Raw genomic sequence first — 56,915 nt, 5'->3', positions numbered from 1 at the left:
AAGCCGCGAAGGATTCGCGCAAGTTCCGCTTCGTAGCGCTCAAGCTCTGCAATTACTACGTCTGGTGTCAAGGTGTGTTTCTCCGAGGCATAACGAAAATCTAAGCCGTTCGCCTAAGGCGAATCGGCTTGAGCGACCGGTTAGTGTCACTCGGCGAATGGCTGCCAGCCAGTAACTTCATACTCAGAACCATTCTTGTTCTTCCGCTTTCCTGTTACCAGAACCCAAGTCTTGCCCGAATCGGTATCTATGAGGAAGGTGTGTCGAGCCGCAAGGCCGGAGGTGAAGAGCTGAAAGCGTGGACGAGTCGGAGCCTGCACTTTCAGCGAGTCGTATACAGGCATTTCTTCCCACGAGCTTTCGTCGTCTTTGGTGCGAACGAGCTGCCAGACACGCCCAGCGTACTTGTCGAGTCGAAAGGTCCACTTCGCCGCGAGAGGCGACTGCATCACTTCAAACCGAGAGCTCGGGACGGGACTCGTGTACTGCGGCGAAGGCGCAGGATAGTCTTGGGCCTGCGCAGAGAGGCCAAGAACAAGGAACATGATCGCAATGAGGTTCTTAAAGGTTGGCATGACTAGTTGATTGTTATGAAGGCTAACGTCAAGGTGACCGGACCACAACCTTTTGCGGCGGAGCCGCCGCCGGCTGTTGTGGGTCCGTGTCCATTGACATGTTATCCCTGGACTATCCGGGAACGCCAGTAACCTGGCTTCCTGTCGTCCGGCGCGATTGCCAGCACCAGAATTTCATCACTGCGGTGTAGGTACACGATCGAAAATGGAAAGCGCTTCGGAAAAACTCGGCGAGTGCCGTACCTGTGAGGTGAACCCATATCTGGAAACTCAGTGGCAATTGCGAGTGCCCGTTCGACAACCGTTGCAAATCGCTCACCGAGTTTTGGGTCAATCTTTGCGTAGTACTGCACCTCCCATTCCAACTCGGCCAGCGCGGCCTCGTGAAACCGGACGCGCATCACTTCAGCAGATGTCGAATTTTCGCAAATACTTCATCAGCGGGAATGAGCTTCGCCGTACCAGCGTCAATATCTGCGATTCGGAGCCGAATCTCCTCGGCCCACGCCGCCTCGACTTCGTCGTCTGGCTCGTGCACAGTGGCAAGAAGCTCCTCAGCCAATCGCACCCGATCCGCCGGTGACAGCGTTCGGGCTTGGGAACTGAGTTGTTCGACAAGATTGGCCATACTGATCCCCTTAGTGAGGCCTCAAGTCTACCGCTGAAGGGCCCGAACAGCTACGGGCGCCGGCTTCAAGGGATAGCTAAATGGAGCCGAGCGCCTATCTTGCCATTCCCAAGCCAGACTACGCAATAAACTGGAAATCCAACCGTCGATGTCGAAATGTTAGCGCGGTTTGATCGGCACCAGCGGTCCGCCTTTGAACCCCGCGCCCCGCACCTCCAGCCGCACTTCATCCAGCACCTGGCCCTTGGCATTGGTGATTTGCAGCACATGCCGACCCGGCCATGGCAGCCACTGGGCGGAAGTGCCTTTGGCAAATGCCTTGCCGTCCAGCAGCCAGTGCAGATTGCTGCCCTGGGCCTGAAAACTCACGCGCTGGTTCCTGGGAGGAATATCCGGGTCCAGCGCGGTGATGGTGCCAGTGGTCGGCGCGGTAATGCGCGCCATGTTCTTTCCAAAAATCTTAGAGTCTTTTTGGCCTCTAGCCCTCGCCGAATCTACGTAAGCAGCTCCTGAATGCATAGCGAATGACGACTGATACTCGCCCAGAACACCTATCCTAGACGCCGGAAAGCGAGAAGCAGGCGTTTCCCCAACAGCCATTACCGAACGGTCGGGTCGTACAGATTGAGAAGGACAAGTGCTGCCAGCCCAAACAAGTTGGCGAGCATATGACCCGCAACACACCAGCGCAAACTGCCAGTGCGCTGGTAGGTTCTGCCCCAGATAAGACCAACGAAAAGTAACGCGCCCGCAGCCTCCATTTTGCGCAATGGGAGCGAATGAATGCCCCAAATGAGTGGGTGACTTGCTGCGAACCAGATCGAGGAATAGAGCAAGCTTGGCAGCTTGCCCCACGAGGCTGTGGCATCCAGCAGCACGCCACGCCAGTAGGACTCCTCGAACCATGGATTGAACAGTGCAAAGACTAGCCAGGCAACCACAAGGTTCAGGTTGCTAAGCAGTGTCCAGTGGCCAATGAAGCCGTGAAGCGACAACAAACCGGCAAGAAGTGCCACAGCGGGCCAGATCAAGTTGCCTGAGCCAGAATTGAATCGAGCGAATGCACCGGCAGATCCAGAGAATTTGTACGTCAGGAAAGCGATCGCTATCCAGAAGAAGAGCATGGTTGGAACCCAAGCCCAAACGCCGATGAATTGACCCGCAAGGACTTGAACAAGAGCGCATGCGGCCACCAGAAAAACTGGTGATAGCAGTGCGTAGAGCAGCTTTGTTTTGCGTACCGATTGAGGCGATTCTTGCATCTACGGCCTAGCAATCAGCTGCGCATAAAGCGATGGCCTAGTTCGCGGCAGAGAAACCATGTCGGACTGATCCGCCTGCGAGACGGTGGTGTGTGGTTTTGGCGATAGGGGATTTGAAGCAATCCCCCGCTATTTCTCAATAGATTATGACCCAGCCCAGTGTCGTTGCGCCGTTCCAGCGTGGGGTGTTGCACCAGCAGCTCAGCCAGTGAGAGGCCGATGGAGGCGGACTGTATGCTTTGGACCAGCGTCGCATCAGGGAGCGTGGTGGGCACTGGCGCAGTTGAAGTGATTTTGGCTGGATTGGAGCGTGGAATGGCGCTTATCGTGGCGCGGTTTGCGAAACTGCGCCACTTTTTGCCGGCGCCCCTGCACCACGCACTTGCAGGCGTATCTCGTCCTGCACTGTGCCTTTCACCAAGACCTTAGAGCCATTTTGGCTTCTAGCCCTCGTCGGATATACGTATTTCGCTCCTGAATGCATAGCGAATGACGACTGATGTGTGCGGAAATATCCATCACGCGTTGCTTGAGAGTTGATCGACCATCATGGCAAATTGGGTTCATCCTACACCGATAGTCGCCGATAACTCTTCCGGCTCATTTGCAGTGGTTTGTAACGATTTTTGGAGATGAATGCTAAATTCTTGAGACCTGATCCGTGAATCGTGTGCAGCCGAAATGGCGCTCGTAGAAATCGGATCTTTTTACAGCTTGAACGCCTGAATTAGGGGGAAGGCTCGTCATAGTTGACCGTTACCATGTAGGTCTTAACACCCTCTTGTGCGATGCTGTTGAAGGAACTGAACACGAACTCGCCGTTAGGTTGTGACACTGGAGCCATCTGGGCCTTGCCCCCACCGGCGACGACAGACTTGGCTGAATCAGCGAGCGCTTGCAAGGTCTCGCCCGCGAGGTTTGGGGTCACAATTCGCCCGTATAGAGAAACGAGGGCTTTATAAGTGTATGCCCAAGATTGAGAGGCTTGGGTGAGGTCTACTCCCTCATAAACCCGGATTGCGATGCGCCATAGATGACCATCTTTGAAATAGAACTGGGCATTTTGGGCCTTGCCGCCAAATTCCGCGTTGTATGTCTCCAGACCTCCATTGGAGAAAGCGCGATACGGACCTTGCGCTTTGACCGATCGAATCTGATCTGCCGACATCCCGAAAGTCCACGGGCCAAAGCCGCCAGCGAACGCAGGCGAAGCTGCGAACAAAAAAAACACAAACGCGACAATGCTCATGCCTGTCCCCTAACTCAATGCAGCCCAGCGCCTATCTTGCCATTTCCAAGTTAGACGACGCAATAAACTGGAAAACCAACCGTCGATGTCGAAATGTTAGCGCGGTTTGGTCGGTGCCAGCGGCCCGCCTTTGACCCCCGCGCCCCGCACCTCCAGCCGCACTTCATCCAGCACGTTGCCTTTGGCATCGGTGATCTGCAGCACATGCCTACCAGGCCATGGCAGCCACTGCGCGGAAGTGCCTTTGGCGAACGCCTTGCCGTTCAGCAACCAGTGCAGGTTGCTGCCTTGGGCCTGAAAACTCACGCGTTGGTTCCTGGGGGGGATATCCGGGTCTAGCGCGATGATGGTGCCGCTGGTGGGAGAGGTGATGCGGGCCATGCCTTTCACCAGAACATTAGAGCCTTTTGGACCTCTAGCCCTCGTCGAATCTACGTAATCAGCTCCTGAAGTCATAGCAAACGATGGCTGCTGTGTGCCCTGCAAAAACCACTCCTGGCGCGCTGCCTCTTGCGCCCCAAACTGCACGGGTGTTTGCACCACGCCCGCTGGGGCCTTGGGTGCGCGGCTGGGCAGAGTCTTGTGCAAATAGCCCATCACTGCCGCCCAGATGGGCGTGGCCCCTGTGGTGCCGCTCACGTCCCACATGGGCGCGCCACTGGCGTTGCCCACCCACACGCCCACGGTGTAGCGCTGGGACCAGCCCACGGCCCAGTTGTCGCGCATGTCCTTGCTGGTGCCGGTCTTCACCGCCGTCCAAAAGCGCGTGGCCAGCACGCTGTCGGTGCCAAAGGTGCGGGCACGGGCCAGTGGGTCGCTCAGAATATCGCCGACGATGAAGGCTGCGCGTGGGTCCAGCGCGGTGTGCCATACGGGCTTGGCGTTGCGTGTGAGTGTGGTTGCACTCAAGCGGCCACCGTTGGCCAAGGCGCGGTAGGCGTTGGTCAGGTTCAACAAGGACACCTCGGCGCTGCCCAGTGCCAGGCTATAGCCATAAAAGTCACCACTCTCCTTGAGCGGCAGCCCCATTTTTCGCAGCTGTTTGTGGAATGCGTCTGGTGACACCATGACCAGGGTGCGCACAGCCGGCACGTTGAGCGACGCCGCCAGCGCGGTGCGGGCCGACACCCAGCCTTTGAACTGGTGGTCGTAGTTTTGCGGGATGTAGAGGCCACCCGCCGTCTCGATTTGGGCGGCCGAGTCCTCGATCAAGGACGCAGCGGTGATGCGCCGCTCGGCAATCGCCTGCCCGTAGAGAAACGGCTTGAGCGTGGAGCCGGGCTGGCGCAGGGCGGTAACACCATCCACCTCTGCCGCGCTGCTCAGGTCGCCGGACGAGCCGACCCAGGCCAGCACCTCGCCGCTGGCGTTGTCCAACACCACCAGCGCGGCGTCTTCCACGTGGCGACCGGCCAATTCACGCAGGTGCTGCTGCAGGGTTTGCAGGGCAAAGCGTTGCAGCGGGGCGCTGAGCGTGGTGGTGATGGCGTTGGACTTCGCCTGCAGTGGTGTAGCAGTGCGGGTGAGCTGGCGGGCAACGTGGGGCGCTATGCCTTCGCTGGCGCCATAGTCGCGCCGCTGCAGCGCGCCAGTGGTGAACAGGTCCAGCGCCTCGCAGTCGGTGTCCGTTGCGGGCAGGCTTTTGAGCACGGCGCATGCGCGCTGGGCCACCACAGCGGGCGAGGCATTGGGTGCGCGCACCAGTGCCACCGCCACCGCTGCCTCGCGGGCGTCCAGGCCGTGGGCGGCCTTGCCAAACAGGGTGCGGCTCAGGGCGTCAATGCCCACCAGCTCGCCCTTGAATGGCACCAGGTTCAGGTAGGCCTCCAAAATTTGGTCTTTACGCCAGTTCCGCTCCAGCAGTTGCGCCGATACGGTTTGCTCCAGCTTTTGCACCACACTGCGCCCGCCAGAGCCGCGTTTCAGGTCATCGTCCAGCAAGCCGGCCAGCTGCATGGTGATGGTGGAGGCGCCACGTGTTTTGCGGTTCCACAGGTTGGCCCAGGCCGCAGCAGAGGCTGCCTGCCAGTCCACGCCGCTGTGTTCATAAAAGCGCTTGTCTTCACTCAGCACCAGGGCGGTGCGCAGGGCGGGTGAAACATCGGCGAGCGCCACCCACTGGCCGCGGCGCACGCTGGTATCGGTGCGCAGGCGTTGCAGTACCTCGCCTTCACGGCTCAGGATCAGCGTGTCAGATGGTTTGAAAGAGGATTTTACAGAATTAAAAGTGGCTGTAGCCCACGTATTACCTACACAAGTAGCTATCAAAAACGTAGTAAGCCAACAACGCAGTTGACGCAACATTCTGCTGCGAACAGCATTCTCTGATAAGCCTCCGTGCACTTCGAAACCGACCCTCTTACTGCTTGGCAGCGGGGCGCTTGGCCGATTCCATGCGTGACAAGTCCAACTCAGCCAAGGCTTGTTTCACTTTGGCAACCGGTACTTGGTCGCCTTTGAGTTCCACAATCAAGCCGTTTCCCAGCATGGCGGTGACTTCTGACTGGCTGCCGTCTTTTTGGTATTCCTCGCGCATGCTGCGATTGCCCGCTTTGTAGACCTTTTCGACCGAGGTGGCGGTTTCTTTGTCCACGGTCATATTGGCCCATGCGGCCAAGCCCGCCAGTGCGGCCATGCCGCCAGCATCAGTCACCGTCAGGTGCATTTGGCTGTCGCCTGTGCCGTAGCTGGCGTTGGCCGTTGAGCCAGCAATGCCCATCGCAGCGCCGCCTTGTACTTCAAAGCTGGTGCGCGCCTGGCCTGCCAACGTGGCGGGCAACCAGGCCTTCATGTCGTCCGTAGGGAAGGCGGCACCACCGGCCATGGCACCCATCATGTCAGCCATGGCCTTGCCGGCAGCAGCTGGGTCACCCGATGCCTGGGCAGCTTCCATGCGTTTGCCGGCCTCTTCCATTTTCTTGGCGGCAACTGCCAGCTTTGAGGTGTCCACGCTGATCGAGCCATCGGGTGTGTTGATGGCAATATTTCCACCACCATCGCCCATGCTCCCCAGGCCGCCCATACCATGGCGGCCCATGCCAAACATGGCGGATACCGCGCCCACAATGAGAGCCGCCACGATGCCGCAGATGATCAAAACGGCCGTGTAACCGGCGGCCTTTTCAGGTGGACTTTTCATCATCACAGGCACGCCGATGTAAATCAGGTAGATGGAGTAGGCCGCAGCCAGTACCCCCAAAATGGACAGCGATGGCAGCAAGGAAAAAACACCACCCAAAAATCCAGCCGTGCTGCCGTAGGCCACCAATTTCAGCGCGTTGAGTGGGTTCTTGGTGCCACCAAAGCTGGGCGCCAGTGCATCGGCAATCAGGCCCACGACAAACACCATGACCAACGACATTACGTAGCCAACCACCATATTGGCCAGTCCGCTGATTAGAGGCACACGGTACGACACCCCAAAAACGCCAACGCCGATGAGCGATAGGCCAATAAAACCTGCAACGGCTGGAACCAATGCAAGGTAGATCAGGTAATTTTTGTAGATGGATGCGGTATCGCCGCCTTCAGCGTCGATGGCGGGCCATGTTTCCTTGGGTTTGAGCAAAATGTCCTGAACGCGTTGAACGATATTCATGGGTCGAACTCCTGAAAGGGCACGCCGCAGAGCGTGGATGGGTATTAATTGAACAAAGGCGCACTATACGAAGTAACTGCGGGGTTTCCTAACCTTTTTGTCAGGAATAACCCGTGGCCTTACAAATAGCGCAGCAGACCATTGGGCCTGCGGCTCTTGACGCCACCGTACCAGCGGCATGCGAAATACAGGCCCAGCAAATATAACAACCATACTCCATCGACCAGTGCCAGACTGGGCGTGTAGTCGGCGGGTGGTGTGTCGTTGCGAAAGGCCTGGGCGCCTTCCAGCCCATAGCGGCTGATCGTCCACAAAGCTGCGCCGATATGAATCAACGGCAGATGCACCAGATAGAAAAACATGGATACCTTGCCGTATACCAGCAACCAACGGTAGCGACTTTCGGGCCACCGTGCCAACACCGCCATCACCCATGCGCCCAAACCCAGCGTCATGCACAGGTACAGCAAAGACGGTGGGTATTTTTCAAAGTTGATGAAAGACATGGCGCTGAACAGTGCACCACGGCTTTGCTCCGACCAGGGGTGGGGATCGCCGTAGATATTGCTCCAACGCAAGGCTGCCATGAGCGCCAACAATGCGAACCCTGTCGCCCACAGCCGTCGGTTGCGCAGCTGGGCATCGCCTTGCAGATAGGGCGCTGCCAGGTAGCCAGCGGCCATCACACCGACCCACGGCAATACCGGGTAGAGAATGAAGAACTTGACGGGCCCCAACGCGAATCGCCCCTTGTCATGCAGCATGCTCCACAGCCAGCCCAGGTTGCCCCAGTCGGCCGCGAGCACGCCGTCAAACGCGTTGTGGCCAGCGATGCAGAACAATGCTGTGATGGCAACAGCCCAGCGTGGCAAATACACCAAGCCGGCCAAAGCCACCATGGCAACGCCCAGCGCCCAAATCACTTGCAACATGACGGTGCCGCCCAGCAGTACGCCCCAGCTCAGGCTGACCCAGGTGCATTCCAGAAACACCAGCCAAATGCCGCGCGTGACCAAAAATCGGGCCAAAATGCCCCGGCTCACCGTCTGCCCATAAAGCGCGGCACCCACTCCCGCCAGAAAGACAAACACGGGTGCACAAAAGTGGGTGATGTAACGGGTCAAAAACCACAAAGGCGTGGTCGCGTTCAAATCCACCGGGTTGAACGTTGTGGGGCCAAAGAAATCACGCACATGGTCCAGCGCCATCAGTACGATGGCCAGACCACGCAGCGCATCTATGAAAGCAATTCGGCCCTTTGTTGACAAAGTGCTTTGCATCACTTTGCCGCGTCCACCTTGATCTTTGCGTTGGGCGATTCCCCGAACATCTCAGGCGCGTACAAGGCCTCAACCCGTGTCGGTGGCAGCGAGAACTCGCCCACGTTGTTCAGCCGAATGGTGTATTCCATCTTGACCACGCCTTTGGGCAGGTACTCGTAGTAGCTGCGGAAGGATTCGAAGCTGCGTTCCTCAAACGCCGGCCAGCCATAGCCTTCTTTTTTCTCACCCTGCGTGGCGATCTCGCTGTCGCGTCCCAGGCCACTGCCCAGAATGGTAGCGCCGCCAGGCACCGGGTCGGTAATCACGGCCCAGGTCATGTCGGCACTGGCGTTCACCTCGATGCTGACGCGCAACACATCACCCCGTGTGTAGCTGCCTGCGGGCAGGCCCTTATTGGCTTGTTCCACCGGGGTAACGGTTTTCTTGATCTGGTAGCCGGCGTTGAACGGCTCCTTTAGCTGGATCGCCGCTATGGACTGCAGCGTGAGCCAGGGCTTTCCGGTGCCTTGGTGGGTGACGGTCAGGGTGTCCTTGAGTCCATCTTTGCCAGGCGTTTTGCTCCACGGCAGGAACATGCTGTTGTTGCGCAGATTGCCGGGTGCGGCAGGTGCGCCAAACCAGGTGGTTTGGTGCGCGGCACCACTGGCATCGGTGGTCTTGATGCGTTCGACCTTGCTCCAGTCCACACTCGCGCTACCCGTGCTCATGCTGGCCTTGGTCGTGCCCGCCACGGGGGTGGCTTCAAACTTGGCACTGAACTTCTCCAGCGCCAGCGCGCCCCACAGGTTGGCCGTGGTGGTGTGCCAGGCGCCGCCTTGCTGGCGGCTGATGAAGCCATTGGCCAGGCGGCCCATGTCGTCTTTCCAGTCCGGGTCGTCCAACACGGTCAGGATCAGTCGCGCGGTGTTGACGTCGCCGTTTTGCATCAGCCACCACCAGTAGTCGTCCTTCTCGCTGCTGAAGATCATCTTGGTGCCCTGGTAGCTGATGCGGCTGCGCAAGATTTGGGTGGCCTCTGCCATGCGCTTGTCGCGCTCGGGCACATCCTGCACGCGCTTCAAGATGTTGAGCCAGTCGATCACCGAGTGGGTGGGCCACTGGTTGGGCGCGATGGTGATGGAGCCGGTCATGCGGCCCTGCGCCTTGCCGTAGCGCGACAGGGCTTCCAGCGCGGCCAGTTTGCGGACATCAAGATCTTTGCGCGGGCTCCAAAAGCTGCGCTGGATCCGGCCTTCGACAAACGCAATCAGTCCGCGCTCCATGGGCGCGCGCACTTCGTCACTTAGGGCAAAAGCGGGGTTGATGCTGGCGGCCTCGTGCGTGGCGGCCAGCAGGTAGGCGGTGAGCGTGTCGCTGCCCCGGTTGGCCTCGCCATCGCGCGGCGGGAAGTAGTTGGCCAGGCCGTCGCTGTCCAGGTAGCTGGGGATTTGCCCGGCCACGGTTTGCCACATCTTGCCGTCACGCAGGCCCACGCTCTTGCTGGTTTTTTGCTCCAGGCAGGCAAAGGGGTAGTTGGCAAACCAGTCCTTCACACCCGGCAGACCTTCGGCCAGCTTGGGTTGCAAGGACATCTTCAAGCCGCCACGGCCCGGCAGTGCATCGGCTGGTGGGTTCACATCCAGACTGAAGGGGCCATCCAGCTGCACCAGCGTGGCCTGTTGCACCGTGAGCGGCACAGCGGGGATGATGCGCTGGCTGGCCTTGAGTGCATCGCGGGCGCCGCTTATGGTGTCTTTGGCATCAATCTCCCACAAAATGGACTCAAAGCGGCTTTGCGCCAGCTGAGCCGGGGCGGTGACCATCCACGCCACTTCGCGGGCATCGCCGGCGGGGATGTCCACGGTTTGGGGTTTGAGGTCCAGCAGCGTGGCACGCGGGCTCACTTCCACCTTCATGGCCTGTTTGGTGGTGTTGCGCAGGGTGAGCTGCGCGCGGTACTGGTCGTCCTCGCGCACCAAAGGCGGCAGGCCGCTGATGATTTGCAGGTCTTGCGTGGCGCGGATGCTGGTGTTGCCGGTGCCAAACAGGCCGGTGGATGCATCAGCCACGGCCACGATTTTGAAGGTGGTCAGTGCATCGTTGAGCGGCACAATCACCTGGGCCTGGCCGTTGGCATCGAGCTTGACGGCGGGCTGCCACAACAGCAGGGTGTCCAGCAACTCACGCGCACCGCTGTGTCCACCACCACCACCGGCAGGAACGGCCTTGCGGCCATAGTGGCGACGGCCAATGATTTCCATTTGCGCGGTAGACGTTTCCACACCCCAGGAGCGCCGGGCCAGCATCGCGTCCAGCAGGTTCCAGCTGGTGTTGGGCATCAGCTCCAGCAGGGCCTGGTCTACAGCGGCCATAGCCACCTCGGCATTGGCTGCCGGTTGGCCGTTGGGCAGCTTCACCTGGATAGTGACCTTGGCTTGGCTGCGCACGGCGTAGCTTTCCTTGTCGGCCCTCACGCTCACATCCAGTTGGTGCGCTTTGGTACCGACGCGAATTTCCGCTACGCCCAGGCGGAAGGCGGGCTTGCTCAGGTCCACCAGCGCGGTGGGTGCCACGTACTCTTTGCCTTCATACCAAAAGCTGGTCCACCATTCGCGCGGGGCCTTGTAGCCCCAGGTGAAGAAGCTGTACCACGGCACCTCGCGCAGGCGGCCACGCAGGGCCAGCACGCTCACATAGACGTTGGGCCCCCAACCATCCTTGATTTTCAGTTGCACCGTGGGGTCTTGCCCATTGAGTTGCACGACTTCCGTCTCCAAAATGCCTTCGCGCTCCACCGCCACCAGGGCGGTTGCAAAACGGAACGGCATGCGAACCTGAAACTTGGCGGTCTCGCCCGGTTGGTAACTTTTCTTCTCGGGCAATAGGTCAATGCGGTCGGTGTTTTCGCCGCCAAACCACATCTCACCCTGCTTGGTGACATACACGCTGCTGGCGGCCTGAATGCTGTTGCTATTGGCGTCTTTGGCAGTGACCACCAGCTCGACTTCACCGGCTTCATTGAGTGCGGTTTCGCACAGCAGCAAGCCGCGTGAATCGCTCTTGCCACTGCACACGCTGCCCAGCTCTTTCACGCTGGTCTTGTTGTCGTACGTGTAAAAACCGCCCACCATGCGCTTGCGCGTGGTGGTGGTGATGCGGGCGGTGGCTTTGACCTCTAGCGCTACGTCGGCCTGTGGCTTGCCAGAGAGGTCCAACGCCAGGGCCTGGAACTTGATCTTTTGGCTGCTGGACACCCAGCCCTCGGTCTTGATGCCGGCCACCACGGCGGCGGGCCACAGGGTTTGCGTGCTGCGGATGGTTTGCACCTCGCCATTGGGGTCAGAGTAGGTGGCTTCCAGCAGCAGGTCTTGCGGCGTGCGCTTGGTGGGCACCTTGTCTACTGTCACTTTGCCGCCGCCATTCTTGTCCAGGGTGATAGGCAGCTTGTCGGCAATGACGCGCGAATCGGCCGATGCGTCCACTTCTTCCTCGCCCTCTGGGCGGTTGTCGCGCGGGCCACGGGGCGGCTGGAAGTTGAATTCGCTGTAATCTGGGTAATTCAGGTACTTGCCACGCACCAAGGCTGAAACACGAACCGGCAGGTTGGCGGCGGCACCGCCGGCCACGTAGTTGACTTGTACGTCCACTGGTACGGACTTCACATTCACCAAGGCTGCTTTTTCGGAGGGGGTGACGCGGCCTTCCAGCACCGGCAGCCGGAATTCCTCAACTCGGAACTGTCCGGTGGAGTAAGTGCCGTTACCATTGTTCTTGCCGCCGCCGCGCAGTTCTACCTGGTAGACGCCCAGCTTGGCTGCGGGTGGAATCGCAAACGTGCTTTCGGCACTCAAACCACCCGTGGCTGTTTTGCGCCACGCAAGGGCTTGCGTGTACTGTTGGCCACTGCCAACATGGGTGATCGTCAGTGTGGCAGGAGTGGTGTCAGGCAGCCCAAAGCCGGACGAAGTTTCCGTGCGGATCAGATGTTTCATCGACACGGTTTCGCCGGCGCGCAGCAGGGTGCGGTCGAAAATAGTGTGGGCGCGTGCATCGGGCTGTACCTCGCGGCTGGTGGGTAAGTTGAAACGCCAGGGTTCGATGCCGCGGTTCCAGTCGCTCCAGGTAAAGGCCATGTCTTGCACTGTGCCCTTGCCGTCTGCACCCGGTTGTGCGGCGCGGGCACTGACAAAATAGGCTTGTGTATAAGCGCCGTCGCCTTGGCAGGAGGGCGCTTGGGGCGAAAGGCCGCTGAAGCGGGCAATGCCGTGGGCGTCGGTCGTAGCGTTGCCCACTTCGCGACCCCTGCAGTCGGACACCTTGACCACCGCCTGTGGCACCGGCGCGCCCTTGTCCAACGTGGTCACCCATGCCAGCGCGTTTTCGCGCCCCAGCTTGAAGTGCACACCCAGATTGGTCACCAACGCCGAGGTGCGCACGTACATGGTGCGGTCCTTGCCATGGCGTTCATCGAGCAGACTGCTGCCCAATTTTTGTGATGCAATCTCCACCACGTGAAAGCCCGCGCCCAGTGGAATGCCGACGACCTCAAAGGGGCGCGGATCACCGGCGGTTGGCTGGGGCAGGTCCAGCGTCTTGATGCCGGTTTGGCCCTGCAGCAACGACACCATGCGCGACTGCACTTCGTCGCGCTCATCAGCATTCAGGGGCTTGGGTAACGCGCCTTTCACCTCCCGCGCAGCGCTGCCACGCGACACGGTAAAACTGTCATAGCGCTGCACCTTCAAAAACCAGTTGATGATGTCGGCGTCTGTGGTCGGTTGCAGGGTGCTGACCTTGCCTTGGGCGGCTGGCGCGGTTTCTACGTTGCGCAGCGTCACCGGTAGCAGCGCTACGCCACCGGGTTCGGCAAAGCGCTCCACAATGCCAAAAGGTGCGGCGGCAAATTTGGCCAGTGGTGGCATCGCGCCGGTGGACACCTTGAGCGGAAAGCTGTCGGCGTTACGCAGGCTGCGCCCCGAAGCATCTTTGAACCCCTTGGGCAGCTCCAGCGTAAAGGCTGTTTGTTCGGGGAAGATGCCTTTGAAGTTCACCGAGTTGACGACATGGTCTTCATCGTCAGAGGCGTTGTCGTCGTTGTCCTTGGCGGGTTTGAAGCTGTCCTTGCCAGACTGCAGGCGGATGGCGTCCAGCAATTTGGCTGACACCGGTGCGTTGAAGCCCAGACGCATGGGGCGAATTGGCAAGCAGGCGCTTTGTGCGTTCTCCCGCTCACAGGAGAAGGTAGCCGTGAAGGGCTCACGCACCTGGTATGCGAAGCGCTTTTCCACAGAGTTGGCCACGCCAGTGGCGTTGCTGCCGCTGGGCGGTGTGCTGACTCCCTTGCCAAACACCAACTGCACTTTGGCCGATGCGCTCAAGGTGCGGTTGCAGGCCAGGGTGACAATGCTCAGAGGCTCTTTGACGGCTGCGTTATCCAGGCCCTGAGACTTTAGCAGCGCTGCACGCTCTTTGCCGTCGATCATTCGCACAGCAACCCGTTCGCCCAGCCCCTCTACCGCGCACCACACGTTGGCCTGCACGCTGGCAAGGGTGGCCGGCCCGTTCAATTGCAGGGTGAAGAACTGTTCCTCGTCAATGCGGGCATTGACGTCGGGCCGGATACTTTGCACAAAGGGGCCGCCCGTGTTGAAGCGAAAGCGGGTATTGCCCGTTAGCTCAATGCCCTTGGCGGACTTGAAGCCGGCACGGGTCTGCAGACTGCAGGACACGCCGGGCGGCAGATCGTTCTCAAACTCGAACGCCCAACTGCGGTCGGTCACCCAGCGCCCGCTGCCCTTGGTGACTTGAGCGTCGCTACAGATCAAAGTGAGCGGCGCCTCGGCTTTGGGGTCACCAAAGTTGACCGCACTGTCGTCAAACTTGGCCAGCACCTGGCGCACGCGCGCCACCTCGCCCTGCGGCGAGACGCTGACAATCTGGAATGCGTATGCCTGCAATGCGGCGCTGGCTAACAGCGCCGCGCAGGTCTTGAGAATGGAATGGCCCACAATCGCTCCTCCTTGAAGGGGCGAGGTTATCCGATTTGGAAGCAAATGTGTCGTCCTTGCGTGGGATGAAACGCACATTGCTGCTTGCGCACGGTACGAAATCTTACGACGTGGCGGGCGGGGCACCCACAGCGCTGCAAAACGTGTAGGTGTTGCCGCCCTTGGCCTTGCTTATGTACATCGCCGAGTCCGCCATCGAAATGAGTACATCGACTTCGGTGGCGTCGGAGGGGTAGATGCAGATGCCAATGCTGGCACCGACACGGCAGTGTGGCCCTTGTGGCAATGCGATATCGTGTTGTAGAGCATCAATCAGTTTGACCGCCATGCCTGCGATGGCGGCAGGCTCATGCAGGTCGCCCAGCACGACGGCGAACTCGTCCCCACCCGGCCGTGCCACGGTGTCGGACTCACGCACACAGGCCTGCCAGCGTCCAGCCACTTCTTGCAGAACCCAGTCGCCTGCATCGTGCCCATAGTTGTCATTGACGAGCTTGAAACCGTCCAGATCCGCAAACAGCACTGCGACCAAGGCGCCGCTGCGTTTGGCCAATCATTTCTTCGCCAGAGTAGCCCAGCAAACGGTAGGCGGCTTCGTTCCAGTTGATGACCTGTCCGCGCTGCTCCACGACAAACCGCATTGAACGTGATCAATATCGCGGGGATCAAAGCCCGCACGACCGTGCGTACAGTGGCAAAGACCGCAACAGTCATCAGAACCTGCATCTGGGCGATGTGGGCAATGCGGGATCGATGATCCAGTCCAGAAACGCGTAAGTCGCCAACAAAATGGCCGCCGCAATGACGACCAGCTTTGCGAGAGCCCGGTGCTGGGCAATCCAGATGATTTCGTTGTCGTTAAAGCTAAACATGGCGGCAACCCAATCCTGGTAGATCACGTACGCAACGAAAGCAGGGCGATGCGGGCTTATACCCAGTACAGTATCAGAATGCATCAAATTCCGTGAGGGGTTACCTCCCTAATTGGGCAGAAAGTCCGGACTGCTTGCGTGGAAAATACACCCATGGCCAAAAAAGATCATGTATCCGAAACCCCCGCTACCCAGCTGCTCAGGGCGAGCAAAGTGGCGTTCACTGAGCACCCTTACGAATACCTGGAGCACGGCGGCGCCCAGCACAGCGCACAAGTGCTGGATTTTGATCCCTTCTCGGTGGTCAAAACCCTGGTGATGCAGGACCAGGACGCAAAGCCCTTGCTGGTGTTGATGCACGGTAACCGCAGGGTGTCCACCAAAAATCTGGCTCGTCAAATTGGCGCCAAGTCGGTGGAGCCCTGTGCGCCCGAGGTGGCCAATCGGCATAGCGGTTACCTGGTGGGTGGTACCTCGCCGTTTGGCACGCGTCGCACCATGCCGGTGTACATCGAGGAAACCATCCTGGCCTTGCCGAAAATCCTGATCAACGGGGGCCGGCGTGGCTATCTGGTGGGTATTGATCCTGCTGTTTGCGTGCAGTTGCTGGCTGCAAAGCGGGTACAGTGCGCCTTGGCTGATTGAAGCCTTTCGATTTCAGGAGAACTGGTTTTGGATTCCCTCGCTGCTTTCTATCCCCTGCTGGCCACCATTGCTGCATATTTGGTGGGCTCGCTCTCGTTTGCCGTCATTGTGAGCCGTGTCATGGGCCTGAACGATCCGCGCACTTTTGGCAGCAAGAACCCCGGCGCCACCAATGTACTGCGCTCTGGTTCCAAGACGGCGGCCATCGTGACGCTGTTGCTCGACGCCCTCAAAGGCTGGCTGCCGGTCATGCTGGTGAAATGGTTCGGTCAGCCGTATGGTCTGGGTGACGGTACGGTCGCCATGGTGGGCCTGGCCGCGTTTTTGGGTCATTTGTTTCCGGTGTTCTTCCGCTTTGCGGGTGGCAAGGGCGTGGCAACAGCTTTGGGCGTGCTGCTGGCGACCAATTGGATACTGGGCGTGGCCACGCTGGTTACCTGGCTGATCATTGCGGTGTTTTTCCGCTATTCATCGCTGGCGTCGTTGGTTGCCGCCGTTTTTGCACCGGTCTATTACCTGATGGGTGATGGCGTAGTGTGGGCTGCGGACAGAAGCATCGTGCTGTGCACTGCCATCATGTCGTTGCTGCTGATATGGCGCCACGCCGAGAATATTGGCCGGTTGGCCAAAGGCAAAGAGTCCAAACTGGGCAAGAAGAAGCACCACCATCACTGAAGCGCCGCCACAGCGCAGTTGCCAGTGATTTATTGCGGTGTCTGCTGTGCTGCGTAGGCGCCGAGTCGCAGAATGTGAAAGTGGTTAAGGCGTGCCCGTACCGATGAAGCTGCCAGTGCCGCGCGGATCCGCGGACTGCGCTCGGCCGTGTTGTGCAGCCGTGGGTTGGGGTTGAGTTGCCCGTTGGCCGAGCCAAAAATGGCTACGTAGGGGTGGTTGTGCTGCTCGCTTCGCCGCAGCACAACGGCCAGCTCGTCATTGTCCAGGCGGACATAGGTGCCAGGCGGACACAGGCCCACCACGCGCACCAGGGTGTGCCCCACTTCGTCGGACTTGTCGGCCAGAATGGAGCGTGCTGACTCAGTGGCGCTTCGGCCTGTCCGCGAGTTACGCGGGCTGATCATGGCTGCGTAGCGGTCTACCACCTTGAGAATGCGCGTCAATCGGGTGGCTGGCGGTGCCAGGCGCAGGTCGGCCCGATCAATGGTGTCGTCATGGTGACGCGAGACGATGTCCAGCCACAAGGAGTCAATTACCCCCAGGTTGGATAGCATCAAACTGCCTTTGACCGTGTGGGCGCGGATCATGTCCTGCTGTTCGATGGTCGGTTTTTCGGTCTGGGTGGCCAGAGCGTCCTGCAAGGTGGTCATGGCAATGTTCATGGTCAGGGCCGCATGCACCAGGCTGTCGCGCTCGGGCTTGGAAATGCCCAGCTCGGAGGCCATTAGGTGGCACAGCACGGCGCACACCAGGGAGTGAGAGGCGCTGTAGCCAACCGGTGAGTTGCCTGCCAGCTGAAACAGCAGGTAAAGGGCCACATCCGGGTCGCGTTGCAGCAGGCCCTGCATCCAGCGGTCGTACTGCAGTACTCGGTGGGCGAATTCTTGCGTGCTGTCCGGGTTGGTCAAAATCACGCCCAGGCCGGACTCCAAATCCGACCACAGGGACAGCAAGTCTTCATATTCGAATTCACTCTGGATGGTCACAGCGATTCTCGTTTTAGTAGCGCTTTTCCAGCACCATTTGGTCGTTGGCCCGCGTCATCTGGAAATGGGTCAGGAAGGTGTTGCCCAACAGTACATAGGGCATGGAGCCGGCCGATACGACAGCATCAACACCATGCACTGACACATCACCGACCCGTACCGAGCTGAGCTTGATGACCCATGCCGGAACGACGCCGTTGGCGGTGCTCACGCGCATGGGCTGCCCGGATTGATAGGCAATGCCCAATCGCTGGGCGTCCTGCACGCTCAGTGAAACCGCCGTGGCCCCGGTGTCCACCACCATTTGGACTGATTTGCCATTGATCTGGCCCAGCGTAAAGAAATGTCCACCGCTGCCGGCTGTCAGCACGATGCGGTTACCACTGTCCCCAACACCGGAGCCGGCACCCACACTGGCCGGTGCATCGCCCACCCGCAAAGTGTGCTGCTTGCCACTGATCTCCACCACGGCCTGGTCACCCTGTGTGGAAACAATCTTCACGCCCTTGTAGGAGTCGCCTGCCGCCACGGTCTTGGGTGTTGCGCCATCGACAATGATCAACGCCTTGCCGCCCAGCATGCCCGAAAGACCCACGGTCTGTGCCTGGGCCACGGGGGCCAGACAACAGACTACGCACAGGGCGAGCAGGGCGCGTTGTTGCATGGTCAGTCGCGAAAGTTGTTAAAGCTCAGGGGTAAATCGGCCACGTCTTTGCGGATCAATGCCATGGCGGCTTGCAGTTCGTCGCGCTTGGTGCCAGTTACACGCACGGCATCGCCCTGAATGGCGGCTTGCACTTTGAGTTTGCTGTCCTTGATCAGGCGCTGGATTTTTTTGGAGACTTCAACCTCGATACCGTTGCGCACCTTGATGACAACCTTGACTTTGTCGCCACCCATCTTCTGCGTGTCGCCCACATCCAGAAAGCGCACGTCCACCTCTTGCTTGGTCAGTTTGTTGCGTAGCACATCCTGAATCTGGTCGAGCTGGAATTCGGCGTCGCCAATCAAGGTGATTTCTTTGTCCTTGAGGGCAATGCTGGCCGATGTGCCCTTGAAATCAAAGCGGGTGGCAATTTCTTTGGCAGAATTTTCGACCCCGTTCTTGACTTTGACGAGATCGGCTTCGCAAACGGTATCAAAAGAAGGCATGTTGTGTGTTTCCCCAGTGCGACAATCCTTCCATGTTAGTCGAGAAAAACGTCCCGCTCCAGCCCTTTAACACCTTCCACATCGTGGCCAGGGCCCATGCGCTGGCCCGTATCACCAGTGAGGCCGATGTGCGGGCCCTGCTGGCCGACCCCGAATGGACGAATGAACCCAAATTTGTGCTGGGTGGTGGCAGCAATGTGGTGCTGACGGGTGATGTGAAACCGCTGGTGCTCAAGGTCGATATTGCGGGGCGGCGCCTGGTGGATGAAACCGACAAGGCTTACATCGTGGAAGCGGGCGCCGGCGAGGTCTGGCACGACTTTGTGGCTTGGACCCTGCAGCAGGGCTGGCCGGGTCTGGAAAACTTGGCATTGATACCCGGCACGGTGGGAGCCTCGCCCGTGCAGAACATCGGGGCCTATGGCGTGGAGTTGCAGGACCGGTTTGAATCACTGGACGCGATAGACCTGCAGACCGGTCAGGTTTTTACGTTAAACGCCGCACAGTGCGCTTTTGGCTACCGTGACTCCGTGTTCAAGCATGGCGGTACCGTGACCAGTGGTGGTCAACAGACCCTGGGGTTGAAGGACCGTGTGCTGATTCTTCGTGTGCGCTTTGCGCTGCCCAAGCCCTGGAAGCCCGTGCTGGGCTATGCCGACATCGACAAGAAAATGGCCGAACACCAGTGCACCCAACCCACCCCGCAGCAGCTGTTTGACTGGGTCTGTGCCATCCGCCGCGCCAAGTTGCCTGACCCGGCCGTGGTGGGCAATGCGGGCAGCTTCTTCAAAAACCCCACCGTGACCCCGGAGCAGTGTGCCGACATCATTGCGCGCGACCCCAAGGTGGTGCATTACCACCTGGACGACGGTCGCATCAAACTGGCCGCGGGGTGGTTGATAGATTCTTGCGGCTGGAAAGGCAAAACCGTAGGCCAGGCCGGTGTCTATGAAAAACAAGCGCTGGTGCTGGTGAATCGCGGTGCGGGCACCAATGGGTTGGGCGCCACTGGCGGTGAGGTCATGACCCTGGCCAAGGCCATTCAGACCAGTGTGTACGAGCGATTTGGCATTCTGCTGGAGCCTGAGCCGGTGGTGCTGTAGTCCACAGCGCTGCACAACGCGCTACAGTGGACACCATGAAAAATATTCTGGTTCTGGGTGGTACCGGTTTTGTCGGTTCCCATGTCTGTGAAAAGCTGGTGCAACAAGGCTGGAGCGTGACGGTGCCAACCCGGCGTCTATCCAATGCGCAACGGGTTCAGCTGCTGCCGGGCTTGACCGTGTTGCAGATGGATGTGCATGACCCGCACGCCCTGACCCAGGCCGTTGCCGGGCACGACGCCGTGGTCAATTTGGTCGCCATCCTGCACGGCAATGCCGCCGCGTTTGACAAGGCCCATGTAGTGCTGCCGCAAAAACTGGTCAAGGCTTGTCATGCGGCCGGGGTTAACCGCGTGGTGCATGTCAGCGCGCTGGGCGCGAATGACCAGCGCCCAGGTACCGCGCCGTCCGAATACCTGCGCAGCAAAGGGCGCGGAGAGGCCGCTTTGCTGCACCCAGGCGACGCTGCTAGCGCGTTGCACGTGAGCGTGCTGCGCCCCAGTGTGATCTTTGGTGCCGAAGACCGCTTTCTCAACACCTTCGCCCGGTTGCAGGCGCTGTTTCCGGTCATGCCATTGGCCTGCGCCCATGCCCGCTTTCAACCGGTATGGGTGCAAGACGTGGCTACCGCCGTGGTGCGCCTGCTGGAGCGGGATGGTGATGTAATGCACCGCCAAAATGTGCCCCGTATTCTGGAAGCCTGTGGCCCACAGGTTTACACCCTGGCCGAGCTGGTGCGGCTTGCGGCAGAACTGAGTGGCGTCAATGAGGGAAGGGGCCGCCCCATCATTCCCCTGCCCAACTGGTTGGGGCGTATCCAGGCTGGCCTGATGGAACTGTCGTTGGGTGAACCGTTGATGAGCCGCGACAACCTCGACTCCATGCAGGTGGACAACGTGGCCAGCGGCCAGGTTCCGGGGTTGCAGGCGCTGGATATCACGCCGTCGGCCTTGGTGCCGATTGCCGATGACTACCTCAAACGGAACCAGGCCGATTACGGCCTGTCGGGGCTTCGCAAACGCGCCCACTGACGCGGGCGGTGGGCTGGCAGTGTGCGGGCCTACTTCCCTAACTTCAAAAAGTCATCCCCCTTGCCCAACTCCAGCAGCCCGGCGTTGGAATAAACCTGCAGCTTGGCCCCGCGTATCCATAATGTCCAGATTCCGCATAGTCAATTGCCCAATGCGGTCCGGCGGCCTGAACGGCGCGTCTTCCACCTTCTCCATGCTCAAAGGCGTTCAGGGTGGTAGGTCAGGTTAGGCGATTCGGTGTTCAGCAACGAGTAATCATTCCCCCGGCGCAGTTCCATCGTCACGGTGCCGGTCACGGCTTTGGCAACCCAGCGCTGTGCGGTTTCGCGCAGCATGATGGCCTGGCTGTCGAACCAGCGGCCTTGGTACAGCAGGCGGCCGAGCTTGCGGCCGTTGTCGCGGTATTGCTCGATGGTGTCTTCGTTGTGGATGCCGGTGACCAGGCGCTCGTAGGCGATGAACAGCAGCGCCAGGCCGGGGGCTTCGTAGATGCCGCGGCTCTTGGCTTCGATGATGCGGTTTTCGATCTGGTCGCTCATGCCCAGGCCGTGGCGGCCACCGATGCGGTTGGCTTCCAGAATCAGGCTCAGGTCATCGAAGCGCTTGCCGTTCAGCGCGACAGGGCGGCCTTCTTCAAAGGTCACGCTCACTTCTTCGGCCTTGACCACGCAGTCGTCTTTCCAGAACGGCACGCCCATGATGGGGTTCACGATCTTGATGCCGCTGTTCAAAAACTCCAGGTCTTTGGCTTCGTGCGTGGCGCCCAGCATGTTGCTGTCGGTGCTGTAGGCCTTCTCGGCGCTCATCTTGTAGCCAAAACCGTTGGCGGTCATGAAGGCTGACATTTCGGAGCGGCCACCCAGCTCGTCAATGAACTGCTGGTCCAGCCAGGGTTTGTAGATTTTCAGCGCAGGGTTGACCAACAGGCCGTAGCGGTAGAAGCGCTCGATGTCATTGCCCTTGAAGGTGGAGCCGTCACCCCAGATGTTCACATCGTCCTGCTGCATGGCCGACACCAGCATGGTGCCGGTGACAGCGCGGCCCAGCGGCGTGGTGTTGAAGTAGGTCTGGCCGGCGGTGGTGATGTGGAAGGCACCGCTTTGCAGCGCGGCAATGCCTTCAGCGGCCAGCTGCGGGCGGCAGTCCACCAGGCGGGCCTTGATGGCGCCGTATTCCATGGCCTTGCGCGGGATCTCGTCGTAGTCGGCCTCGTCGGGCTGGCCCAGGTTGGCGGTGTAGGCGTAGGGCAGGGCGCCCTTTTGCTTCATCCACAAGAGCGCGGCGCTGGTGTCCAGGCCGCCGGAGAAAGCGATGCCGACCTTTTGGCCGGCGGGGATGTTTTGCAGAATAGTATTAGACATGTTTTAGGCCTCTATCCCTCGTAAAATATACGTAGGCAGCTACAAAAGAAATAGCAATTAAATAATCGACTTAGCCGAAATGGCAGACGTAGTGGTAGGCGTCAAAGCCCTCGGTCACGCGGATCTCGAATTGGGTGTTGCCGGGCACGCTGAATGTTTGCCCCGCGCCGGATGTGATCCATGCATCGGTGCCGGCCAGCTTGTAGTCGCAGCTACCGGCCACGCATTCCATGATCTCGGGCGCGCCGGTGTTGAAGGTCAGGGTGGACGGCAAGATCACGCCCACGGATTTCTTGGTGCCATCGGCAAAGGTGATGCCGTGGCTCACGCATTTGCCGTCGAAGTACACATTGGCGGCGGTGGTGACGGAAACGTTGTCAATTTGGGTCGTGGTCATGTCGGGGTTTGGAGTGAGGGTAACCCCCTATTTTAGGGTAGGCGTTGCGCAAAGGCCTCGGGCGTGAAACCCACGCTAACCTTGCCATCTGCCCACTCCACGACCGGGCGCTTGACGACACTGGGCGTGCTCAGCGCCACGGTGCGCGCGCTGGCTGCGTCGACTACCGAAGCCTTGGTAGCTTCGTCCAGCCCGCGCCAGGCCGTGCCTTTGCGGTTGATGACGGTTTCCCAGCCCGCGGTTGCCAGCCAGTTGTCTAGCTGCGCCGCAGGCACGCCCTGTTTTTTGAAGTCGTGAAATTGGTAGTCCACGCCGTGCTCGGTGAGCCAGCTTCGGGCCTTTTTGACGGTGTCACAGTTTGGAATGCCATAGAGGGTGATCATGACCGGCATTGTAGGGAGCCAAACCGACTGGACAACCGTTCAATCCGTAGCAAGTGCAACCCTGGATCGGGCGTGGCGCGCCCTTGGGTCATGTATCTCGCCCACCAGGACCCAAGAAGTCGCCAATGGGTTTGAGTTCATCGACACGGTCGCACACCGCCTTGACCACAATCAGGATGGGAACACCCAGAATCAAGCCTGCCGGCCCCCAAAGCCACCCAAAAACCAGCACCGCGATAAAAACACTCAATGGGTTGGTTCGGCTGGCGCGCCCCGTCAGCCATGGTGCGACCAAATTTCCAATAACGGAATGGATGGCCAGTGTACTGAAGCCCACCATCAGCGCTTGGCTGACTGTATCGAATTGCACCAGCCCCATTGCGGTAGAACCCACCGCAATGATTGCAGCGCCAAAATAGGGGATCAGGTTGGTGATGCCTGCCACCACGCCCCACACTCCAGCGCTGTGCATGCCAAACCAGAGAAAGACCATCCAGGTCAAGAACCCAAGCACAGCGCTGGTTGCGATTTGAACCAGCAGGTAGCGCTGAATCTGTTCGGTCACTTCGTCCAGGGCTTTGATGGTGATCCGTTTTTTGCTTAGTTTTGGCCCTGCCAGCTTGACCATCTTGCGTCGAAAGTTGTTGCCGGATGCAAGCAGAAAAAACGCAACCAGCATGACTATGGCGGTCTGGCCGAGCAACGCAATCAGGCCCATGGTTCCGCTCCACAGATAACCCTGTATGTTCACGGCAGGGTGTTCCGCCGTCACTCGCTGTGTCGGCACCCCAGGTGCAACGCTTTCTTGTGCGGCCTTCGAAATTTCTGTCGCCGCCTGTTGGACCTTGGCAATGGTGTCAACGGGAGTGGAGCGAGGGAACTTCAACTTCTGGCGCAGATTGTGCGAGAGCGACGGAAGGGAGTCAACAAAGGAAACCGCTTCATCCCGTAGCGACCACCCACCCCAAGCGAACGCAAAAACGATGGCACCCATGACCAGAGCGGCGCCAACAACGCGCGGGACATGCCAGCGTGCCAGTCGATTGACAACCGGTGTCAACGCGTAGCTGACCATCAGACCCATCAGCAGTGGCACCACGATAGCCTTGGTCCAGGCCATTGCAAATACAGTGGCAATAACTGCCAAAACCGAAAGTGCCAGGCTGCGAATGTCCACGGGCATGGGGATCAGTGTGGGGACCGGACTGGTAGCCTCGTCTGATACGTTGGTGTTGTCCATCATGCAGCAATATTTATTCAAATTAGGGTTGACAACCGTTCGGTATCGAACAGATGAACGGACACATAATAAAGCCAGGCGCTCAAGCAGCGGGCCATCCTGGCGCTGGTGCTGGCTTCTTGCGCACACGCGACCCATGTTGATTGGCGTAGATCCAGGTGTACTCCGCACCGAACAAAAAAATCTGCGCTGAGTAATACACCCAGGCGATCAGCATCACCAGCGAGCCCGCCGCGCCAAACCCGGAGGCGAGGCTGCTGTGGCTGAGGTACTGGCTGATTACAACTTTGCCGATGGCAAAGAGAAAGGCGGTGACGCCCGCACCGGTCCAAACATCGCGCCACGGAATCCTGGCGCGTGGCATGATTTTGAAGATCATGGCAAACAGCAGCGTGAATATCCCAACCGACACCCAAAAATTCACGACCTGTAGCAACATTGCCCAGCCAGCGAACCACCCTGCGTACCACTGGCCGACTACTGCCAGTGCCGTACTCACCACCAGCGATACGATCAACAGGAAGCCTAGCCCAAAGACCAGCCCGAACGATAGCAAGCGGGTGCGCAGCAAGCGCCAAATGCTGGAGCCTTGGATGACCGGTGCTGGAATACGCCAGATACGGTCCAGTGCGCTTTGCAACTCGGCAAATACTGCCGTGGCACCGACCACCAGCAACGCGATGCCGACCAGCGTAGCCAGCACGCCACCCACAGGCTCACGCGCCGTCTTGAGCAGGCCTTCCACCGCCACCGCGCCTTCGTGTCCCAAAATGCCGCCCAGCTGAGCCACGATGGCCCCTTGCGCGGCATCCTGGCCGAATACCAGGCCGGCTATCGCGATCACGATGATGAGCAGGGGTGCGAGCGAAAACAGGGTGTAGTACGACAGCGCGGCACCCATGCTGGGTGCATAGTCGTCCGACCAGGCGTTGGCGGCGGCCTTGATCATTTGCCACTGTTGCTGCATCCAACTCAGGGGTGTGCGGGCCGCGACGATGGGCGGCACAACCATGATAGGCGGAGTACGCAAGGAACTGCGTTCCGTGTGGTTTGTCTTGCCTTTCGTTGCTTCGCTGAGCAATGCCAGCAAGGCTATTAGCGCCCGCAGATCTTCCACTGCATCGGAAAAATGGATGTGGTCGGTGGCTGGTACTGCCGGTTGTTTGTGGTGGCCAGAGCGTGCTACGGCCACGATGGTGGCCAGCGCGGTTCCTGCAAGCAAGGTGCCTAGCACCACCGGTGATCGCCGTGACCCCTCAGTCATGGTTGCCTCCGCCGGAGGCTTGTGCACATCCCTGGTCGCGCCCCGGCCCTTTCTCCACCAGGGGAATCAGTGCCAACACGGGATTGAGCAGGCCCAAGGCAACCGCACCCGCGCTGCGCGCCAGGATGCTGGCCGTATCCAGCGTGACCTTGGGTGCATCAAAAGTTCCCCGGATGTAGATGGGGCTGCGCAGCGCGACCAGACTGGTGGTGCGGGTGTGCGGCACCAACGTCAGGTCCAGGGTCTCTAAAGCCAGGTTAACGGAGCCACTGCCCACCACGGTGCTGACGTCGGTATCCAGTAATAGTTGTTGGGTTTGCATGATTCCTTGTTGAACGCGGAAGTCTGCCAAAGCGCAGCGCAACACAATATTCTTGTCGCCAGCGATGCGCAACTTCAGTATTTCCAGCAGGTGCAGCCCCGCCTGTTCCATCAGCAAGCGGCTGATTTTTCCCTGGCCCATTTCCAGATGCACGGCACCGTCGGAGCTGGCCAGCATGTGCTTGACCGAGTTGCCCTGGCCCTTCAACCGGACTTCGCCATTGAGTTCTCCGACGCTGGTCTTTGTCAAATCCAGGGTGGGAAATAATGCGCCGAGCAAGAGCTTCTTGACCTGAACCGTGGCGCTGGCCCTGATCAAGGGTTGCCGCGCATCCAGCACGATGACGCCCTGCAGGTGTCCACCGGCTGCGACAAAGTCCAGGGGGTCGAGCGTGAGCACCGCATCCTGCAACCGGATGCGCACCTTCAATTGGTCCAGTGGCAGCGCCTTGGCTCGCTCGATGCGAACCGCGTTGAAGGTCACGTCCGCGTTGAAGCTTTTCCAGCGATCGGCTTTTAACGCATTGTCAGGCAGTACCTGGCGCGGTCCCTCGTGGGGCGTGGATGGGCCAGCGCCAATAACGGGTGCCAGATCGCCCAGATCCATGACCTGAGAGGTTACATTGCCGCGCAACATGGGACGCTCGTTGACCCGTTGTGCCTCTAACGTACCGGCTACATCACTGTGCCCTACCGTTCCGGAGAACTGCTCGAACCGCCACGTGGTGGCGTCGTGCACCAGCCTGCCGATCATGGCATAGGCGTGAGTCTCTGGCAGCCCCAAGCCCAACAGTGGAAACAACTGCGCCAGGCTGCCGCCGCGCAGCGCAATTTGCATATCCAAACCGGTTAGCGCGAACAGTCCGGTGAGTGTGCCGTGTGCCTGCAATGCGGTTGGGCCTACCTTGGCATCAACCGTCAGCGGGAATGGCACCTGTTCGTCGCGCAGCGCCAAAACCGACGCACTGGTGCCGGTGGCCACCAATGGCAAGCCCTGGAACTTGCCGTCGGCCTTGAAAGCAACCGAGCCTGTGCTGGTGTCTTTGGTGTCCACGCTCAGGTGGATGTGCGTATCGTGCTGGCTGTCATCCAATTCCAATTGCCCGTGGTCCAGCGTGAGCCGCGCTATTGCAATCTGGGTTGTCTCATCACGCTGCAGTTTGTCCAGCAACCACGACTTGCGGCCATCGCTCGCGGTCTCCAGCATGACGATGGGGCGCTTCAGGCGCACATCCTGCAAGACAATGTCTTGGTTCCACAACGCCCGCAGGTCCACCGAAAATTCGACCGCATCCGCAACCAGCATCTTCGGCTGGGCCGCCCATGGCGGATTGGCAAAGGAAACCTGCTCGGATTCGACGCGCACAAACGGCCAGTCCAGGTGCAGCTTGAGGTCGCCGGCGATTACCAGCGCGCGCCCGGTCTGCGCCAGGGTGCCCTGTTGTATTGGCGCACGCGCCCAGTTCCATCCAAACAGGGCAATGCCCAACACGACCAGCAAGCCCACGATCCCCGGTGCCAAAAGCAACACAAGAAGGGGTTTGGTTAGTCGGCGCGTCATTAGTCCTTTGTACCGCTGAACGCAATGTGGTACTGCGCGTTAGCGAACAGACCGCGCATCCCGGCCTTTCCAAAATGGTTCGGATGTCTGACCCTGCACCCACCGAGAAGAAACCGATTGCGCCACCGGCAGACGCCGGCTTGCGCGGTACGCCCGACGGGGCCTGGGCCCTCACCGGGGCCTGGACTGCCAGCGGGCTGGGGCCGATGCAGAAGCAACTTCAGTCGCTGGAGTGTGCTGGCGGGGTCCAGGTCTTGGACGGTAGTGGTATGGACCGCTTCGACAGTGCCGGTGCCTGGATACTGCTGGCTTGGCTCAAACGCCACGAAGCGACGGCCGACCTGCAGCACTGGCAACCCCGTTGGCGAAACTTGATGACCGCAGCGGCCCAACACGACACCAGCAAGCTACCAGTTGTGCAGAAACAAGGTCGCCTGGCCACTCTGGGGCGTAGAGCCATGACGGGAGCTGCGCAGGCGTTGGAGCTACTGGTTTTCCTGGGGCAAACCGCCATGGTTGCTGGCCGCGTACTGGCCGATCCGCGCCGTCTGCGCTGGCGCACGGTGCTGCACCATGTGCAAATCGGGGGGTTTGACGCGCTGCCCATCGTAGGGCTCATGTCGTTCCTGCTCGGTGTGGTCGTGGCCTACCAGGGTGCCGATCAACTGCGCCATTACGGTGCCAATATTTTTGTGGTGGACCTGGTTGGCTACGCCATGTTGCGCGAATTTGCGCCGCTGATGACGGCCATCATCATTGCCGGCCGCTCAGGTTCGTCTTACGCGGCGCAGATCGGCACCATGGTCGTCACGGAAGAGATTGATGCTCTGCGCACCCTGGGTATTGACCCCGGCGAGCTGCTGGTGCTACCCCGCATACTGGCGTTGGCCATCGCCTTGCCTTTGTTGACCGTGTTTGCCGATATCACGGGTGTGTTGGGTGGCATGGTCATGGCCAGTACGCAGCTTGACATTGGGTCGCATGAGTTCCTTGACCGCTTCAGCCGCGAAATGCGTGGCAGTGCGTTGCTGGTGGGACTGGGTAAATCGCTGGTGTTTGCCGTGGTGATCGCTGTGATTGGATGCTTCCAGGGGTTTCGCACCCACGGCAGCGCCGACAGCGTCGGGCGCCAGACCACGCTGAGTGTGGTGCAGGCCATCTTCCTGGTGATCGTGGTTGACGCCGTGTTCTCCGTGGCCTTCAATGTGTTGGACCTCTGACATGGTTGACTCCGGTGACGCAACCGCGGTGGTCGAGATGCAGGGCATCACGACCCAGTTCGGCAGTCAAGTGGTTCACAAGGATCTGGACCTGTGCGTGCGAAAGGGCGAGATTCTGGCCATTGCCGGTGGCAGCGGTTCGGGTAAATCGGTGCTGCTGCGCGAGATGATCCTGCTGCAGCGGCCCACAGCGGGTACGGTGCGTCTGTTCGACCAGGACGCTGCGGCATTGACCGCCGAAGAAGGCCTTGCGCTGCGCAGGCGCTGGGGTGTGATGTTCCAGAAAGGCGGGCTATTCAGTGCGTTGACCGTGTCGGAAAATGTGGGATTGCCCCTGCGCGAACTCGACGTGCTGGACGCAGCTCGGATCGATGGCATTGCCGCCTGGAAGCTCGCGCTGACGGGACTACCCGCAGAAGCAGCGCACAAGTACCCCGACGCCTTGAGCGGCGGCATGCTCAAGCGCGCTGCGCTGGCACGTGCCCTGGCGCTGGACCCCGAGTTGCTGCTGCTGGACGAACCGACGTCGGGCCTGGACCCCGCCAGTGCGACCGGCATTTGCGAGCTGATCCTGCAGACGCGTGATCTGTTCGCCCCAACCATCGTTGTGGTGACCCATGACCTGGATGTGCTGTGGCATGTCAGTGACCGGGTTGCCGTGTTGGGTGAAGGTCGGGTGCTGGCCATTGGCTCCATGGACGAGTTGTCCAAAAACCCCCACGCCACCGTGCAAGCCTATTTTGTTGACGCCCGGCAACGCCGCAATCATCCAACGGAGTCCCCATGGAAGACAAGTTAAACCCCGCCATTGTTGGCGCCTTTGTGCTGGTGCTTGGCGCCGCGCTGATTGCTGGCGTGTTGTGGCTGGCAGCGGGCATGGGCGGCCAGAAGAGCTATTTTTCATACCGCTCGGTGCTGGCTGAGTCGGTGGCCGGGTTGAATGTCGATGCGCCCGTGAAGTACCTTGGCGTGGATGTTGGCAAAGTGCGCTCTATATCGATTGACCCACAAAATTCCCGCCAGGTCATGCTGGGCTTTCTCATCGAACGGGGCACACCGGTCAAGCAGGACAGCGAAGCGGTATTGAAGGCACAGGGACTTACCGGTATTGTTTATGTGGAGCTCAGCGGCGGTAGTCCGGGTTCGCCTGCGCTGCTGCCCACGCGCGAAGAGCCCGTCCCACTCATTCCATCCAAGCCCTCGCTGAGCACGCGGCTGGAAAACGTATTGGGCACCGTGTTGGCCGGGCTTGATCAAATGTCCGGCAATTTAAGCGCCGTGTTTGATGCCGACAACCGCCTGGCCTTGAAAACCATCTTGTCGGATACGGCCAGCCTGACCACGGTGCTGGCGCAACAGAAGGAGGCCATCCGAGCCGGTGTGGCAGATGCCGCACGCACCGCGCACCTGACCGCACAGGCCAGCGCTCAGCTCGATCCGCTGTTGAAACGCATCACGGCAGCCTCAGTGGCGTTGGAAAACACGGCACAAACCGTTGACCAGGTCGGTAAACAATGGGGCACTACAGCCGATGCCGCCACGGGTGGCCTCCAGCAAATCCGCAGCGAAACACTGCCCGAGTTGAGCCGCCTGGTCGCCGAGCTCAACCAACTCTCCAGTTCTTTGCGCCAGCTGACTGAACAGACCAAGCGCACCCCCAGCAGCCTCCTGCTTGGTGGCCCCACACGCCCGGCCGGACCCGGAGAAAGCCCACAACCATGACTACTGATTTAAAAACCCCATCAATTCCTCGCCGGGTCGCTCGCTGGCTCAGTGCCCTGGGCTGGGCGCTGGCCACGGTTGGCCTGGTCAGCGGTTGTGCATCGGGTTTGCTGCCCAAGCCAGCCACGCAGCCCGTCCTATTTGCCCTGGACGCCAGCACACCGGAGCTACCGCCGATGGCTACGGGCGCCACGCCCGCCAAGGCGCCAGGCCTCACATTGACCGTGGATGTACCGCGTGCTGCAGCAGGCTACGACACGCCCCAGATGGCCTACCTGCGCCGGCCGCATGAGATGGAATATTTCGCAAGCCACCAGTGGGTGGACACCCCAGCGCGCATGCTCACGCCACAGATTGTGCAAGCGCTGCAACGCAGCAACGCCTTTCGCGCCGTGGTAATGACCCCCACTACGGCCGCGGGTGAACTGCGGCTGGAAACCGAGTTGCTGCGTTTGCAGCAGGACTTTTCACAATCGCCCAGCCGCGTTCGCCTGACCCTGCGGGCGCTGCTCATCAACACGGCGTCGCGCCAGGTGCTGGCTGCGCGGGAGTTTGATCTGGATCAGGCCGCCGCCAGCGATGACCCCTACGGTGGCGCCTTGGCGGCCAACCTGTTGGTGCAGCAAATGTTGAGCCAGCTGGCGGCTTGGGCGTCAAGGTCCGTTGGCACCCAGTAGCAATCAAATTGGCATCCAGCCCTCGTGGAATATACGTAGTCCACTATCAAATTCATAGTGAATCACGGTGAGAAGCGCTGGACGATTTTGAACTCACCTTGAACCCGCAGAGGGGTGGGCACCGGCAGCAGTGTCCCTGCGGCCTCCTCCTACTCACTCTGGCCACCCTGCCCGTGGTTTTTTGGACGGCAAGGTCAAATTGGTAGCAGATCAGGCAGGCCATAGGCCGGGGGGAAGGGGACACGAGCGCAGTAGAGCACCCAAGCGGCCTGCCTGATCCCGTGAGGTCGGCGACAATCAGCACCCGTATGGAAACACCAATCACCTTGGCCGACTGGCTGGCGCATTGCGAGCGCCTGCACCCCACCGCTATCGACATGGGCCTGGAGCGCGTGCGCACTGTGGCCCAGCGCATGGCCATTCGTTTCGATTGCCCGGTCATCACCGTGGCGGGCACCAACGGCAAAGGTTCCACCTGCGCCATGCTGGAGAGCATCTTGGGCCAGGCGGGTTACCGCACGGGCCTTTTCACCTCACCCCATTTGGTTCATTTCGAGGAGCGCCTGCGCTTGTTGGGTGAGTCCGTAAACGCTACTGATTTGGTAGCGGGCTTTGCCGCAGTGGAGAGGGCTAGAACCCTGAATGACCAAGTGGTTTCACTCAGCTACTTCGAGTTCTCGATGCTGGCCATTTTTGACGTGATGATGCGCAGCGGGCTGGATGTGGTGATTCTGGAGGTGGGGCTGGGTGGCCGGCTGGATTCCACCAACATCATTGATACGGATTGCGCCATCATCACCAGTATTGACCTGGACCACATGGAACTATTGGGGTCTGACCGCGAAAGCATTGGCCGCGAGAAGGCTGGCATCATGCGCACGGGACGCCCGGCCATCGTCAGCGACCCCGTGCCGCCGCAAAGCGTGCTGGACTATGCCCTGGAAGTGGGCGCCGATTTGTGGAAGGTGGGGCGCGACTTCAATGTAGCGGGCGACCCGCAGCAGTGGGGCTGGGCCGGGCGCGGGCGTCGGTACAGTGGTCTGGCCTATCCGGCACTGCGTGGCGCCAATCAGTTGGTTAACGCTGGGGGCGTGCTGGCCGCACTCACCGCCTTGCGCGAGCGGCTGCCCATCACGGCACAGGCGGTGCGCAACGGCTTCGCGTTTGTGGAGCTGCCGGGCCGCTTTCAGATCATTCCGGGCCAACCCACCTTGGTTTTGGACGTGGCGCACAACCCGCATTCGGTCGCCGCACTGGCTGCCAATCTGGACGCGATGGGCTTCTTCCCCACCACCCACGCCGTGTTTGGTGCCATGGCCGACAAGGATTTGGCCCCCATGCTGGCCAAAGTCAGCCCGATGCTGGACCGCTGGTATTTCACCGATTTGCCCACCCCGCGCGCGGCCCGGGGCGTTGACCTGCTGGAACAGTGGCAAGCCCAAAACACCCGAAAGGACACCAGTGGCGCGGCCTTTGCCAACCCGATGCAAGCACTGCAGGCTGCCATCGATGCCGCAGACCCCACTGATAGAATCGTTGTCTTTGGATCGTTCTATACCGTGGGTGGCGTACTCGCACAGGGCGTGCCACGGTTGTTTGCCAAACATCTGAACTCCTGACCGATCACATACATGGCTTTTTTCAAGTTTCGCAAAGGTGGTGACGATCATCCCACCCCCGCTGCCGCGCCGCAAAGCGTAGAGGCCATGCGCACGCGCGCCCGGCACCGATTGATTGGTGCTTCGGTACTGGTGCTGCTGGGTGTCATTGGTTTCCCCTTGTTGTTTGACAGCCAGCCGCGTCCCATTGCTGTCGATATCCCCATTGAAATTCCGGACAAAAATGCGGTCACACCCCTGACCACCACCGTGCCGGCCAAACCCGCCAGCGATGTGGTGGTGGAATCCGATGCCGGCAAGCCGGTCACCGCGCCCGCTGCAGTTGCGTCCGCACCATCACCCGCACCATCACCCGTTGTCGCACCGTCCCGGGCGTCTACCGGTTCAATGTCTGTGCCCTCAGCGCCCGCCAAGCCGGTGCCCAAAGTGCAAGCCAGCAAGCCGGCTGAGAAGCCAGCGCCAAAACCCGTTGACAAGCCAGCCGACAAGCTTGTAGAAAAGCCCACTCCCCGTACAGACGATGGCGCCAAGGCGCGTGCCTTGCTGGAAGGCAGGGAAGCCGACAAACCGGCGGCTACCACCGGCCGCTTTGTCGTGCAGATTGGCGCCTTTGCGGATGCGGTCAAGGCACAAGAGGCCCGTGTCAAGCTGGAAAAAGCTGGGCTCAAGACCTACACCCAGGTGGTGCAGCCCAAAGAAGGCAAGCGTATTCGGGTGCGTGTGGGGCCCTTCCAAACCAAGGCCGAAGCCGACAAAGCGGCTGAAAAAATTCGCAAGCTGGACCTGCCCGCTGGCATTCTCGAACTGTAAAAGCGCGGCGTCGCCATGCCCATGCTGGACTGGATCTTTGTCGCCGTGCTTTGCATTTCGCTGTTGGCCGGTCTGTGGCGTGGTCTGGTCTACGAATTGCTGTCAGTGGTGAACTGGATTGCGGCCTTTGTGCTGGCGCAGTGGTTTGCACCGGTTGCGGCACAGTGGCTGCCTTTGGATAGTGCGACTGAGGTCGTGCGCTACGGCGCCGGGTTTGTGCTGGTGTTTGTGTTGAGCCTGTTTGCGGGTGGCCTGGTGGCCTTCTTGATCAGCAAGCTGGTGGCAGCCGTGGGGCTGCGGCCGGTGGACCGTGTATTGGGGGCCGTATTTGGCCTGGTGCGTGGCGTGGTCATCCTGCTGGTGCTGGCCGTGGTGGTCGGCATGACGCCCATGGCCAAAGGGCCGTGGTGGCAAGAGTCCACCGGGGCCGGTATTGCCACGGTGTCTTTGCAGGGCCTCAAGCCCGTGTTGCCGCAAGAATTTGGAAAATACCTTCCTTAAGTGAGAACAAACTATGTGTGGAATCGTTGGTGTTGTCAGTAGCACACCCGTTAACCAACTGATCTATGACGCGTTGTTGCTGTTGCAGCACCGTGGCCAAGATGCAGCCGGTATCGTGACCCAGCAAGAGCGTAAGTTCTTCATGCACAAGGCCAAGGGCATGGTGCGTGATGTGTTTCGCACGCGCAATATGCGTTCGCTACCCGGCAATTGTGGCCTGGGCCAGGTGCGCTACCCCACAGCGGGCAACGCCTTTAGCGAAGAAGAGGCGCAGCCCTTTTACGTGAACGCACCCTTTGGCATTGTGTTGGTGCACAACGGCAACCTGACCAACGCGCACGCGCTCAAACACGAACTGTTTCAGACCGACCACCGCCACATCAACACCGAAAGCGACTCCGAGGTTTTGCTCAACGTGTTGGCGCACGAAATTGAAAAAACTACCCGCGGGTTGCCCCTGCAACCGGCCGATCTGTTTGCCGCCGTGCGCAATGTGCACAAGCGCGTCAAGGGCTCGTACGCGGTGATTGCCCTGATTGCCGGTCATGGCGTGTTGGCGTTTCGCGACCCGTTTGGCATTCGCCCCTTGTGCATGGGCACGCACGAGGGCAGCACCGTATTGGCTAGCGAGTCGGTCGCGCTGGAAGGCATTGGCTATCAGTTTGAACGCAATGTGAATCCCGGCGAGGCAGTGTTTATTGATTTGCAAGGCAAGGTCTACGCCGAGCAGTGCGCTGACAATCCCCAACTCAACCCCTGCATTTTTGAATTTGTGTACCTGGCGCGACCTGATTCGGTGATGGACAACATATCGGTCTACCAAGCGCGTTTGAACCTGGGCGAGTCGCTGGCCAAGCGCGTGATTTCCACCGTGCCACCCAATGAGATTGACGTGGTTATTCCCATTCCCGAATCCAGCCGCCCCAGCGCCGCACAACTGGCGCAACTGTTGGGCCTTCCATACCGTGAAGGCTTTGTGAAAAACCGCTATGTGGGGCGCACCTTCATCATGCCCGGACAATCGGTACGCAAGAAGTCCGTGCGCCAAAAGCTCAACGCCATTGCCAGCGAATTCAAGGGCCGCAATGTGCTGCTGGTGGACGACTCCATTGTGCGCGGCACCACATCCAAAGAAATTGTGCAGATGGCGCGTGACGCCGGTGCCCGCAAGGTGTATCTGGCCAGCGCTGCGCCGCCAGTGCGTTACCCCAATGTGTATGGCATCGACATGCCCACCAGCAGTGAACTTGTGGCACACGACCGCACTGTGGACGAAATTCGCGCCATCATCGGCTGTGATGCGCTGATTTACCAGGACGTGGACGGCATGAAGAGGGCCATTGGCTCACTCAACCCCAAGATCACCGGCTTTGATGCGTCTTGTTTTGATGGCGTTTATGTCACTGGTGACATCACCGCAGAAGACATCAACCGCCTCAACGCCAACCGCGTGGGTGGCGAAGAAAACCAGGACGACACCTCGCGTCTGGCACTGCCCAATCCTGAGGACTGAGAGCAGCCATGCCCCATAACAAGACCTTGCCCGAAGGGCTGCACCCCGACACACTGGCGGTGCGAATTGCCAGCGAAAAAAGCCAATACGGGGAACACTCCGAAGCGCTGTTCCTGACCAGCAGCTTCATACAGCCCGATGCCGCCACGGCTGCGCGCCGCTTCGCCATGGAAGAAGACGGCTACACCTACACCCGGGTGGGCAACCCCACGGTTTCCAGCTTGGAACTGCGCCTGGCTGCCCTGGAAGGCACCGAGGCGGCGATTGCCACCTCCACCGGCATGGCGGCTATTTTGTTACTGGGCATGGGGCTGCTTAAAAATGGCGACCATGTGGTGTGCTCGCAGTCGGTCTTTGGCTCCACCATCCGTCTGTTTGCGGGTGAGTTTTCCAAGTGGGGCATCACTACCAGCTTTGTCTCGCAGACCGATGTAGCGGCTTGGCAAGCGGCCATCCAGCCCAACACCAAACTGCTGTTTGCCGAGACGCCCACCAATCCGTTGACCGATATTTGTGACATCCAGGCACTGGCCGATGTGGCCCACAACGCCGGCGCGTTGCTGGCAGTGGACAACTGCTTTTGCAGCCCAGCTCTGCAACAGCCCAAGCGTTTTGGTGCGGACTTCATCATTCACAGCGGTACCAAATACCTGGACGGACAGGGTCGCGTGATGGCCGGTGCCATCTGCTGCGATCGCAAGTACGTGGACGACGTGTTTTTGCCCATCACCCGCACGGCCGGTATGGTGCTTTCGCCTTTCAACGCCTGGGTGGTGCTCAAGGGCATGGAAACGCTGGGCATTCGCATGCAAGCCCAAAGCGAACGCTCGCTGGCCTTGGCCACTTGGCTGGAAGGCCATCCCGCTGTAAAACGGGTGTACTACCCCGGCCTTGCCAGCCACCCGCAACATGCGCTGGCTATGCGCCAGCAATCGGCCAGTGGCAAGGGTCAGGGTGCGGCGGTGGTGTCGTTTGATGTGCATGGCGATTCACCCGAGGCGCTGCGCCGCAACGCCTTTGCTGCCATTGATGCCGTGCGGGTTTGCTCCATAACCACCAACCTTGGCGATGTCAAAACGACCATCAGCCATCCCGCCAGTACCTCGCACGGACGCCTTACCGAAGACCAACGTCAGGCCGCCTGCATTGGTCAAGGTTTGATTCGCTTGGCAGTAGGCCTGGAACATATTGAAGACTTGAGGGCCGACCTTGCGCTTGGCCTGGATCCCCTGCAATGACACAAAAAATTCGCACCCGCATCGCTCCTTCACCCACCGGCTTTTTGCACTTGGGCACGGCCCGCACCGCTTTGTATTCGTGGGCCTATGCCCGCCACTATGGAGGCGATTTTGTGCTGCGAGTGGAAGACACCGACGTGGCGCGTTCCACGCAGGATTCGGTGGACCAGATTTTGGAATCCATGCACTGGTTGGGCCTGGAGTACGACGAAGGCCCCATTTACCAAATGCAGCGCCTGGAACGTTACAAACAGGTGCTGGACCAGTTGATTGCAGAAGGCAAAGCCTACTACTGCTACAGCACGCCAGAAGAACTTGACGCCGTGCGCGAAGCCAAAAAGGCGCGTGGCGAAAAGACTTTGTACGACGGCCGCTGGCGGCCCGCGCCGGGCAAGACTTTGCCGCCGGTGCCAGAAGGGGTGAAGCCGGTGGTGCGTTTTTGCAATCCGCCGGATGGCGACGTGACTTGGAACGATCTGGTCAAAGGCCCTATCACCATCAGCAATCGCGAGATTGATGACCTGATCATTGCCCGCACCGATGGCATTCCCACCTACAACTTTGCGGTGGTGGTGGACGATTGGGACATGACCATCAGCCACGTGTTTCGCGGTGACGAGCACATCAACAATACGCCCTGGCAGATCAATATGTTCAACGCCTTGGGCGCGCCCCTGCCGCAGTTTGGGCACTGCCCTGTGATTCTGGGGGATGACGGGCAAAAGTTGTCCAAGCGCCGGGGTGCCGTGAGCGTGACCGCGTACGAAGAGGGTGGCTACCTGCCCGAGGCCATGCTCAACTACCTGGCGCGTCTGGGTTGGAGCCATGGCGATGACGAACTCTTCACCCGTGAACAACTGGTGGACTGGTTTGATGGCTCGCACCTCAACAAAAGCCCCGCGCAATGGGACCCGGTCAAACTGCTGTGGGTGAATGCGCAGTACATCAAACAGGCCGACAACCAACGTCTGGCAGCGCTGGTGGCGCAACAGTTGGTCAAATTGGGTATCACGTTGCAACCGGATGTGGTGGAAAACCATCTGCCACAACTGTGTGCACTGCTGAAGGACCGTTGCGACACCACGGTGGTATTGGCCCAATGGGCCGCCAAGTTCTATGGCGATGTGACGCCGGATGCGACCGAGTTGGCCCAGCATGTGACCGAAGCTGTGCGTCCGGCCGTTGCAACACTGAAAGAAAAGCTCAGCGCGTGTGCCTGGGACAAGGCGTCGATCTCAGCGGCCATCAAGGAAGTGCTGGCCATCCATAGCCTGAAGATGCCGCAATTGGCCATGCCCGTGCGTGTGCTGGTGATGGGCGCGGCACAGACACCCTCATTGGATTCGGTGCTGGAAATTTGCGGAAGAGAAAAAGTCATTGCAAGACTTGGCGTGGCCTAATTTTTAAGGTTATAATTTGAGGCTCGGAAATTGAGAATACCGGTAAAACGGAGTTCTCGGATTACTGCGAAGTAATAGGGGGTATAGCTCAGCTGGGAGAGCGCTTGCATGGCATGCAAGAGGTCAGCGGTTCGATCCCGCTTACCTCCACCAAAGTTTTCGAGAACGGATTAGTTCCAAGGTTTTGACCCCATCGTCTAGAGGCCTAGGACATCACCCTTTCACGGTGAGTACCGGGGTTCGAATCCCCGTGGGGTCGCCAAGATTCATCGCAAGATGATCGAAGCGCAAGTTGGTAACAGCCAGTCCGCAAGGGCAGGCGACTTGGCTCGAAAGAGCAAACGTTACCGCTAACTGGAGTGGTAGTTCAGTTGGTTAGAATACCGGCCTGTCACGCCGGGGGTCGCGGGTTCGAGTCCCGTCCACTCCGCCAACATTGAAAAGCCATCAGTCGCAAGACTGATGGCTTTTTTCTTTTGTTTCTCCGGTGAAAACCAACCCCCGGGGCAGCCCCGATTAAACTGGGCAAGACCTGTTCTCAGAATTGCCATGAAACCCGACATCGCCCCTGCCCACCAGCCCCTGGCGGAACGCCTGCGCCCGCAGCGCCTTGCGGACGTGATCGGCCAGCAACACCTGCTGGGCGAGGGTATGGCTCTGCGCCTGGCGTTCGAGTCCGGGCGCCCACACAGCTGCATCCTGTGGGGGCCACCGGGGGTAGGCAAGACCACCATTGCGCGGCTGATGGCCAACGCGTTTGATGCCCAGTTCATCGCCATCAGTGCAGTGCTGGGCGGCGTCAAGGACATTCGCGATGCCGTTGAGCAAGCGCAGGTCGCGTTGGGGCAGGGACGCCGCACGATTTTGTTCGTGGACGAGGTGCACCGTTTCAACAAGAGCCAGCAGGATGCTTTTCTGTCGCATGTGGAAAGTGGGCTGTTCACCTTCATCGGGGCCACCACCGAGAACCCGTCGTTTGAGGTGAACTCGGCACTTCTGTCGCGGGCAGTCGTTTATGTGCTGCAGCCTCTGGCAGAAAATGATTTGAAGAAAATTGTGGCGGTAGCCCTCGCGGAATCTGTATTGCCCGCTATTGAATCAATAGCGATTGACCGTCTGGTCGCCTATGCCGACGGTGATGCCCGCCGCCTGTTGAACACCCTGGAAACCTTGGCCATGGCGGCCCAGCAGGAGCAGCTGGAGCAGGTGACCGATGCCTGGCTGGTGCAGGTTCTGGGTGAACGCATGCGCCGCTATGACAAGGGTGGTGACCAGTTCTACGATTCCATCAGTGCGTTGCACAAGTCGGTACGCGGCTCAGACCCGGATGCTGCGCTCTATTGGTTGGTGCGCATGCTCGATGGCGGTGCCGACCCGCGTTACATGACTCGGCGCCTGATTCGCATGGCCAATGAGGACATTGGCCTGGCTGACCCCAGGGCGCTGCGCCTGGCGCTTGATGCTGCCGAGGTCTATGAACGCCTGGGCAGCCCCGAAGGCGAACTGGCCCTGGCCCAGTGTGTGGTCTACCTCGCGGTGGCAGCCAAATCCAATGCCGTCTACCGTGCATTCAATGCCGCACGGGCGCTGGTCAAGAAAGATGGCACGCGCCCGGTACCCATGCACCTGCGCAATGCACCCACCAAGCTGATGCAGTCGCTGGATTTCGGCAAAGGCTACCGCTATGCGCATGACGAGGAAGGTGGCTTTGCCGCTGGTGAGCGTTATTGGCCGGATGGAATGGCTGCGCCAGACTTTTATCAGCCCGTGGAACGTGGGCTGGAAATCCGCATAGCCGAAAAAATGCGCCAATTGAAGGCCCGTAATGCGGCTGCAGTTTCACCCCCGCCAGAGACCAACCGCTGAGCTTTGTCCGTCGTAGAAAACGCCGAGTATTAGCTACGCTTACTTCCCGATGTTTCCACTGATGTAGCTAATTTACTAGGGGTAAACCCAAGTGTTTCGAGCTTCGATGCGACGTTGCCCTTCGTTACAATCCCCCCCACTTGTTGTCTGTCGCACCATCAAACATGACAGGCTCTTTGCTAAAGATCAGGTATAGCTCATAAGGCCGCACCGCACGTCGTCAAATGGCCTATCTGTAGATTGACGACTTACGCACCGGCCAAAAATCGGAGAACCTTTATGGATATTTTGTTACAACAGATCATCAACGGTCTGGTGTTGGGTAGCATGTATGCGCTGATTGCGCTTGGCTACACCATGGTGTACGGCATCATTAACCTCATCAATTTCGCCCACGGTGAAGTGATGATGGTTGGGGCGCTGACTAGTTGGACCATCATTGGTCTGATGCAGGAGTCCATGCCCGGCACACCCGGATATATCATTTTGATCATTGCCCTGATCATTGCCTGCGTGGTCGCCGCAACGTTGAATTTTGCGATCGAGAAGATTGCTTACCGTCCGTTGCGCAACAGTCCCAAGCTGGCGCCCATGCTGACGGCGATGGGCATGTCGCTCATGTTGCAGACGCTGGCCATGATCATCTGGAAGCCCAACTACAAGTCGTACCCCACCTTGCTGTCCAACACCCCCATCGAGATTGGTGGCGCCGTGATCAGCCCCACACAGGTCATGATTCTGGCGTTCACCGCCGTTTCGCTGTCGGTCCTGATGTGGCTGGTGAACTTCACCAAATTGGGGCGTGCCATGCGTGCCACCTCCGAGAACCCCCGCGTTGCCGCGCTGATGGGTGTCAAGCCCGATGTTGTGATTTCGGCGACCTTCATCATTGGCGCCGTGCTGGCGGCCATTGCCGGAGTCATGTACGCGTCCAACTACGGAACCGCCCAGCACGCCATGGGATTCCTGCCAGGATTAAAGGCCTTTACCGCAGCGGTGTTTGGCGGCATTGGCAATTTGGGTGGTGCGGTGGTGGGGGCCATTTTGCTGGGCCTCATTGAATCCATCGGTGCCGGCTATATTGGCCAGCTGACCGGCGGCGTGCTGGGCAGCAACTACTCCGATATTTTTGCCTTCATTGTCCTGATCATCGTGCTGACGCTGCGCCCATCCGGCCTGCTTGGCGAGCGTGTGGCAGACCGCGCCTGAGGAGAACATTCCCATGAAACAACAACAAAAGATTTTTGTCTTCTTGGCAGCGGCCGTTGGCTTGCTGGTCCTGCCGTTGGTACTGCAAAGCTTTGGCAATGCCTGGGTGCGAATTGCTGACATGTCCTTGCTATTCGTCCTCTTGTCACTGGGCCTCAATATTGTGGTCGGCTATGCGGGTCTGCTCGATCTGGGGTACGTAGCCTTTTTTGCGATTGGCGCCTATACCTTCGGTCTGCTGTCGTCGCCCCATTTGACCGACACTTTTCCCGCGTTGGCAGCATCGTTCCCCGATGGGTTGCATACACCACTGTGGGTCATCGTGCCGCTGGCCGCTGGCATTGCCGGCCTGTTCGGCGCGATATTGGGCGCGCCAACGCTGCGATTGCGTGGTGACTACCTGGCCATCGTGACACTGGGTTTTGGTGAAATCATCCGGGTGTTTCTGAACAATCTGGACCAGCCTTTCAACATTACCAATGGTCCCAAGGGCATCAGCCAAATTGATTCACTCCACTTCTTTGGTTTGAATCTGGGCAAAAAACTGGTCATTGGCAGTTACGAGGTGGCGTCGGTTTCTTTGTACTACTACCTGTTCCTGACATTGGTGGTGGTCAGCGTGGTGATTTGCCACCGTCTGGAACTGTCGCGCGTCGGGCGCGCGTGGATGGCCATTCGGGAAGATGAAATTGCCGCCAAGGCCATGGGTATCAATACACGCAACCTCAAGTTACTGGCATTTGCCATGGGCGCGACGTTCGGCGGAATTTCTGGCGCCATGTTTGCGTCGTTCCAGGGCTTCATTTCTCCGGAGTCCTTCAGTTTGATGGAGTCCGTGATGATTGTGGCCATGGTGGTGCTGGGGGGCGTGGGTTATTTGCCGGGCGTTATTCTGGGGGCCATCTTGTTGTCTGCTTTGCCAGAAGTGCTGCGCTACGTTGCGGGCCCTTTGCAAGAAGCCACAGGCGGGCGACTGGATGCATCAATTCTGCGCCAGTTCCTGATTGCACTGGCCATGATCAGCGTCATGCTGTTGCGTCCCCGTGGTTTGTGGCCTGCGCCTGAACACGGCAAGTCCCTGTAGAACGTGAAGAGCTGAACGGAACCATCATGACAGACACAGTACTAAACGTCTCCGGCGTCTCCAAGCGCTTTGGCGGCCTGCAGGCCCTGAGCGATGTAGGTATCAAAATCGAACGCGGCCAGGTCTATGGGCTTATCGGCCCCAACGGCGCCGGCAAGACCACGTTCTTCAACGTATTGACCGGCCTCTACACGCCTGACAGCGGCACTTTCGAGTTGGCAGGCAAGCCGTACCAGCCGACAGCCGTGCACACCGTTGCCAAGGCAGGCATTGCGCGCACCTTCCAGAACATCCGTCTGTTTTCGGACATGACCGCGCTGGAAAACGTGATGGTGGGCCGGCATGTCCGCACGCATTCGGGTGTGTTCGGGGCCGTGTTTCGCACGGGATCCTTCATGGCCGAAGAGGCCGCGATTGCAGCCCGTGCCCAGGAACTGCTGGATTACGTGGGCATTGGTAAATATGGCCCCTACAAGGCCCGCACACTCAGTTATGGCGATCAGCGTCGCCTTGAAATTGCGCGCGCTCTGGCAACCGATCCGCAACTGATTGCCCTGGACGAACCGGCTGCAGGCATGAACGCAACCGAGAAGGTCATGCTCCGCGAGCTCATCGACCGTATCCGCAACGACAACCGCACCATTTTGCTGATTGAACACGATGTGAAGCTGGTGATGGGCCTGTGCGATCGCGTTACGGTGCTGGACTACGGCAAACAGATCGCCGAAGGCACACCGGCTGACGTGCAGCGGAACGAAAAAGTGATTGAGGCGTATCTGGGTACCAGTGGCCACTAGGCGGCGTCAGGAGAACAAGAGAATGACAACAAACATATTGCTCAAGGTCACTGGCCTGAAGGTTTCTTACGGTGGAATTCAGGCCGTCAAAGGTGTGGACTTTGAAGTCCACGAAGGTGAACTGGTATCGCTGATCGGCTCCAACGGCGCTGGCAAGACCACCACCATGAAGGCGATTACTGGCTCGCTGCCGATCAACTCTGGTGATATTGAATACCTCGGGAAAAGTATCCGTGGCCAAGGCCCCTGGGATCTGGTCAAGCAGGGGCTGGCCATGGTGCCCGAAGGTCGTGGCGTGTTTACCCGCATGACCATCATTGAAAACCTGCACATGGGTGCCTACATTCGCACTGACAAGGCCGGCATTGCCGCCGATATCGACAAGATTTTTGGTATCTTTCCGCGCCTCAAGGAGCGCCGTGACCAATTGGCCGGCACCATGTCCGGCGGCGAACAGCAAATGCTGGCCATGGGACGCGCCCTGATGAGCCGCCCCAAAGTGCTGTTACTGGATGAGCCCTCCATGGGCCTGTCACCCATCATGGTCGACAAAATTTTTGAAGTGGTCAAAGACGTCTACTCTCAGGGTGTCACAGTCTTGTTGGTGGAGCAAAACGCCAGCCGTGCGTTGGCACTGGCAAACCGTGGCTATGTGATGGAGTCCGGCATCGTGACCCTGACGGGAAAAGGCGAAGATATGCTGAACGATCCGCGTGTGCGGGCGGCCTACCTGGGCGAATAGACACTACCCTCTGCACGCTCGCCGGGTCGACCGGTTTTGAATATCCTCAGGGGTGGACCTTGTCCGCCTCAGAGGTAAACGAATCGGCGAAAAATTCATCGACCGATAGTTGCGCCAGCTCCGTAAAGTCCTTGCGCGCCGAGTCCACCACCACCGGCGCGCCGCAGGCATACACCTGGTGGGCGCTCAGGTCGGGGAAGTCTTGCAGCACAGCGCGGTGCACAAAGCCAGTTCTGCCTTGCCAGTGGTCTTGCGGCAGGGCGTCTGAGACCACCGGCACATACGTCAGATTGGGCATGAGCTGGGCTTGTTCTTTAGCCCACGCATCCATGTAGAGATCTGCCGGTCGACGGGCGCCCCAATACAAGATCACCGGCCTTTTGATGCCCTGGTGTTCCATGTGCTCAAGTAGTGCCTTGATGGGGGCAAAACCGGTCCCCGACGCCAGAAGAATGATGGGCTTGTTGGAGTCTTCCCGCAGGAAGAAACTGCCATAAGGCCCTTCGATGCGCAATATGTCCTTTTCCTTCATGGCACCAAAGGCGTGGTCGGTGAACTTGCCGCCTGGCATGTGGCGGATGTGCAGTTCGATGTGTGGCCCCAGATGGGGTGCATTGGCCATAGAGTAGCTGCGCCGCACACCGTCGCGCAAAATAAATTCCACATACTGCCCGGCCCGGTAGGCAAAACTGTCGTTGGCTGGCAGTTGCAACTGCAGCGCCATCACATCGGGCGACTTCCTGGCCATGGTGGTGACCCGGACCGGCATTTTCTTGATGGGCAGGGCCCCCAGTTCGGTCACCTGGCGTGATTCCAGCACCAGGTCGGTTTGCGGCACCGCACAGCAGGTCAGTACCCAGCCGGCGGATTCTTCCTCGGGGCTGAGCGCTTTGAACTGGTGTGTGCCATGCTGGACCGTGCCGGACACCAGCTTGCACTTACAGGAACCACACGCTCCATCTTTGCAACCATAGGGCATTCCAATACCTTGGCGGATACCGGCGGACAGAACCGCCTCTCCTTGCGCGACGTTAAACGCGCGCCCGCTGGGTTGCACAAGAACTGAGAAAAGTGGTGCGTCTGCGTGGCTGGGCGTCATCTTGTGGGTATCCTTGGAACTCTTCTAGTCAACAAGCCTGCAATTTTGCCTTCAAACCAAAGCCCCCTTGGATCATTGCCATCCCGTTTTCGCCGCGAGCGCGTTCTCATTGTGGGTTGTGGCGATATTGGAATGCGTGTTGCAGACCAGTTGTCCCCCCGCGTTCGGTTGATGGCGCTGACATCCAATGCCGCCCGCGTGCCCCAATTGCGCGCGCACGGAGTGACCCCGCTGAATGGCAACCTGGACGCGCCCCGAACGCTGCGCCGTCTGGCAGGATTGGCAACGCGCGTTGTGCATTTAGCCCCACCGCCCGCCAACGGATGGGCCGATACACGCACGCAATCGTTGGCACAGGCCCTGCGCATGCGCGCCAGACCGCGCAGTGTGGTCTACGGTTCAACCACGGGTGTCTATGGGGACTGTGGTGGGGAATGGGTTGCCGAAACCCGTGCGGTGCGTGCGCACTCACCGCGCGCACAACGCCGTGTAGATGCGGAAGCACGCATGCGGTTTTGGGGGCGTGGATCGGGTGCGCGGGTGAGCATTTTGCGCATCCCCGGCATCTATGCCACCAACCGCGCGGGCGGAACGCCGCGCGAGCGCCTGCTCAAGGGCATTCCTGTTTTGCGTGATGAGGACGATGTCTACACCAACCATATCCAGGCCGACGACTTGGCCCGTGCATGTTGTCTGGCCCTGTGGCGCGGTGCAGCCCAGAGAATCTACAACGTCAACGATGACAGCGGATTGAAGATGGGCGACTATTTTGACGTGGCAGCAGACCTGTATGGCTTGCCACGCCCACAGCGCATTGCCCGCGAAGGCGCTGCTGAGCAACTGCCTCTGGTGCTGCTCAGCTTTATGAATGAATCACGGCGCATGCGCAACCAGCGCATGAAAGATGAGTTGGGTCTGCGTCTGCGCTACCCGACTGTGCACAGTGGCTTGCGTTAAGACGGGGTCAGACGCATCAGCAGCTTCCACACCACCCAACTGCATACCAGGGTGATGGGGCAGGCCCACAACACGTCACTCAGCCAATGGGCGCCATCGGCCATGCGGGCAAAGCCGATGACCAGGCCAGCAAGTACGCCACTGGCTCCCCAAGCCAGGGCGCGGCGGCGTTGCACCAGCATCAGCGACACGAAGAAAATTCCACAGGCCACATGCCCGCTGACAAAGGAGCAGTTGTTGTTGCATTGGTCGGTCATCACCGTGGCGCGGGTGAACTGTTGTGTTCCGCCAAAGGGCTCCACCTGGTAGGGGCGGGCTCGTTGCCAGTTTTCCTTGAACCCACTGTTGACCAGCAAGCCCGGCCCCAATGCGCCTGCCAACACCACAAACCCCAGTTGCAACCGCCAACGCTTGCCAAATGGCGTGAAGCAGGCAACCAGCCAACCCACCAACGCCAGCAGAACCAGCGTCCGGAACACCGCTGGCACGTATAGATTGATCAGTTCCACCCACCACCAGCCTGCTGCCTCCAGCTGTGGTGCCGGCCCAATGAACCAACCGGCGGCTCGCAAATCCACCGCAGTCCAGATGGTGGGCACCAGTGCCAGTGCCACGAATGCACCCAAAATCCACCAAAACATCGGGGGTGTTTTGGTATCTGTCGGATGGATGGTCTGCAGAGTGGGCATTACAAAAATGTGAGCAATTGTTCAGTCAGCCATTGTCCGCGATACGGTGCGAAAATCCCCGGCAGGTATGATTTAGCCTTCACTAATCGGACAGAACTCTCCATGACCATTCTCGTCACCGGCGGCGCCGGATTTATTGGTTCCAACTATGTGCTGGACTGGCTCGCGCAGTCGGATGAAACCGTTGTCAATCTGGACAAACTCAGCTACGCCGGCAATCTGCAAAACCTGGCCAGCCTGAAGGATGATTCCCGGCACGTCTTCGTCAAGGGCGACATTGGCGATGCCACCCTGGTGCCCGAACTGCTTGCCCAATATCAGCCGCGCGCCGTGGTCAACTTTGCTGCTGAATCCCATGTGGACCGCTCTATCCATGGCCCCGGTGAATTTGTGCAGAACAATATTGTTGGCACCTACCAGTTGCTCGAATCTGTGCGCGCCTACTGGGCCGCTTTGCCGGCCCCGGCAAAGGCAGACTTCCGCTTTTTACATGTCTCTACCGACGAGGTGTATGGCTCACTGGGCAAGAGCGATCCTGCCTTCACCGAATCGAACACCTACGAGCCCAACAGCCCCTACAGCGCCAGCAAAGCGGCCAGCGACCATCTGGTGCGTGCCTGGCACCACACCTATGGCCTGCCGGTGTTGACCACCAATTGCTCCAACAACTACGGCCCTTACCACTTCCCCGAAAAGCTCATTCCCCTGGTTATCGTCAACGCGCTGGCCGGCAAGACGCTGCCGGTCTATGGCGATGGCCAGCAAATCCGCGATTGGCTGTACGTCAAAGACCATTGCAGCGCCATTCGCCGCGTGCTGGAAGGCGGAAAACCCGGTGAAACCTACAACGTGGGGGGCTGGAACGAGAAAGCCAACCTGGACATCGTGCGCACCATCTGCGGTTTGCTGGACAGCCTGCAGCCGCGTGCAGATGGCAAACCCTACGCCGACCAGATCGCCTTCGTGACCGATCGCCCAGGCCACGACCGCCGCTATGCCATCGATGCCCGCAAGATCGAACGCGAGCTGGGCTGGAAGCCCGCCGAATCCTTTGACACCGGCATTGCCAAGACCGTGGCCTGGTATTTGTCTAACCAGGACTGGGTGGCCAATGTGCAAAGTGGCGGCTACCGCGACTGGGTGCAAACCCAATATGGCGGCCAGTCAACACCCACCGCCGCCACAGCATGAAGATACTTCTACTGGGCACCGACGGTCAGGTTGGCTGGGAATTGCAACGCAGCCTGGCCCCATTGGGCGAGTTGATCGTTATGGGCGTGGACAGCGCTACCAACCCCGGCGGCCTGTGTGGCGATTTCACGCAGCTGGATGCACTGGCAGATACCGTGCGCCAGGTTCGCCCCGACGTGATCGTCAATGCAGCCGCACACACTGCGGTGGACAAGGCTGAAAGCGAGCCCGAATTTGCCCGCCTGCTCAATGCGTTGGCACCCGGTGTACTGGCCGACGAGGCCCAGCGCCTGGGCGCCTGGCTGGTGCACTACAGCACCGACTACGTATTTGACGGCAGTGGTGAGCAGCCCTGGAAAGAGGGCGACGCCACCGGCCCGCTGAGCGTGTACGGGTTGACCAAGCTGGAAGGTGAGCAGGCCGTCATGCGCTGCGAGCGTCACCTGATCTTTCGCACTAGCTGGGTCTACGCCGCCCGTGGTGGCAATTTTGCCAAGACCATGCTGCGCCTGGCGCAGGAACGCGAGACACTGCAAGTGATTGACGACCAGTTGGGCGCTCCCACCGGAGCCGATTTGATAGCCGACGTCACCGCCCACGCGCTGCGCCAGATCAAGCCCTGCCAAGGCGATGGCGACGTAGCCCTGGCCGGTATCTACCACCTGGTTGCCAGTGGCTGCACCAACTGGAATGCCTATGCAAAACACGTGGTAGCCCTCGCCAAATCTACACAACCAGCTATAAAAATCATAGTAAATGAAATCAAAGCCGTACCCACATCGGCTTTTCCCACAGCGGCCAAGCGGCCCCACAATTCGCGGCTGGACACCACCAAGCTGCAAACCACTTTTGGCCTGGTACTGCCGCAATGGCAGGCTGGCGTTAACCGCATGTTGAACGAGATTGACTATGGCCGTACCCACTAGCACCCCCACCACCCGCCGCAAGGGCATCATCCTGGCCGGAGGCTCTGGCAGCCGGCTGCACCCAGCCACGCTGGCCATGAGCAAGCAACTGCTTCCGGTGTACGACAAGCCCATGATTTACTACCCGCTCAGCACCCTGATGCTGGCCGGCATGCGCGACATCCTCATTATCAGCACACCACAAGACACCCCGCGTTTTGTGCAGTTGCTGGGCGACGGCAGCCAGTGGGGCATCAACCTGCAATACGCGGTGCAGCCCAGCCCGGACGGCCTGGCGCAGGCCTTCATCATTGGCGACCAGTTCATTGGCAACAACGACAGTGCGCTGGTACTGGGCGACAATATTTTCTACGGCCATGATCTGCAAATTTTGCTGAACAATGCCGACCAGCAAGCCCAGGGTGCCACGGTGTTTGCCTACCATGTGCACGACCCCGAACGCTACGGTGTGGTGGCGTTTGATGCGGCTGGCCGTGCCCGCAGCATTGAAGAAAAGCCTGCCAAGCCGCAAAGCCATTACGCCGTTACCGGCCTGTATTTTTACGACAACCAGGTAGTAGACATCGCCAAAGCCGTCAAGCCCAGCGCCCGGGGCGAGCTGGAAATTACCACCGTTAACCAGGTCTATCTGGAAAAAAACCAACTCAGCGTGCAGATCATGCAGCGCGGCTACGCCTGGCTGGACACCGGCACGCACGACAGCCTGCTGGAAGCCGGCCAGTTCATTGCCACCCTGGAGCGCCGTCAGGGCTTGAAGATTGCCTGCCTGGAGGAAATTGCCTGGCGCCACGGCTTCATCAACAGTGAGCAACTGGCCAAACTGGCACAACCACTGGCCAAAAATGGTTACGGCCAGTATCTGCTGGGCCTGCTCAAAGAAGAAAGCCATCCATGAAGGTCACCCGCACGGCGATTCCCGATGTCATGCTGATCGAACCGCGCGTGTTTGGTGACGCGCGGGGCTTCTTTTACGAGAGCTTTAACGAGCGTGCCTTTGCCGAGGCCACCGGGGTACAAACTACGTTCGTTCAGGACAACCACTCCAAATCGGTCCAGGGCGTGTTGCGTGGCCTGCACTACCAAATCCAGCAACCCCAGGGCAAGCTGGTGCGGGTGGTGGTGGGCGAGGTGTTTGACGTGGCGGTCGATCTGCGCCGCTCGTCGCCAACGTTTGGCAAATGGGTCAGTGCCGTGCTGTCGGCCGAGAACAAAGCCCAGTTCTGGGTGCCACCCGGTTTTGGCCACGGCTTTGTGGTGACGTCGCCCACGGCGGAGTTTTTGTACAAAACCACCGAATATTACGCACCCCAGCATGAGCAAAGCATTGCCTGGAACGACCCATTTTTGGCCATCACCTGGCCAGATCTGGGCGCGCCGCCGCAGGTGTCGGCCAAAGATGCCGCTGGCGCGCACTGGGCCAACGCCCAATTTTTTGACTAAACCCGGTCTGACGAAGCCTGTTTGAACCACCTCAGGAGCATCTGTATGGCAACACAAGTCTCTGGTTTCAAGCTGAGTGCATGGGTATTGGCGGCAGCGCTCAGCGCCTGCGCAGTGCCTGGCCCTGGGTCAGCCCCAACACCAACGCCACCGCCAGCTTCAGGTTCAACACCCGCCCCGGATGCACCTGTCGCCACAACGTCTCTGGTGGGCACCGAGTGGGTGGCGCTTGCCATCCATGGCGCACGGGAAGTGACGGGTTCTAAAATTCGTCTGCGTTGGGTTGCGGCAGACCAGATCACAGGGACCGGCGGTTGCAATGGCTTTAGGGCGCGCGCCGGAACCAACCTTGCCACCTTGCAGTTGGGGCCCATGTCGTCTACGGGAAGAGCCTGTTTGAGCCTACCCGGGTCGCAGGAAGATCTCTTTATCAAAGCATTGGAGCTGACCCGCAAGGCGCGCCTGGAGCGGGATCAACTGATTTTGATGGACGACGCCGGCAAACAGTTGGTGCGCTTTCAGCGCGCGGCACCCTCGCGCTAGAGACGCCGCTCAACTTTCTGGTAGGCGTGACCGTAGCCAGTGGAATTGTTGAGCAACTGAAAAGTGCATGGCCGCACCCGATAGGTCGGGGTTGGCACTGGTCGCGTGGTGACCGCTGATTGCAAGCTACGCATACAATGAACCACGATTAAGACCCGGGCCCCCCCCCCGATGCTGCTGCGCCGCTTGAATGAAACGACCAACGCCCAGGGGATGAACCTGCCGGGGTGGAAGTTGCACCCGCTGAAAGGGCGCGACCTCAAAGGGCATTTTTCTGTGTGGGTGAACGGCAACTGGAGACAAGACTATGGCGCGCATGTTTAACCCCCCACACCCCGGCCTCACGCTGCGTGATGACGTATTGCCCGCGCTGGCGCTGACTGTGACCCAAGCCGCAGAGCAGCTTGACGTTTCCCGTGTAACACTATCCCGCGTGCTGAATGGCCGGGCGGCCATATCCCCTGAAATGGCCCTGCGCATAGAGGCATGGTTGGGCGTGGAGCGTGGGGGCGAAGCACGGCTATGGCTGGCGGAGCAGAGCGCCTATGACGTGTGGCAGGCTGCGCAGCGATTCAAGGCCGCGCCCATGCAGGTTCAGTCTGCGCCAGCAATGGCGGGCACCTTAACAGCAGTCAACTTGCCCAAATGATTGAAAATGTGTAGCACACGCTCAGGGTTTATCGCCCGCATGGCAGTTGGCTGACTTATATGACCACCAAAAAGAAAACCCCGCTACCAAAAAGCTAGCAGGGTTCCTATATTGCACTATGGTGCCCGGGGCCGGAATCGAACCGGCACGCCTTGCGGCGCGGGATTTTGAGTCCCGTGCGTCTACCAATTCCACCACCCGGGCGACGCAACAAACAAGACCTAAATTATGGCACATTTAAGGGCATGAAATACCCAACAATTGAAGATGCCATCGGCAACACGCCTTTGGTGGCCCTGCAGCGCATTGGCGCGGCAGACAACGCAGCCCGCAACACGGTGGTTTTGGGCAAGCTCGAAGGCAATAACCCGGCGGGCTCGGTCAAAGACCGGCCCGCGCTATCGATGATCCAGCGCGCCCAGGAACGCGGTGAAATCAAGCCAGGCGACACCCTGATTGAGGCCACCTCGGGCAACACCGGCATTGCGCTGGCCATGGCGGCCGCCATCAAGGGCTACCGCATGGTGTTGGTTATGCCAGAAGACCTGTCCATTGAGCGGGTGCAAACCATGAAGGCCTTTGGTGCTGAACTTGTCCTCACCCCCAAGAGCGGGGGCATGGAATATGCCCGCGACCTGGCCGAGCACATGCAACGCGATGGCAAGGGCCGGGTGCTGGACCAGTTTGCCAACCAGGACAACCCGCGCATCCATTTTGAAACCACCGGCCCCGAAATCTGGCAACAAACCGGCGGGCGCATCACGCATTTTGTCAGTGCCATGGGCACCACCGGCACTATCACCGGGGTGTCTCGCTTTCTCAAAGAAAAAAACCCTGCCGTGCGCATCGTCGGTGCGCAGCCATCCGAAGGCTCGCGCATTCCCGGCATCCGCAAGTGGCCGCAAGAATACCTGCCCAAAATTTACAACCCCGCCAATGTGGATGAACTGGTGTACGTGAGCCAACCCGACGCCGAAGAAATGTGCCGCCGCCTGGCACGCGAAGAGGGCATTTTTGGTGGCATCTCTGCGGCCGGTGCCTGCTGGGTAGCACAAGAAATTGCGCGCCGCGAGCAAGACGCCACGGTCGTGTTCATTGTCTGCGACCGGGGCGACCGCTACCTCTCTACCGGGGTGTTTCCTGCCTGACCCTGGCGGCTGTTATCGGCAACGCCGTGCAAGTTACACTACACCCGCTCTACGGGCCAAAGTTCACAACAGAATTGAATTAACCCCGCATCACTCTAGGGAACTGTCACACATGCAACTGGCTGATATCAAGCTGGCCATTATTGGCTTGGGCTACGTAGGATTGCCCCTTGCCGTTGAATTTGGCAAAAAGCGCACCGTGGTGGGCTTTGACATCAACCAAAATCGCATCGACCAGCTAAAAGCCGGGCACGACTCCACGCTAGAGACCGAACCCGAAGAACTGCAAGCCGCAACGCAACTGGGCTTTAGCACCGACATGCAAGACCTGCGGGCCTGCAACTGCTTTATCGTTACCGTGCCCACCCCCATAGACCAGCACAAGCGGCCCGACCTGACGCCGCTGATCAAAGCCAGCGAGACGGTTGGCAAAGTGCTCAAGGCAGGCGACATCGTCATTTACGAATCCACCGTCTACCCCGGCTGCACTGAAGAAGACTGCGTGCCCGTGCTGGAAAAGTTCTCTGGCCTCACCTTTAACCAAGACTTTTTTTGTGGCTACAGCCCCGAGCGCATCAACCCCGGTGACAAACAGCACCGCGTGACCACCATCAAAAAGGTAACCTCGGGCTCCACCCCCGCCATTGCCGACCTGGTGGATGCGCTCTACAACCAAATCATCACCGCTGGCACCCACAAAGCCAGCAGCATCCAGGTGGCCGAAGCCGCCAAGGTGATTGAAAACACCCAGCGCGACGTCAACATTGCCCTTATCAATGAGCTGGCCCTCATCTTTAACAAGTTGGGCATTGACACCGAAGCCGTGCTGCAAGCCGCTGGCAGCAAGTGGAACTTTTTGCCGTTTCGCCCCGGCCTGGTAGGCGGCCACTGCATTGGCGTGGACCCGTATTACCTCACCCACAAGGCCGAATCCATTGGCTACCACCCGCAAATCATTCTGGCCGGACGCCGTCTGAACGACAGCATGGGTGCCTATGTGGTCACCCAGCTCGTCAAAGCCATGACCAAGCGCCGCATGCCGGTACAGGGTGCCCGCATTTTGCTGATGGGCCTTACCTTTAAAGAAAACTGCCCCGACCTGCGCAACACCCGCGTGGTGGACATTGTGAAAGAGCTGGCCGACTACAACGCGCAAACCGACGTGTATGACCCCTGGGCCAACACCGCCGATGCCCAGCACGAATACGGCATCACCCCCGTGCAAAACCCGGTGGCCGGTGCTTACGACGCCATCATCATCGCCGTGGCCCACCACCAGTTCAAAGCCATGGGCGCAGCCGCCATTCGCGCCCTGGGCAAGCCCGACCACGTGCTGTACGACCTGAAGTACCTTTTGCCAAAATCTGATAGCGATTTACGCCTCTAGCCCTCGTCAACATTACGTAGCCAGCTATAAAAACAATAGTAAATATGACCGCGTTTGATCAACTTCAAGCCCGCCTGACAACCGAGCAACACACCTGGCTCGTAACCGGTGTGGCCGGTTTTATTGGCAGCAACCTGCTGGAGGCATTGCTCAAGCTCAACCAACGCGTGGTCGGGCTAGACAACTTTGCTACCGGCCACCAACGCAACCTGGACGAGGTGCAGGGCCTGGTTACCCCCGCACAGTGGGGCAACTTTGGGTTTATGCAGGGCGACATCCGCACACTGCAAGACTGCCAAGCTGCCTGCGCGGGTGTGGACTACGTGCTGCACCAGGCCGCCTTGGGCAGCGTGCCGCGCAGCCTGGTGGACCCTATCACCACCAACGGCACCAACATTGGCGGTTTTTTGAACATGCTGGTGGCCGCGCGCGATGCCCAGGTAAAAAGCTTTACCTATGCCGCCAGCAGCAGCACCTATGGCGACCACCCCGCGCTGCCCAAGGTGGAAGACACCATTGGCAAGCCGCTAAGCCCCTATGCGGTCACCAAATATGTAAACGAGCTGTATGCCGACGTATTTGCCCGCAGCTACGGCTTTGCCACCATTGGCCTGCGCTACTTCAATGTGTTTGGCCCCCGGCAAGACCCCAACGGTGCCTATGCCGCCGTCATACCCAAGTGGACGGCATCGCTGCTGCAAGGCGAGCCGGTGTTTATTAATGGCGACGGCGAAACCAGCCGCGACTTTTGCTACGTGGCCAATGCCGTGCAAGCCAACCTGCTGGCTGCCACCACAGCCAACCCGGATGCCAAAAATCAAGTCTACAACGTGGCCGTGGGCGACCGCACCACGCTGAACGATCTGTATGCCCTGTTGCGCGACAACCTGGTGGCACACGGCGTCAGTGCAGACGCTGAAGCCGGTTTATCGGGATTTTCGGGCGGGCGACGTGCGGCACAGTCTGGCCGACATTGGAAAGGCACAGCGTTTGCTGGGCTATGCGCCGTCGCACAGACTGGCGGCAGGCGTGGTTCAGGCTATGCCGTGGTATATCGCGCAAAAGCAATGATGAAAATAGCCTCTAGCCCGCGTCAAATATACGCATTGCGCTATCAGGAACGTAGCAAATGACAGCAATGGGTTCCATCACACCAGTTAGTCACGATTCGCACCTGGTTGGTAACCGGGGCCGCTGGCTTCATTGGCATGCACACCTGTCTGCGCCTACTGGCTCGTGGTGATAGCGTTATCGGGCTGGATAACCTCAATGACTACTACGACGTTTCATTGAAGCAATCGCGACTGGCACAACTGCAAGCCCATGGCAACTTCAACTTCACAAAGATTGATGTGGCAGACAGACAAGGTGTAGCTCAGCTTTCGATCAGTACCAGCCTCAGCGCGTTATCCACCGGTAGCGCAGGCCGGTGTGCGCTATTCCATTACCAACCCCACGCCTATGTGGACAGCAACCTGGTCGGGGTTTGTCAATATTCTGAAGGCTGCCGCCACAATGGCGTCCAGCACTGGTCATGCCAGCAGTCCAGTGTCTGGGCGGTAACGCTGCACTGCCTTTAGCGAGCACCACAACGGACCACCCGGAGAGCTTGTATGCGGCCACCAAAAAGCCAACGAGCTCATGGCCCACACCTACAGTCATTTGTTTGGTGTGCCAACCACCGGTCTGCGCTTTACAGTGTACGACCCTGGGGCCGACCAGATATGGCGCTGTTCCTGTTTACCAAAGCCATTTTGGCGGGACAGCCCATAGACATCTTCAACAATGGCGCGATGGTGCGACGACTTTACCTATCGATGACATCGTCGAAGGCCTGATTCGTGTTGCTGACAAACCAGCCACCGAGAACAGCGTTTATGACCCGGCTAACCCAGATCCGGCAACCAGCAGCGCCCCGTACCGAGTGTTCAACATCGGTAATAACCAACCTACACCACTGATGGACTCACATCCATGCGCTAGAAAGCGCGCTGGGTATTACCGCAATAAAGAACTATCTGCCGATGCAACCCGGTGACGTGCCCATCACCTCTGCCAATACTGACGAATTGCATGCCTGGGTTGGTTTGAAGCCCAACACCCCAGTGCCGAAAGGCGTGGCCAGTTTTGTGTTGGTACCGTCAGCATTACCAACTGTGATTAATCCATCCACCTCACCAAAGCATGAAAATTTCCATATTCGGCACTGGTTACGTCGGCTTAGTTAATGGCGCCTGTCTGGCCGAGGTCGGCATGACGTCTTGTGTATGGACGCTGACCGTGCCAAGATCGACAAACCGCGCAACGGCATTATCCCGATTTGGGAGCCCGGCCTGAGCCCATAGTGGCGAACAACGTCCAAGAGGCGCTTGAACTTCACAACCGATGTCGCACAGCGTACAACACGGCGTGGTGCTGTTCAACGCGGTGGGGACCTACCTGATGAAGATGGCAGTGCTGACCTTCAATACGTGCTGGCTGTGGCTGAAGGTATTGCCACCATATGACAGACTACCGCGTCATAGTCAATAAATCCACAGTGCCTGTGGGCACCGCCGAACAAGTGACCGCCGCCATAAACGCTGTTCTAGCGAGCCGCTCATTCGGTAGTACAAATGAAGCTCAGTCACTTACTCCGACCTTCGATGTGGTCTCCAACCCCGAGTTTTTGAAAGAAGGTGCCGCAGTCAGCGATTTTTCAAAACCCGACCGGATAATTATCGGCATCGATAGCGGAGCCAAAGGCGAACGCGCACGTACTGTTATGCGCGATTTGTACGAGCCTTTCAATCGCAATCATGACCGAATCCAGTTTATGGGCGTGCGAAGTGCCGAACTCACAAAATACGCAGCCAACGCCATGCTGGCCACCAAGATCAGCTTTATGAATGAAATGGCCAATATGGCGGAGTTGT

General features: G+C 59.4%; 54 protein-coding genes, 4 tRNA genes and 3 pseudogenes (1 of these 61 running past the window's edge). 35 read left to right on the top strand and 26 right to left on the bottom strand.

The annotated features are described in order from the left end of the window. The 14 genes from IPI80_RS14470 to IPI80_RS14405 form a co-directional block, all read right to left on the bottom strand. Positions 1–71, bottom strand: the start of a protein-coding gene (locus tag IPI80_RS14470) for a TIR domain-containing protein (RefSeq protein ID WP_413861276.1). The gene continues 718 nt to the left of window position 1, outside the view; 71 of the gene's 789 nt are visible here — the first part of the coding sequence; it begins with the start codon at positions 69–71; its stop codon lies beyond the left edge, outside the window. Positions 72–146: 75 nt separating this feature from the next. Beyond that, on the bottom strand, positions 147–575 hold the full coding sequence (locus IPI80_RS14465; protein WP_413861274.1) for a hypothetical protein: 429 nt from the start codon (positions 573–575) through the stop codon (positions 147–149). Between the two features lie 101 nt (positions 576–676). Beyond that, complete coding sequence (locus IPI80_RS14460) at positions 677–976, bottom strand: type II toxin-antitoxin system RelE/ParE family toxin (protein WP_413861405.1); 300 nt, start codon at positions 974–976, stop codon at positions 677–679. Next, complete coding sequence (locus IPI80_RS14455; protein ID WP_413861272.1) at positions 976–1,203, bottom strand: addiction module protein; 228 nt, start codon at positions 1,201–1,203, stop codon at positions 976–978. The genes IPI80_RS14460 and IPI80_RS14455 overlap by 1 nt, the downstream gene beginning before the upstream one ends. Positions 1,204–1,362: 159 nt before the next feature. Beyond that, positions 1,363–1,647, bottom strand: coding sequence for a hypothetical protein (locus tag IPI80_RS14450; RefSeq protein WP_413861270.1), 285 nt, complete (start codon positions 1,645–1,647; stop codon positions 1,363–1,365). A 155-nt stretch (positions 1,648–1,802) separates the two neighbouring features. Next, entirely contained in the window at positions 1,803–2,465 is a 663-nt protein-coding gene (locus tag IPI80_RS14445; protein ID WP_413861268.1) for a lysostaphin resistance A-like protein, read from the bottom strand. A 727-nt stretch (positions 2,466–3,192) separates the two neighbouring features. Next, the gene (locus IPI80_RS14440; protein ID WP_413861266.1) at positions 3,193–3,714 is read right to left on the bottom strand and encodes a hypothetical protein; all 522 of its coding nucleotides are present in this window, start codon (positions 3,712–3,714) and stop codon (positions 3,193–3,195) included. A gap of 96 nt (positions 3,715–3,810) precedes the next feature. Beyond that, complete coding sequence (pbpC, locus tag IPI80_RS14435; protein ID WP_413861264.1) at positions 3,811–6,018, bottom strand: penicillin-binding protein 1C; 2,208 nt, start codon at positions 6,016–6,018, stop codon at positions 3,811–3,813. Between the two features lie 55 nt (positions 6,019–6,073). Beyond that, positions 6,074–7,312, bottom strand: a complete 1,239-nt coding sequence (locus IPI80_RS14430) for a Yip1 family protein (protein WP_413861262.1) — start codon at positions 7,310–7,312, stop codon at positions 6,074–6,076. Between the two features lie 119 nt (positions 7,313–7,431). Next, on the bottom strand, positions 7,432–8,592 hold the full coding sequence (locus tag IPI80_RS14425; RefSeq protein WP_413861260.1) for a DUF1624 domain-containing protein: 1,161 nt from the start codon (positions 8,590–8,592) through the stop codon (positions 7,432–7,434). Next, positions 8,592–14,582 carry an alpha-2-macroglobulin family protein gene (locus tag IPI80_RS14420; RefSeq protein WP_413861258.1) on the bottom strand — a complete coding sequence of 1,997 codons (5,991 nt, stop codon included), beginning with the start codon at positions 14,580–14,582 and terminating at the stop codon, positions 8,592–8,594. Before IPI80_RS14420 ends, IPI80_RS14425 begins: the two co-directional genes overlap by 1 nt. Positions 14,583–14,685: 103 nt before the next feature. After that, positions 14,686–15,135: a diguanylate cyclase domain-containing protein gene (locus IPI80_RS14415; protein WP_413861256.1), complete on the bottom strand. Its 450-nt coding sequence runs from the start codon at positions 15,133–15,135 to the stop codon at positions 14,686–14,688. Next, on the bottom strand, positions 15,065–15,223 hold the full coding sequence (locus IPI80_RS14410; protein WP_413861254.1) for a PAS domain-containing protein: 159 nt from the start codon (positions 15,221–15,223) through the stop codon (positions 15,065–15,067). Before IPI80_RS14410 ends, IPI80_RS14415 begins: the two co-directional genes overlap by 71 nt. 72 nt (positions 15,224–15,295) lie before the next feature. Beyond that, a complete protein-coding gene (locus IPI80_RS14405) occupies positions 15,296–15,538 on the bottom strand; it encodes a hypothetical protein (protein ID WP_413861252.1) in 243 nt (80 codons plus the stop codon). A gap of 69 nt (positions 15,539–15,607) precedes the next feature. Here IPI80_RS14405 and IPI80_RS14400 point away from each other — a divergent pair, with 69 nt between their 5' ends. Both IPI80_RS14400 and plsY read left to right on the top strand, forming a co-directional pair. Beyond that, a complete protein-coding gene (locus IPI80_RS14400; RefSeq protein WP_413861250.1) occupies positions 15,608–16,099 on the top strand; it encodes an aminoacyl-tRNA deacylase in 492 nt (163 codons plus the stop codon). A gap of 27 nt (positions 16,100–16,126) precedes the next feature. Continuing rightward, positions 16,127–16,774 carry a glycerol-3-phosphate 1-O-acyltransferase PlsY gene (gene plsY / locus IPI80_RS14395; RefSeq protein WP_413861248.1) on the top strand — a complete coding sequence of 216 codons (648 nt, stop codon included), beginning with the start codon at positions 16,127–16,129 and terminating at the stop codon, positions 16,772–16,774. A gap of 29 nt (positions 16,775–16,803) precedes the next feature. On the opposite strand, the gene IPI80_RS14390 is transcribed toward plsY, so the two are convergent. Genes IPI80_RS14390 through IPI80_RS14380 form a run of 3 tightly spaced genes read right to left on the bottom strand, consistent with a single transcriptional unit; the run spans position 16,804 to position 18,912 of the window. After that, entirely contained in the window at positions 16,804–17,760 is a 957-nt protein-coding gene (locus IPI80_RS14390; protein WP_413861246.1) for an HD-GYP domain-containing protein, read from the bottom strand. Between the two features lie 13 nt (positions 17,761–17,773). Beyond that, complete coding sequence (locus tag IPI80_RS14385; RefSeq protein ID WP_413861244.1) at positions 17,774–18,424, bottom strand: TIGR02281 family clan AA aspartic protease; 651 nt, start codon at positions 18,422–18,424, stop codon at positions 17,774–17,776. Positions 18,425–18,426: 2 nt separating this feature from the next. Then, positions 18,427–18,912 (bottom strand): YajQ family cyclic di-GMP-binding protein, encoded by a 486-nt coding sequence (locus IPI80_RS14380; RefSeq protein ID WP_413861242.1) that lies wholly within the window; start codon positions 18,910–18,912, stop codon positions 18,427–18,429. Positions 18,913–18,944: 32 nt separating this feature from the next. On the opposite strand from IPI80_RS14380, the gene murB reads away from it, so the two are divergent. Both murB and IPI80_RS14370 read left to right on the top strand, forming a co-directional pair. Further along, on the top strand, positions 18,945–20,015 hold the full coding sequence (gene murB / locus IPI80_RS14375; RefSeq protein ID WP_413861240.1) for a UDP-N-acetylmuramate dehydrogenase: 1,071 nt from the start codon (positions 18,945–18,947) through the stop codon (positions 20,013–20,015). Positions 20,016–20,050: 35 nt separating this feature from the next. After that, on the top strand, positions 20,051–21,046 hold the full coding sequence (locus IPI80_RS14370; RefSeq protein ID WP_413861238.1) for a complex I NDUFA9 subunit family protein: 996 nt from the start codon (positions 20,051–20,053) through the stop codon (positions 21,044–21,046). A 29-nt stretch (positions 21,047–21,075) separates the two neighbouring features. On the opposite strand, the pseudogene argG reads toward IPI80_RS14370, so the two are convergent. The 6 genes and pseudogenes from argG to IPI80_RS14340 form a co-directional block, all read right to left on the bottom strand. Then, a pseudogene (gene argG, locus IPI80_RS14365) lies at positions 21,076–22,407 on the bottom strand (argininosuccinate synthase). Between the two features lie 70 nt (positions 22,408–22,477). Further along, entirely contained in the window at positions 22,478–22,804 is a 327-nt protein-coding gene (locus IPI80_RS14360; RefSeq protein ID WP_413861236.1) for a pyrimidine/purine nucleoside phosphorylase, read from the bottom strand. A 32-nt stretch (positions 22,805–22,836) separates the two neighbouring features. Next, positions 22,837–23,187 carry an ArsC family reductase gene (locus IPI80_RS14355; RefSeq protein WP_413861234.1) on the bottom strand — a complete coding sequence of 117 codons (351 nt, stop codon included), beginning with the start codon at positions 23,185–23,187 and terminating at the stop codon, positions 22,837–22,839. 88 nt (positions 23,188–23,275) lie between these two features. Next, positions 23,276–24,430: an AI-2E family transporter gene (locus IPI80_RS14350; RefSeq protein ID WP_413861232.1), complete on the bottom strand. Its 1,155-nt coding sequence runs from the start codon at positions 24,428–24,430 to the stop codon at positions 23,276–23,278. Positions 24,431–24,509: 79 nt separating this feature from the next. Beyond that, a complete protein-coding gene (locus IPI80_RS14345; protein WP_413861230.1) occupies positions 24,510–25,691 on the bottom strand; it encodes a YihY/virulence factor BrkB family protein in 1,182 nt (393 codons plus the stop codon). Then, complete coding sequence (locus tag IPI80_RS14340) at positions 25,684–27,573, bottom strand: AsmA family protein (protein ID WP_413861228.1); 1,890 nt, start codon at positions 27,571–27,573, stop codon at positions 25,684–25,686. Before IPI80_RS14340 ends, IPI80_RS14345 begins: the two co-directional genes overlap by 8 nt. A gap of 83 nt (positions 27,574–27,656) precedes the next feature. On the opposite strand from IPI80_RS14340, the gene IPI80_RS14335 reads away from it, so the two are divergent. The 18 genes from IPI80_RS14335 (at position 27,657) to IPI80_RS14250 (ending at position 43,971) form a co-directional block, all read left to right on the top strand. Further along, a complete protein-coding gene (locus IPI80_RS14335; protein ID WP_413861226.1) occupies positions 27,657–28,793 on the top strand; it encodes an MlaE family lipid ABC transporter permease subunit in 1,137 nt (378 codons plus the stop codon). Between the two features lies 1 nt (position 28,794). Next, entirely contained in the window at positions 28,795–29,592 is a 798-nt protein-coding gene (locus tag IPI80_RS14330; RefSeq protein WP_413861224.1) for an ABC transporter ATP-binding protein, read from the top strand. Further along, positions 29,577–30,515 carry an MlaD family protein gene (locus IPI80_RS14325; RefSeq protein WP_413861222.1) on the top strand — a complete coding sequence of 313 codons (939 nt, stop codon included), beginning with the start codon at positions 29,577–29,579 and terminating at the stop codon, positions 30,513–30,515. Before IPI80_RS14330 ends, IPI80_RS14325 begins: the two co-directional genes overlap by 16 nt. Then, positions 30,512–31,192, top strand: coding sequence for an ABC-type transport auxiliary lipoprotein family protein (locus IPI80_RS14320; protein WP_413861220.1), 681 nt, complete (start codon positions 30,512–30,514; stop codon positions 31,190–31,192). The genes IPI80_RS14325 and IPI80_RS14320 overlap by 4 nt, the downstream gene beginning before the upstream one ends. A 308-nt stretch (positions 31,193–31,500) precedes the next feature. Continuing rightward, entirely contained in the window at positions 31,501–32,811 is a 1,311-nt protein-coding gene (gene folC / locus IPI80_RS14315) for a bifunctional tetrahydrofolate synthase/dihydrofolate synthase (RefSeq protein ID WP_413861218.1), read from the top strand. A 12-nt stretch (positions 32,812–32,823) separates the two neighbouring features. Continuing rightward, complete coding sequence (locus IPI80_RS14310) at positions 32,824–33,621, top strand: SPOR domain-containing protein (RefSeq protein WP_413861216.1); 798 nt, start codon at positions 32,824–32,826, stop codon at positions 33,619–33,621. A 21-nt stretch (positions 33,622–33,642) separates the two neighbouring features. After that, positions 33,643–34,122 (top strand): CvpA family protein, encoded by a 480-nt coding sequence (locus IPI80_RS14305; protein ID WP_413861214.1) that lies wholly within the window; start codon positions 33,643–33,645, stop codon positions 34,120–34,122. Between the two features lie 13 nt (positions 34,123–34,135). Continuing rightward, on the top strand, positions 34,136–35,635 hold the full coding sequence (gene purF, locus IPI80_RS14300) for an amidophosphoribosyltransferase (protein WP_413861212.1): 1,500 nt from the start codon (positions 34,136–34,138) through the stop codon (positions 35,633–35,635). A gap of 8 nt (positions 35,636–35,643) precedes the next feature. Next, positions 35,644–36,873, top strand: coding sequence for an O-succinylhomoserine sulfhydrylase (locus IPI80_RS14295; protein ID WP_413861210.1), 1,230 nt, complete (start codon positions 35,644–35,646; stop codon positions 36,871–36,873). Continuing rightward, the gene (gltX, locus tag IPI80_RS14290) at positions 36,870–38,273 is read left to right on the top strand and encodes a glutamate--tRNA ligase (protein WP_413861208.1); all 1,404 of its coding nucleotides are present in this window, start codon (positions 36,870–36,872) and stop codon (positions 38,271–38,273) included. Before IPI80_RS14295 ends, gltX begins: the two co-directional genes overlap by 4 nt. A 77-nt stretch (positions 38,274–38,350) precedes the next feature. Further along, positions 38,351–38,426, top strand: a tRNA-Ala gene (locus IPI80_RS14285). Positions 38,427–38,459: 33 nt separating this feature from the next. Beyond that, positions 38,460–38,535: transfer RNA gene (locus IPI80_RS14280), tRNA-Glu, on the top strand. Between the two features lie 94 nt (positions 38,536–38,629). Further along, positions 38,630–38,706: transfer RNA gene (locus IPI80_RS14275), tRNA-Asp, on the top strand. A gap of 116 nt (positions 38,707–38,822) precedes the next feature. Further along, positions 38,823–40,139, top strand: a complete 1,317-nt coding sequence (locus tag IPI80_RS14270; protein ID WP_413861206.1) for a replication-associated recombination protein A — start codon at positions 38,823–38,825, stop codon at positions 40,137–40,139. Between the two features lie 279 nt (positions 40,140–40,418). Continuing rightward, a complete protein-coding gene (locus IPI80_RS14265; RefSeq protein WP_413861204.1) occupies positions 40,419–41,348 on the top strand; it encodes a branched-chain amino acid ABC transporter permease in 930 nt (309 codons plus the stop codon). Between the two features lie 13 nt (positions 41,349–41,361). After that, positions 41,362–42,432: a branched-chain amino acid ABC transporter permease gene (locus tag IPI80_RS14260; protein ID WP_413861202.1), complete on the top strand. Its 1,071-nt coding sequence runs from the start codon at positions 41,362–41,364 to the stop codon at positions 42,430–42,432. Between the two features lie 26 nt (positions 42,433–42,458). Further along, the gene (locus IPI80_RS14255) at positions 42,459–43,229 is read left to right on the top strand and encodes an ABC transporter ATP-binding protein (protein WP_413861200.1); all 771 of its coding nucleotides are present in this window, start codon (positions 42,459–42,461) and stop codon (positions 43,227–43,229) included. 22 nt (positions 43,230–43,251) lie between these two features. After that, complete coding sequence (locus IPI80_RS14250; RefSeq protein WP_413861198.1) at positions 43,252–43,971, top strand: ABC transporter ATP-binding protein; 720 nt, start codon at positions 43,252–43,254, stop codon at positions 43,969–43,971. Positions 43,972–44,017: 46 nt separating this feature from the next. On the opposite strand, the gene IPI80_RS14245 is transcribed toward IPI80_RS14250, so the two are convergent. After that, complete coding sequence (locus IPI80_RS14245) at positions 44,018–45,070, bottom strand: CDP-6-deoxy-delta-3,4-glucoseen reductase (RefSeq protein ID WP_413861196.1); 1,053 nt, start codon at positions 45,068–45,070, stop codon at positions 44,018–44,020. Positions 45,071–45,115: 45 nt separating this feature from the next. On the opposite strand from IPI80_RS14245, the gene IPI80_RS14240 reads away from it, so the two are divergent. Then, positions 45,116–46,027, top strand: coding sequence for an NAD-dependent epimerase/dehydratase family protein (locus tag IPI80_RS14240; RefSeq protein ID WP_413861194.1), 912 nt, complete (start codon positions 45,116–45,118; stop codon positions 46,025–46,027). Here the strand turns inward: IPI80_RS14240 and IPI80_RS14235 are convergent. Continuing rightward, the gene (locus IPI80_RS14235; protein ID WP_413861192.1) at positions 46,024–46,716 is read right to left on the bottom strand and encodes a phosphatase PAP2 family protein; all 693 of its coding nucleotides are present in this window, start codon (positions 46,714–46,716) and stop codon (positions 46,024–46,026) included. The two genes, IPI80_RS14240 and IPI80_RS14235, sit on opposite strands and share 4 nt — an antisense overlap. A 102-nt stretch (positions 46,717–46,818) precedes the next feature. Here IPI80_RS14235 and rfbB point away from each other — a divergent pair, with 102 nt between their 5' ends. The 7 genes from rfbB (at position 46,819) to IPI80_RS14200 (ending at position 51,465) form a co-directional block, all read left to right on the top strand. Next, positions 46,819–47,907 carry a dTDP-glucose 4,6-dehydratase gene (gene rfbB, locus IPI80_RS14230; RefSeq protein WP_413861190.1) on the top strand — a complete coding sequence of 363 codons (1,089 nt, stop codon included), beginning with the start codon at positions 46,819–46,821 and terminating at the stop codon, positions 47,905–47,907. Further along, the gene (rfbD, locus tag IPI80_RS14225) at positions 47,904–48,833 is read left to right on the top strand and encodes a dTDP-4-dehydrorhamnose reductase (protein ID WP_413861188.1); all 930 of its coding nucleotides are present in this window, start codon (positions 47,904–47,906) and stop codon (positions 48,831–48,833) included. The genes rfbB and rfbD overlap by 4 nt, the downstream gene beginning before the upstream one ends. Further along, positions 48,817–49,728, top strand: a complete 912-nt coding sequence (gene rfbA / locus IPI80_RS14220) for a glucose-1-phosphate thymidylyltransferase RfbA (RefSeq protein ID WP_413861186.1) — start codon at positions 48,817–48,819, stop codon at positions 49,726–49,728. Before rfbD ends, rfbA begins: the two co-directional genes overlap by 17 nt. Beyond that, positions 49,725–50,273 carry a dTDP-4-dehydrorhamnose 3,5-epimerase gene (gene rfbC, locus IPI80_RS14215; RefSeq protein WP_413861184.1) on the top strand — a complete coding sequence of 183 codons (549 nt, stop codon included), beginning with the start codon at positions 49,725–49,727 and terminating at the stop codon, positions 50,271–50,273. Before rfbA ends, rfbC begins: the two co-directional genes overlap by 4 nt. Positions 50,274–50,318: 45 nt before the next feature. Then, positions 50,319–50,816: an META domain-containing protein gene (locus IPI80_RS14210; RefSeq protein WP_413861182.1), complete on the top strand. Its 498-nt coding sequence runs from the start codon at positions 50,319–50,321 to the stop codon at positions 50,814–50,816. A gap of 171 nt (positions 50,817–50,987) precedes the next feature. Continuing rightward, complete coding sequence (locus IPI80_RS14205) at positions 50,988–51,140, top strand: hypothetical protein (protein WP_413861180.1); 153 nt, start codon at positions 50,988–50,990, stop codon at positions 51,138–51,140. Further along, the gene (locus IPI80_RS14200) at positions 51,124–51,465 is read left to right on the top strand and encodes a HigA family addiction module antitoxin (protein ID WP_413861178.1); all 342 of its coding nucleotides are present in this window, start codon (positions 51,124–51,126) and stop codon (positions 51,463–51,465) included. Before IPI80_RS14205 ends, IPI80_RS14200 begins: the two co-directional genes overlap by 17 nt. Before the next feature lie 119 nt (positions 51,466–51,584). Here IPI80_RS14200 and IPI80_RS14195 read toward each other — a convergent pair. After that, positions 51,585–51,669 (bottom strand) — tRNA-Leu (locus tag IPI80_RS14195). Positions 51,670–51,710: 41 nt separating this feature from the next. On the opposite strand from IPI80_RS14195, the gene cysM reads away from it, so the two are divergent. The 5 genes and pseudogenes from cysM to IPI80_RS14170 all read left to right on the top strand — a co-directional run. Next, the gene (gene cysM, locus IPI80_RS14190; protein WP_413861176.1) at positions 51,711–52,613 is read left to right on the top strand and encodes a cysteine synthase CysM; all 903 of its coding nucleotides are present in this window, start codon (positions 51,711–51,713) and stop codon (positions 52,611–52,613) included. Positions 52,614–52,725: 112 nt separating this feature from the next. Then, positions 52,726–54,000, top strand: coding sequence for a Vi polysaccharide biosynthesis UDP-N-acetylglucosamine C-6 dehydrogenase TviB (gene tviB / locus IPI80_RS14185; RefSeq protein WP_413861174.1), 1,275 nt, complete (start codon positions 52,726–52,728; stop codon positions 53,998–54,000). A 44-nt stretch (positions 54,001–54,044) separates the two neighbouring features. Next, positions 54,045–55,071 (top strand): annotated as a pseudogene (locus IPI80_RS14180) (NAD-dependent epimerase/dehydratase family protein). Between the two features lie 137 nt (positions 55,072–55,208). Further along, positions 55,209–55,580 (top strand): hypothetical protein, encoded by a 372-nt coding sequence (locus tag IPI80_RS14175; protein WP_413861172.1) that lies wholly within the window; start codon positions 55,209–55,211, stop codon positions 55,578–55,580. Between the two features lie 604 nt (positions 55,581–56,184). Further along, positions 56,185–56,915: pseudogene (locus IPI80_RS14170) on the top strand (UDP-glucose dehydrogenase family protein); the annotation flags it as partial.

It is taken from the genome of Candidatus Aalborgicola defluviihabitans (genome assembly GCF_016705985.1).
Taxonomy (GTDB): domain Bacteria; phylum Pseudomonadota; class Gammaproteobacteria; order Burkholderiales; family Burkholderiaceae_C; genus Allorhodoferax; species Allorhodoferax defluviihabitans.
This window is presented reverse-complemented; position numbering and strand designations above follow the sequence as displayed.

Coding starts and splice junctions, on each gene's coding strand:
- IPI80_RS14465 (WP_413861274.1), bottom strand. CDS start 575: ATGCCAACCTTTAAGAACCTCATTGCGATCATGTTCCTTGTTCTTGGC.
- IPI80_RS14460 (WP_413861405.1), bottom strand. CDS start 976: ATGCGCGTCCGGTTTCACGAGGCCGCGCTGGCCGAGTTGGAATGGGAG.
- IPI80_RS14455 (WP_413861272.1), bottom strand. CDS start 1,203: ATGGCCAATCTTGTCGAACAACTCAGTTCCCAAGCCCGAACGCTGTCA.
- IPI80_RS14450 (WP_413861270.1), bottom strand. CDS start 1,647: ATGGCGCGCATTACCGCGCCGACCACTGGCACCATCACCGCGCTGGAC.
- IPI80_RS14445 (WP_413861268.1), bottom strand. CDS start 2,465: ATGCAAGAATCGCCTCAATCGGTACGCAAAACAAAGCTGCTCTACGCA.
- IPI80_RS14440 (WP_413861266.1), bottom strand. CDS start 3,714: ATGAGCATTGTCGCGTTTGTGTTTTTTTTGTTCGCAGCTTCGCCTGCG.
- pbpC (WP_413861264.1), bottom strand. CDS start 6,018: ATGTTGCGTCAACTGCGTTGTTGGCTTACTACGTTTTTGATAGCTACT.
- IPI80_RS14430 (WP_413861262.1), bottom strand. CDS start 7,312: ATGAATATCGTTCAACGCGTTCAGGACATTTTGCTCAAACCCAAGGAA.
- IPI80_RS14425 (WP_413861260.1), bottom strand. CDS start 8,592: ATGCAAAGCACTTTGTCAACAAAGGGCCGAATTGCTTTCATAGATGCG.
- IPI80_RS14410 (WP_413861254.1), bottom strand. CDS start 15,223: ATGCGGTTTGTCGTGGAGCAGCGCGGACAGGTCATCAACTGGAACGAA.
- IPI80_RS14405 (WP_413861252.1), bottom strand. CDS start 15,538: ATGCATTCTGATACTGTACTGGGTATAAGCCCGCATCGCCCTGCTTTC.
- IPI80_RS14400 (WP_413861250.1), top strand. CDS start 15,608: ATGGCCAAAAAAGATCATGTATCCGAAACCCCCGCTACCCAGCTGCTC.
- IPI80_RS14385 (WP_413861244.1), bottom strand. CDS start 18,424: ATGCAACAACGCGCCCTGCTCGCCCTGTGCGTAGTCTGTTGTCTGGCC.
- IPI80_RS14380 (WP_413861242.1), bottom strand. CDS start 18,912: ATGCCTTCTTTTGATACCGTTTGCGAAGCCGATCTCGTCAAAGTCAAG.
- murB (WP_413861240.1), top strand. CDS start 18,945: ATGTTAGTCGAGAAAAACGTCCCGCTCCAGCCCTTTAACACCTTCCAC.
- IPI80_RS14370 (WP_413861238.1), top strand. CDS start 20,051: ATGAAAAATATTCTGGTTCTGGGTGGTACCGGTTTTGTCGGTTCCCAT.
- IPI80_RS14360 (WP_413861236.1), bottom strand. CDS start 22,804: ATGACCACGACCCAAATTGACAACGTTTCCGTCACCACCGCCGCCAAT.
- IPI80_RS14355 (WP_413861234.1), bottom strand. CDS start 23,187: ATGATCACCCTCTATGGCATTCCAAACTGTGACACCGTCAAAAAGGCC.
- IPI80_RS14350 (WP_413861232.1), bottom strand. CDS start 24,430: ATGATGGACAACACCAACGTATCAGACGAGGCTACCAGTCCGGTCCCC.
- IPI80_RS14345 (WP_413861230.1), bottom strand. CDS start 25,691: ATGACTGAGGGGTCACGGCGATCACCGGTGGTGCTAGGCACCTTGCTT.
- IPI80_RS14340 (WP_413861228.1), bottom strand. CDS start 27,573: ATGACGCGCCGACTAACCAAACCCCTTCTTGTGTTGCTTTTGGCACCG.
- IPI80_RS14335 (WP_413861226.1), top strand. CDS start 27,657: ATGTCTGACCCTGCACCCACCGAGAAGAAACCGATTGCGCCACCGGCA.
- IPI80_RS14330 (WP_413861224.1), top strand. CDS start 28,795: ATGGTTGACTCCGGTGACGCAACCGCGGTGGTCGAGATGCAGGGCATC.
- IPI80_RS14325 (WP_413861222.1), top strand. CDS start 29,577: ATGGAAGACAAGTTAAACCCCGCCATTGTTGGCGCCTTTGTGCTGGTG.
- IPI80_RS14320 (WP_413861220.1), top strand. CDS start 30,512: ATGACTACTGATTTAAAAACCCCATCAATTCCTCGCCGGGTCGCTCGC.
- folC (WP_413861218.1), top strand. CDS start 31,501: ATGGAAACACCAATCACCTTGGCCGACTGGCTGGCGCATTGCGAGCGC.
- IPI80_RS14310 (WP_413861216.1), top strand. CDS start 32,824: ATGGCTTTTTTCAAGTTTCGCAAAGGTGGTGACGATCATCCCACCCCC.
- IPI80_RS14305 (WP_413861214.1), top strand. CDS start 33,643: ATGCTGGACTGGATCTTTGTCGCCGTGCTTTGCATTTCGCTGTTGGCC.
- purF (WP_413861212.1), top strand. CDS start 34,136: ATGTGTGGAATCGTTGGTGTTGTCAGTAGCACACCCGTTAACCAACTG.
- IPI80_RS14295 (WP_413861210.1), top strand. CDS start 35,644: ATGCCCCATAACAAGACCTTGCCCGAAGGGCTGCACCCCGACACACTG.
- gltX (WP_413861208.1), top strand. CDS start 36,870: ATGACACAAAAAATTCGCACCCGCATCGCTCCTTCACCCACCGGCTTT.
- IPI80_RS14270 (WP_413861206.1), top strand. CDS start 38,823: ATGAAACCCGACATCGCCCCTGCCCACCAGCCCCTGGCGGAACGCCTG.
- IPI80_RS14265 (WP_413861204.1), top strand. CDS start 40,419: ATGGATATTTTGTTACAACAGATCATCAACGGTCTGGTGTTGGGTAGC.
- IPI80_RS14260 (WP_413861202.1), top strand. CDS start 41,362: ATGAAACAACAACAAAAGATTTTTGTCTTCTTGGCAGCGGCCGTTGGC.
- IPI80_RS14255 (WP_413861200.1), top strand. CDS start 42,459: ATGACAGACACAGTACTAAACGTCTCCGGCGTCTCCAAGCGCTTTGGC.
- IPI80_RS14250 (WP_413861198.1), top strand. CDS start 43,252: ATGACAACAAACATATTGCTCAAGGTCACTGGCCTGAAGGTTTCTTAC.
- IPI80_RS14245 (WP_413861196.1), bottom strand. CDS start 45,070: ATGACGCCCAGCCACGCAGACGCACCACTTTTCTCAGTTCTTGTGCAA.
- IPI80_RS14235 (WP_413861192.1), bottom strand. CDS start 46,716: ATGCCCACTCTGCAGACCATCCATCCGACAGATACCAAAACACCCCCG.
- rfbB (WP_413861190.1), top strand. CDS start 46,819: ATGACCATTCTCGTCACCGGCGGCGCCGGATTTATTGGTTCCAACTAT.
- rfbD (WP_413861188.1), top strand. CDS start 47,904: ATGAAGATACTTCTACTGGGCACCGACGGTCAGGTTGGCTGGGAATTG.
- rfbA (WP_413861186.1), top strand. CDS start 48,817: ATGGCCGTACCCACTAGCACCCCCACCACCCGCCGCAAGGGCATCATC.
- rfbC (WP_413861184.1), top strand. CDS start 49,725: ATGAAGGTCACCCGCACGGCGATTCCCGATGTCATGCTGATCGAACCG.
- IPI80_RS14210 (WP_413861182.1), top strand. CDS start 50,319: ATGGCAACACAAGTCTCTGGTTTCAAGCTGAGTGCATGGGTATTGGCG.
- IPI80_RS14205 (WP_413861180.1), top strand. CDS start 50,988: ATGCTGCTGCGCCGCTTGAATGAAACGACCAACGCCCAGGGGATGAAC.
- IPI80_RS14200 (WP_413861178.1), top strand. CDS start 51,124: ATGGCGCGCATGTTTAACCCCCCACACCCCGGCCTCACGCTGCGTGAT.
- cysM (WP_413861176.1), top strand. CDS start 51,711: ATGAAATACCCAACAATTGAAGATGCCATCGGCAACACGCCTTTGGTG.
- tviB (WP_413861174.1), top strand. CDS start 52,726: ATGCAACTGGCTGATATCAAGCTGGCCATTATTGGCTTGGGCTACGTA.
- IPI80_RS14175 (WP_413861172.1), top strand. CDS start 55,209: ATGCACACCTGTCTGCGCCTACTGGCTCGTGGTGATAGCGTTATCGGG.